Genomic DNA, 55,207 nt, shown 5'->3' on the forward strand with positions numbered 1-55,207 from the left:
TCTGCCGAACGCAAGCTCGCGACCGCCGACGGGGTCAGCCGCGCTGCCCCGCTTCGTATTCGGCGCCGCGCTGAACCGGCCGGGGAACGTCTGCCGAACGCAAGCTCGCGACCGCCGACGGGGTCAGCCGCGCTGCCCCGCTTCGTATTCGGCGCCGCGCTGAACCGGCCGGGGAACGTCTGCCCAACGCAAGCGCGCCACCGCCGACGGACAGGGTCAGCCGCGTTGCTCCCGCAACATGGCCGCCAGTTGGCGCGTGGTGGCTGTCGGCAGGTAGGCGCGCGAGATCGCCACCCCGACCGGCGTCAGCGGTGAATCTCCATCCGATCCGCGCGATCACCGCCACCCCAGCCCGGCAGCCTCACCCACGAGGGGGACATCAGACAGGCGATATCGGCGTGTCGCCAGTCTCATGTCCCCTTCGCGAACGGCCTCCCTCGTGAACCGCCTCGCCGGCCGGCGAGGCGGCCGCGAAAGTGCGCGCAGGCCTCGCAACCCCTCGGCCTCGCCCGCGAGTGGTACATCAGGCAGGGGTTTGCGGCGTGTCGGCTGCTTCATGTGCCGCTCGGGGGTCAGCTCACCAGGTTGGGGTGGTGGGGCGGCGGGTGGTGGTGATGGTGTGGTGGAGGGCTCGGAGGATTTCTTCTGGTGGGGCGGGGGCGAGGGTGAATTCTTCGTGGGGGTGGTGTTGGAGGAGGTAGCGGCCGTCGGCGGGGTGGTAGTCCATCCAGTGGAAGCCGCGGACGTCGGGGGTGGGGCGGGAGTCGATGGCGGGGCCCGCGTAGACGCCTATCTCGCCGAGGCTGGAGCGGGGGCGGCGCACGATGCGGTCGATCTTTTCGGTGAGGGACAGGCGGGTGGGGTGCTGGGCGTACTCCACTCGGCCCACGTCCGAACTGCGCGCGCGGAGGCCTTCGTATTTACCGCCCGCGCATTTGGGTAGGTGCGCCACGATCTGACCTGCCAGTGCTTGCGGTGGCAGCACCGACAGGATCACGTCGCGGCCGTATGCCTGTGTGGGGCCGGGTAATTGGACCGCCATGGCCGCCGCCCGATCCGTCATGCCCGCGTGGATGCGCACCACCTGGCGGAAATCCTGGCCGACGAAGCCGTGCACCTCGACCCGGACCTCCGGCTCGAGCAGCGTGGAGATCGCGTGGTGCAGGCGCTGATCGGCGATACCGGCCAGGCGCTGGCTTGCCTCCCTGCGCATCTGCTCGTACTCGTCGTAGGGGATCGGTTCGGCGGGGTCGCGGCGTTCCGGTTCCCATTTGATCGGGTAGGGCAACCGGTCGCGGCCGAACGCGTTCACCGCCAGGGTGAACATCAAACCGTCCATCCGCCAACGTGATTCGCTCATCCGCCGATCACTCCGCCCGGCGGGAGCGCGGGCGGCTGACTGCCGAGCAGCTCGTCGCCGTGGTCGTAGACCAGGTAGTCGGGGGTCTTGTGCTCATCGTCGTCCTCGCCTTTTCCGCCGCCGCGTCCGCCCGGCATGCCGCCCATGCCCGGCATACCCATGCGTCCGCCGCGCCCGGCGCCGGTACCCGCGCCCGTCGACCCGGCCGCCGCCTTGCCCTGCGCGCCCGCGCCGCCGCCGGGCAGGCTGCGGCCCATACCCGGAGTCGACGGCAAACCGCCGCCACCTGAGCCTGAGCCCATGCCACCGGTGCCCACACCGCCGGGGAGGCCGGACGTGCCGCCGCGCGGGAGATCCGAGGTCGGCGTGGTGCTCGCAGGAGTCGTGGAAGCTGGCGTGGTGGAGGACGGTGTGGTCGACTCCGGGGTGGTGTCGTCCGAGGTGTCGTCGGTGGGGTTCGACTCTTCCTCGGTATCGTCGCCGCCCTCTTCGTTGTCGTTGCCCCCACCGTCTCCGCCGCCGGTGCCCCCGCCGCCGCCCGTTCCGGGCCCGCCACCACCCGGGGGATTGACAGGAGGCTTCCAGCCCTCCTCCTTGTCGTCGACGGGGTTCTTCGGTTTCGGGAGGTTCGGGGTATGGCCGTCGACATCCTCGGCGCCCGGTCGGTAATACGTGGTCATGACGAGACGGGCGCTTTCCTGCGCCTCGGTCGCGCGGTATTCGGGGCCTTTGACGACGCTTTGAAACGGCAGGGCGTTGATGACTTTGTCACCGAAGGTTTCGTTGTCGGGCTTGCCGACGGAGTTCTTGGCTTGCGCCAGATGGCCTTCCATCAAGTCGAGGCCGTGCGCCACCATTTGGAAACTGGCTGCGAGCTGTGTGAACGATGTTGCGAAAGCGCGGGTGCCTTCGATTGCGGCGGTGCCGGATTGGCCGTTCCAATGGGCGGTGATGTCGTCTTCTACGCCTTTGGAGAAGACGCCGGCGGCGTCGCGTGCGGCTGTCGTGAGGTTGCGCCAACCGTCAGCTTTGGTATTGATCAGACCAGGATCGACGTCCTTTACGCCGTCGTAGATCTCCTGATGCGACATCGTTTCGAATGGGTCTTTCTCGGTGATGACGCGACCAGCGAATTGATCACTGCCGTATTCGCCGAGTAGACCCGCCCACTCGGTATTGACGATTGCGCGGTCGGCGTCCCACTTTGCCTTCTGGTCGTCGGACCGCTGCTTGTCGTCTTCCTTGTTGTCGCCTGCCTCGCCGAACCCAATGAACTGGATAGTCGTTCCGACAGGGTTGCTCACGAAACTACTGACGTTGGTGACCCAGTCGGTGAAACCAAGACCCATACTTACTGCGCCCCCGTCTGTCCCAGTACACCGGCGGTGGACTGGTCTGTTTCTTCGATCCGGCGGATGGAGAGCTCGTACGTCTCGCTCATGAGAGTGACGATGTCGATGCTCTCCTGGAGCCGCTTTTGCGCAGAATCGTCATCGGTGGTCGCTTTTGCCGCGAACTTTCCCCGCAGCGCTTCCGCCGACTTCAGAGTGCCGAAACCTGAAACATGCTCGAGTTGTTTGGTGTCGCCAATCATCTTGTTAAGTGCCGTGAGCATCGCATCGGCTCGGCCCTTCAGGGCGTTCCCGATCTCCGAGTCCATGCGTAGCTCGCCGTTCTCGGCCTGAGTCTTTAGCGTTTTCCAGTGGTCGATCATCCCAGTCAATTTTGGGTCGCCGGGTGTGGTCATTGTTCCCTCCCGAAACACTCACACAACAGTTCGTTCTCGCCGTGGCAAATCGTTCTTGTGTTCGGGGTCATGCGGGCAGATACGGCTCGAGCTCGGTCGCATGCTGGACGGCGAGGTCACATGGTGGAGACTGGGGCATCGAGTCACGCTCGCTGTAGAACCAGCCGACGGACACTTCGAGCGTCCCCTTCTCCCATGGAAGGTTCACCCAGCAAGTCAGACGGTCCTCATCCGACTTCTCGCCGTAGGTCAGACCGGCGCGGGGGCCGATCTGAACCTCTTGTAGGCCGGAGAGCTTGGTGTTTGCACGAGCGTCTGCTTGCGTATACGTCGAGGATCCGACGTTTACGACGTAGGGGCCCTCGGTCGAATCCCAGCGGCAGATCCGGTAGGTCACGTCCCCACTCGGTGCGTCCGTGACAGTCCCCTTCGATGCAGGGTCCACCTGGGTCGCCCGCAACGCCTCGTCCGACAGCTCAGTGCAGGGATTCCACTGCACCGTCTGCTCCCGCGTCGTCTCACTCTGCCCCTGCGCCGCAGGCTCCCCATCCACCGACGTCGAGCACCCGGCAACCAGCCCCACCGCCGCCGCCCCGACCAACATCGCGCGAACCGCGACCCCTCTACGTGCACTACTCGCGGTACGCATGCCCCTCCTGCTTTCGGTGCGAAAGACCCTCACTGAATATGACGCACCTTACCGCGATCCGGTTCCACCCGATCTGCCGTCCAGGATCGGGGCCGACGGCATCCACCTGGTCGGCGTTCTGCGCGACGATCCGGTCATGATGTCGGCGACCTAGGTGACAGAACGTGCCGGCGGTCAGTCGACTCGGGCGGTACCGAGTTGGCGGACCATCGTGGGATCGCGGTGGTCGAAGAACAACGATGCGCCGGTATCGAGGGTGGCGATGCGGGCCATCTCGGCCTCGGTGAGCGTGAAGTCGAAGACCTCCAGGTTCTCCGCCATCCGGTCTGGGCGGACCGACTTCGGAATCACGACAACACCGCGCTGCACGAGCCAACGCAGCACAACCTGCGCGACGGACTTGCCGTGCTGCTGGGCGACGGCCGTCAGAACGGGGTCGGTGAACAAGTTGTTCCTGCCCTCGGCGAACGGTCCCCACGACTCGATCTGCACGCCGAGCTCGCCCATGAGCTGCTGGTAGTCGTGGCGCTGGAAGAACGGATGGGTTTCGATCTGATTGATCGCGGGGGCGACATCGTTGTGTTCGATGAGATCGACGAGCCGATCAGGATAGAAGTTCGATACCCCGATCGCGCGAATCACACCCTGGCGGTGCAAATCCTGCATCGCCCGCCATTCGCTGTAGTAGTCGCCGAATGGCTGATGGATCAGGTACAGGTCCACATAGTCCAGGCCGAGTCGCCGCAGGGATTTCTCGAAGGCGCGCTTGGTGTTGTCCTCGCCAGGGTCCTGGACCCACAGCTTGGTGGTGACGAACAGTTCCGCACGGGGGATGCCACAGGCCGCGATCGCGTGCCCCACCGCCTCTTCGTTGCGGTATCCGGAGGCGGTATCGATGAGCCGGTAACCAGCCGCGAGAGCGTCGGTCACGGCCTTCTCGGTCTCGCTGTCGGGGATCTGGTAGACGCCGAAGCCGAGAGCCGGCATCTCGACACCGTTGTTGAGGGTCACAGTCTCCACGGTGAAGCTCCTTTCGACGGATCGGTCCTCTGCCCATTGCACGCCACATCGGCCGCGACGGGAAGGGGCAGGCGTTTCCCGTGCGGCGCTGGTCCCGAGGTGGGTATCAACGGGAGGTGTCGGAGGCCGAAACCGAGGCGCTGGTGAGCGGCTGTTTTCAGCCGTTGCCGAGGTGGGATGCCAGGCGCTCGGCGGTGAGTTCGGCGTGGATGATGCGGCGAAGCGCAGCGAGGATGGGTTCGTAGAGGACGGTGCCGAGGACGGCGTACTCGATGGCGGCGGCCGGGGACTCGAGCGGCATGCGGTCGATTTCGTAGGCGGCGATCGCGGTGATGTGGGGGGAATAGGCGCGCAGGCGGTCTTCGTCCATGGGCAGGCCTGCGGCTTCGGCGTCGGTGAGGGCCTGCTCGAACTGCGCGACGGCGGGGAGGTCGGCGGGCAGGGGGCGGCCGAGCGTGGCGAACGCGGCTCGGGCGCGGGGGTAATCGGTGTCGGCGGCGGATTCGGATGCCGGGGGAAGGGCGGAGGTCGCCGCACCGAGCGCCTCGAGCAGGGACGCTTCCGGTGAATCGATCAGGCCGACAATCGCTTTGATCTTCGCAAGCGACAGCCCGTGTCCGGAGAGTGCCTTCACCAAGGCGATCCGCTCGACGTGCGGTTCGCCGTATTCCGCGCGCGTTGCGCTGGTGGCGCGACCGGGCGTGAGCACGCCCTCGCGCAGGTAGTACTTGATCGTCGGCACCGGCACACCGGTGCGCGTGGCCAGCTCCGACATCAGCATCGCGTCTGCTCCTTCTCCGACTCGCCCTTGACATTGGATAGTACAGCTATCCATTATTGGGTAGTTGAACTATCCAATGGAACGCAGGAGCGACCATGAACACCACGCTGATCACCCCGTTCATGAGCATTGCGCTCGGAGCGACCATCCTTTCCGTCGTCACGATCGCCTTCGGCGGCACCTTCCTGCTGCGCGTCTTCACCGGCGCCCACGAGACCAATGACCTCCAGAAATCCTTCTTCCGGGCAGGTCATGCGCATGCCGGGGTGCTGGTGATGCTCGGCGTGCTGCTCGCGGTACTCGGCAATGCGGCGGGCGCGAGCCCGGGCTGGTCCAACGGTGGCGCGATCGCCGTGCTGGTCGCCGCCATCCTGATGCCGCTCGGGTTCTTCCTTTCGGTGCTCGGACGCGACCCGCAGCGGCCGAATCGGATGATCGCGAGCGTGTGGCTGGGGGCGACGCTGCTGGTCACCGGGCTGTCGGTGTCGGGGATCGCGACGCTCGTTGCCGGGATCGACCGGTTCTGAACGGTTCGATCGGTGCTCGGAAGTCGCGCGCAGGTCGCGGTCCACTGGCGCTCTGATCGCCGGGCACGTATGCACCCCAACAAACGGGGCGGTCAGTCTTAATACGTTGTCAGGAGGGATTTTTCGCTCGACTCGCGTACTGTCGTCCGGGCCCCGTGCACTCGAGGTCGGCCGCTCGGACCAGTTCGTCATGATTCGGAAATCGAGGCAAGCGAATGAACCACAAGCTCTGGCTACTCGGACGATCTATGGCGGTCGGCGGACACATCCTGGGGGAGAAGCTCTTCCGGCCGAAGGCGCGAACCATCGACGACGTGCCGGTGTCCGGGGAAACGATCACGCCGGCCTGGCTGACGTCGGTCCTGTGCCGCGATGTGCCCGGCGCCGAGGTGGTGTCGTTCGAGACCTCCAACGGCAGCCGCGGCACCTCCACCCGAGTCGCGATCAGAGTCGAGTACAACGACGAGGGCGTGCAGGCCGGACTGCCCACCGAACTGTTCGCCAAGACGACAACAGCGTTCAGCCAGCGCATTCTGCTCGGCGGCGGCAAGATGATCACCGGCGAAACCCGCTTCTTCCGTGACTTCCGGCCCGAGGTCGACATGGAAGCGCCGGTCGGATATTGGGGCGCCGCCGACGATTCGTCCTGGCGCTCCATCGCTCTGATGGAGGACATCGCCGCCACCCGCGAGGCGACGTTCATCGAGCCGAACACCCCGGTACAACGGCATCAGATCGAAGATCTGGTGCGCAATCTCGCGCGCCTGCACGGCACCTTCTGGGAGCATCCGGCGGTCGAGGCCCTCAACACCCCGAGCTACATGCTCCAGGCCTACCTCGCCGCGATCGACATGAAGAAACGTTGCGCGATCGGGTTGGCGCGCGCCGAAGAAGTCGTTCCCGAATCGCTGCGCGGACAGAGCGAACGGTTGTGGGCCGGTGTCGAGCGGGCCATCGACATGGCCACCAACGATCTACCCCCGACCCTGCTGCACGGTGATCCACATATCGGGCAGACCTATGTGACCGGTTCCGGCCGAATGGGTTTCGTCGACTGGCAAGTCGTCATGCGGGGCGGCTGGGCGCACGATTTCGCCTATACCGTCAACTCCGGGTGCGAACCAGACGACCGGCGCGCGTGGGATCGGGAACTGCTGGCGGCCTATCTGGACGAACTGGCCCAGGTCAAGGGCTCGGCGCCGTCATTCGACGAGGCGTGGCTGGCCTACCGGCAGCAGTCCATGTTCGCTTACGCGGCATGGGCTTTCACCATCGGCCGCGCGGCGTACCAGCCGCAGATGCAGTCGGTCGAGACCTGCTTGACGCTGCTCGAACGCATCACCACCGCACTGGACGATCACGAGTCGTTGGATGCCCTCGGTGTCTGACCAACATTGCGAAAGGCCTGGACTTCCTACGTGAGTACCGCCAACCCCTGGGCGCAGGCCACCGCGTGTCCGGTCGTCCACGGGGCGCCGACCGTCGCCGACGATCCGCGAGTGCCGCTGTACACGCCCGAATTCGCCAACGATCCGCACCACCACTACCGGGAAATGCGCAGTCGCTACGGTTCCCTGGCCCCGGTGGAGCTGGCGCCGGACGTGCCCGCGACCTTGGTGCTCGGCTACAGCACCGCGGTGCGCATTCTCAACGATCCTGGCCACTTTCCCGCCGACCCGCGCGCCTGGCAGCAGAACATCCCGGCAGACTGCCCGATCCTGCCGCTGCTGGAGTGGCGGCCGATGGCGAGCCGGAGCACGGGCGCCGATTTCGTGCGATACCGGCAGGCCATCACCGCGAGCATCGACAATGTCGACCTGTACGCGCTCAACGGGGTAGTGGAGGGCATCGCCGTCCCGCTGATCAACTCGTTCTGTGCCGACGGTCATGCGGATCTGATCAGCCAGTACGTCTTTCCGCTTGTCTTCGACGTGGTCAATTTCCTGCTCGGCTGCCCACCGCAGATCGGCCAGCAGGTCGCGGCGGGTACGGCAGCCCTACTCGAAGGCGTCGACGCCGAGAAGGGCAGCCAGCTGCTCGGTGAGGCGCTGATGCAGCTGGTGACGCTCAAACGTGCCGAGCCGGACAACGACATCACCTCGGTGTTGTTGCAGCACGAGGCCGCGATGGACGATGTGGAGGTATCGCATCACGTCTCACAGGTCTACGGCACCGGAATCGAGTTCCAGCTGAACCTGATCGCGAACACCTTGCTGCTGATCCTGCGCGATGAACGCTTCGGCGGCAGCGTCCTCGGCGGGAACCTGTCATCCCGCGACGCTGTGGACGAGGTGCTGTTCAACGACCCGCCGTTGGCGAACCTGCTGATCACCTACCCACGTCAGCCGATCCTGATCGACGAGGTCTGGCTGCCGGCGCATCAACCGGTCGTCATCAGCATGGCCGCCTGCAACAACGACCCCGAGGTACGCAGCGGCGAACTGCTCGGCAACCGCTCCCATCTGGCCTGGGGCGTGGGCCAGCACGCCTGCCCGGCCCAATCCCTGGCCTACCTGGTCGCGCAGGACGCGATCGATCAACTCCTCGACGCGTTGCCCGACCTGCGCCTCAACCTCCCGGACGACGAACCGGCTTGGCGACCAGGGCCTTTCCACCGCGCGCTGGCGGAACTACCCGTCACCTTCCCGCCCGCCGCTCCGCTGAATATCTAGACGATCCCAGCGGCCTCGCGGCCGACCTCACCCCTTGCCGTCGCCAAGAAATTCCAGACGGTTGCCGACGCGTGCGCGGGCGGAGGTAGGTGACGGCGTCAGAAAGTTCGAATGAGCAGGGCGGCGCCCATTCCGAGCATGGTGGTGGCGACGAGGGAGTCGATTGCTCGCCAGGCGGCGGGGCGGGACAGGAGGGGGCCGAGGAGGCGGGCGCCGTAGCCGAGGGTGAAAAACCAGGTCAGGCTGGCCAGCATGGCGCCTAGGCCGAAAATCCAGCGTAGCGAACCGCGTTGGGCGGCGACGCTGCCGAGCAGCAGCACCGTGTCCAGGTAGGCGTGCGGGTTGAGCCAGGTCATGGCAAGGCAGGTGAGGACCGCGGCGCGGACCGTGACTGCTGTGGGGCTGGTGTTGTGGAGGGCGTTGTCGAGTGCTGGTCGCCAGGCGCGCCGCGCGGCCATGGCGCCGTAGCCGATCAGGAATGCGCCGCCGGCGAGGCCGATCACGGTGAGCGCGGAAGGCCATGCGCCGATCACGGCGCCGAGCCCGGCTACCCCTAGCGCGATGAGGATGGCATCGGAGACGGCGGCGATGACGACTACCGACAAGACGGCATGCCCACGCGCGCAGTGACGCAGCACGAAGGCGTTCTGTGCGCCGATCGCCACGATGAGGGACAGGCCAGTACCGAATCCGGCAAGCGCCGCTGGGAGGAAACCGCTGTTCACGAGTCCGACGGTAGGAAGATTTACGGAATCAGTACAGCTAAAGTTTCTTAACTATCATTAGCTGTTGTGATGTCAGAGCTTCCTGCCGACCAGGTGCGCACGTTGCTGGCCGTCGTCGGCGAGGGCACCTTCGACGCCGCCGCGGCCGCGCTACACGTGACTCCCTCGGCGGTCAGCCAGCGCATCAAAGCGCTCGAACAACGCACCGGCCGGGTGCTGCTGATGCGCACGAAGCCGGCGCGGCCCACCGAATCCGGTCAGGTGATCGTCAGGTTCGCGCGCCAATTGGCGGCCTTGCAGCGAGATACCCAGCGGGAGTTGGGCATCGCGGACGAGTCGGGGCCGACGCAATTGTCGATCGCGGTGAACGGAGACTCGCTGGCCACCTGGTTCCTGCCTGCGCTGACCCGCGTACCGCAGGACCCGCCGATCTGCTTCGACCTCTATCGCGAGGACGAATCGCACACCGCGACGCTGCTGCGCGAGGGCCAGGTGATGGCGGCGGTGACCTCGTCGGCCGAGCCGATCGCCGGCTGCACCGTGCGGCAGCTGGGCTCGGCGCGGTATCTGCCGGTCGCGAACCCGGAGTTCGTGGCACGGCACCTGTCGTCGGGGCAGCTGCGGCAGTGCTTACCGGAGGCGCCGGTCATCGTGTACGACCGCCGTGACGAATTGCAGGACCGCTTCGTCCGGACACTGACCGGCGGCCGCGCGGGCGCCGGTCACCTTCGCCATTACATCCCGACCTCGCAAGGCTTCTACGATGCCGTCACCGCAGGTCTCGGCTGGGGCCTGATCCCGGACCAGCAAGCCGCGCCATTGGTGCGCTCGGGCGCGTTGATCGAGCTGGGCCGTCGCAAGTGGGTGGATGTGCCGCTGTACTGGCAGCAGTGGAAGCTGGACGTGCCCGCACTAGCGCTCGTGGCCGAGACCGTCGCCCGAGCGGCTGCCGAGTTCCTGCACCCAGCGCGCTGAGTGGTCATGATGCGCTGAACCGCGCAGCTCTCAGCGGCAGCGCCCGGTGAACGCGTCCAGGTCGATCGCTTCGGCCATCGCCGCGTATCCGGCGGGGCTGGGATGCAGGTTGTCCGGGCCCGCATAGCGCGGGTCGAGCACGTCGGGATTGACGGGATCGCGCAGTGCGGCGTCGAAATCGATAACGCTGTCGGCGAGGGTTTGACTGCGGATCCAGGTGTTGACGCGCTGCCGGACCGGGTTCGCCTGGGGGATGGTGATCATGCCGTCGGCGAGCGCGTTGCTCGCGGGCAGGATGGTGCCGAGGTGCACCTTCAGGCCCGCCGCGTGCAGGCGATTGATCAGGTCGGTATAACCGGCGACGAGCTGTTCGTAGCTCGCGCCGATCGGAATGCCGAGGTCGTTGATGCCTTCGAGGATGATCACATCGGTCGCACCGGCCTTGTCGATCACATCCTGCTGAACGCGGGCCACGGCGGCGGGTCCGAACTGCGGGATGAAACCGTCACGGGTGACACGGTTTCCGGAGATACCGGCGTTGACCACGCTGAACGGCAAACCCGCTGCGTCGATGCGACGTTGCAGGAAATCCGGGTACCGCACATTGCGGTCGACCACGCTCATGTCCTGCGGCGTGCCGAGCAAGTTGGCCGAGACGTATCCGTCGGTGATCGAGTCGCCGAAGGCCACCACCGTCGACACCGCGGCGGGCGCTTGGACATCGAGTCCGGAGACGAACGGCATGGCCGTGGTCCGCAGCGGCAATCGCGATCCCGTGAGGTCTGCGGTCGCGTCGCCGGCGAAGGGGAGGCTGTAGTAGCTGGTGGCGTTGGCATTGAAGTGCTCGGTCGGTAGCACGGCTAGACCTGGCACATGCACGCTCACCGCCAGCGACTGGAACGCCCAGAAGTCCAGCGCCACCGGATCGCTCACCACATCACTCCACGGACCCGCCGTCACACCCGGCTGCCCGCCGAAGCTCACCTCCCGCACGGTGCCGGGAACCAGCGCTCCACCACCAGCGTGTACGCCGATGGTGACGTGCGCGAATTCGACCGCCACCGGGCGGGTTCGGTTCGTCAGATGAACCCGCAGCGACGAACCGCCACGGTGCGGGGTGATCACCAGGCGGTAGGTCTGGTTCGAGACCGACAGCTGCGGGATCAGCGATGGATCGGCCGCGCTCAGCGAATCCGAGGGCGCGGCCATCCAACTGCCCACCCAATGCGAGCCACCGCAGGACGGTTGCGCCGCCGCAGTAACCGGAACCGCGACCGTCGCCGCCGCGACGACGGCCACCAGCCACCTGCCCGCGAACGACACCCGCCAGAACCCGCGCCCGGACCGCACCATCTCCACCGCCTCGTAGAAGTACCCTCAACCCTGGGTCACACTAAAGAAGCGGGCGCTATTGCGGGCTGGAATTCGACTATCCGAGCTCGCCGCCCGAGCGGCGCCTTATGGTGTGCACGGCCACCGCACTCGCAGGCCACCCACCAGCCGACCGCGTCACCAGCCTCTCGGGTCGGACAACTAGCCGAGCATCCCGGCCAGCATGTTCGACCGCCCCGGCGTGCGAAGCTTCGAGAGCCCCTTCGCCTCGATCTGGCGGGCGCGTTCGCGGGAAACTCCCAGGGCAGCACCGATTTCGGCAAGGGAGCGGGGCTCGCCGTGGTCGAGACCGTAGCGGAGGGTGAGGACCTCTGCCTCGCGGTCGGACAGGGCGCCGAGCATCGCGCGTAGTTGGATGCCGATGGTCGCGGCGGTGGCGAGCTCGTCAGGGCCGGGGCTGTCGTCGGGGATGAGGGTGCCGTATTCGGTGGCGTCATCGCCGATGGGGGTGTGCAGGGAGATCGGGTCCCTCGCGTGCCGAAGTACCTCCACGACCTGGGATTCCGTCATATCGAGGTCAGCGGCGATCTCGGCGGCGGTGGCGTCGTGGCCGAGTTGCTGGGACAGGGTGCGCTGGGTGCGGGTGACCCGGTTGAGGACGTCGACCACGTGGACCGGGATGCGGATCGTGCGGCCCTGGTCGGCGAGGGCGCGGCCGATGGCTTGGCGGATCCACCAGGTGGCATAGGTGGACAGCTTCAATCCGCGCCGGTGATCGAACTTCTCGATCGCGCGGATCAGGCCGAGAGTGCCCTCCTGCACCAGGTCCAGGAGTGACATGCCAGTCGGTGTCGGGTAGCGCTTGGCGATCGAGACGACCAGGCGGAGGTTGGCCTCGATCATCTGCGCTTTCGCTCGCGCGCCGCCGATTGCCGCGCGGCGCAGGGCGCGACGGTCTTCGGCGGACAGCCGATCTGCTTCGTCGAGCCGCTGCTCGGCGACGGTGCCTGCCTCGATTCGCTCGGCCAGTTCGACTTCCTGCGCTGCGGTGAGCAGAGGTGTACGGCCGATACTGCGCAGGTAGTCGCGGATCGGGTCGTCGCTGACGGTGCCGAGGGTGGGGGAGGAGATGCGGCGGGAGGGGAGGCAACGGGTGGTCACAACGGTTCCTCTCGAGAGTCGGGAGTGCGCGGCTCGGCGAATCACGGCGAGCGATCGGCGGCGGGTCGGCGAGTGCTCAGGCGGCTTCGGTGAGCTGGGAGATGTTTCGGCGCAACCGAGGGTGTCGGGCGCCGGCGGTGGTGCATCATCTATCCCGCCGGAGCCCGCCGCCAATCTGCTCAGCGCCCCGGAATGCGCAGTGGGCGCTGTGGCACCGCCCGGAACTGCTGGCTCTGGCGAACGCTGCGCTGCTCACGCGCTTGCCGGCGGCGCCCGGTGATCGGGATGGTCAAGTCGGTGCGGCGGGCGTTGGGTGCGGACGCGGGAACAGGTGGTTGCGTGCCTTCGGTGAGCATCCGGCGGATCGCCGTATCGAACGCGGATTGCGGGCTGGACTTGTCGGCCAAGGTGACTGCTCCGTTTCGGTGGGTGGCGGCGGGGCGGGTAGTGCTGTCGGGGCCGTGAGCCATGCGCGTTCTCCTTCGACTGTCGGCGCCGCCGTGGCGACGCGAGAACAAAGTTATATCGAACCTAAAAATATGTCAAGCATAAATTTATGACGAGATCAGGTAGTGTGGGTGGCATGACGACGGAGACGGTCGAGCCACAGGGGCTTCGTGCCAAGAAAAAGCAGCAGACCAGGGAGAACATCTCCCATCAGGCCACCCTGCTCTTTCTGGAGCGCGGGTTCGACAAGGTGACGATCGCCGAGGTGGCCGCCGCCGCGCAGGTCGCCAAGATGACGGTGACCAACTACTTCCCGCGCAAGGAGGATCTGGCGCTGGACCTGGGGGAGGTGTTCGTCGACCAGCTCGCCCGCACCGTCCGTGAACGCGAGCCGGGTGAATCCGCGATGGGGGCTCTGCGGCGCGCGTATTCGGCGGCGGCTGCTGCGCAAGACCCGGTGGTCGGCTTCTCCGGCCCGGTCTTCGCCGAGATGATCACCGCCAGCCCCGCCCTGGTAGCGCGGCTGCGCGAATTCCATGAGGAACGCGAGGCCGCGCTGGCCCGCACTCTCGCCGAGGAAACCGGCGCGGCCCAGGACGACATCGCCCCACGCATCGCCGCGGCGCAGCTCGGCGGCGTGCACCGGGTGCTGTTCGATGAGACCATGCGCCGTACCCTCGCCGGGCAATCCAACGACGAGATCGCCGCCGCGCTCGCCGGTTATATCGCGACCGCCTTCGATGCGCTCGAACCCTCGCTCGGCTCCTATGCGGTGCACTGATCGGTGAAACCCGGCCGCTGGGCGGCGCATCGGTGGTCTGCCGCGTTGCACCGGCGAGTCCCGTGGAACCCGGCAGATATCAGCTGGTCGCGCGTAGGCCCGTCGTCGGCCCCGCGTCTGCGCGGTGAATCGCCGGAGTACTCCGGTCGCGAGGATCAGCGTCGGCCACCTCCGCTCTGATCCCCTGTGCGGCAACCTCTTTGCTGCTACTGTCCAACCCGGCGGCCGGTGTCGGCCGTCGATCGAACCCAGGGGGAGTGTTGGTGCGTCGGATCGCCGTCGTCGTCATGTCCGCTGTCGCAGTGCTGGCGACCGATATCGCCGTCACCGCCGCGGAACCGGTCGGAGTGACCGTGCTCCCGCGACCGGGCGGTGAATCCCCCGTCGGCACAACGGTTCTGCATCTGGTCGACGAGAAGCGCCCCGACCCGTTCAAGCCGGACCGCTCGCGAGAGCTGATGGTGTCGGTGTTCTATCCGGCGGCGAAGGTCGACGGCCATCCACGGGCGCATTACGCCTCGACCGAGCTGATTCCGGCGCTGGAGAAGCAGTTCGGCGTCGAGCTGCCGGGATTGCACACCAACTCCTACACCGACGCTCCCGTCGCCGAGGGCGAGCATCCGGTGATCCTGTACAGCCCGGGTGCGGGAGTCACCCGGTTGCTCGGCAACGGATTGGCCGAGGATCTGGCCAGCCGCGGGTACGTGGTGGTGACCATGGACCACACCTACGAGGCGCCTGTCGTCGAGTTTCCCGGCGGTCGCCTCGCGATCTGGGAGCGCGCCGAATCGTTCGACACCGAGCTTCGGCAGAAGTACGTCGACGCCCGGCTGCCCGATGTCCGCTTCGTGCTCGATTCGCTGGAGCGCTTGGCGCGCGGCACGAACCCCGACGCAGAACAGCGCAAGCTGCCCGCTGGACTCGATAAAGCCCTCGACCCGGACCGCATCGGCATGGTCGGGCATTCATCCGGCGGATACGTCGCGGTCGAGTCGATGCACCTTGACCGCCGCATCGACGCCGCGGTGAATCTCGATGGGCAGATCGGTGTCGACGCGGCGTTCGGAAAGTCGGTCACCGAAGGCGTCGACCGTCCCGTGCTGGTGATGACGAGCGAACAAGCCGAAGAGGTCGGCGACGCCCACCCCTCGCTGGACGAGTTCTGGCGCAACTCCACCGGCTGGAAACGTCAGCTGACCATGCGGGATTCTGCGCACTACGACTACACCGACTTCCCACTCATCGTGCCCACCCTCGCCCGCGACGCCGCGAAAACCTACATCGGCCCCATCGCCGCCGACCGCGCCTCCACCCTGGTCCGCAACTACGTCGCCGCCATGTTCGACAAGTTCCTGCTCGAGCGCAAAGACACCCTTCTCGACAAGAAGCCGGCAGAACCCGAAATCACCACTGTGCGCTGACGGGCCCGGCCGACACTTCCGGTGATCGGGCGTCTGCCCGCATTCGCTGCCGTGTCGCTGCCTTCCTGGAGGCGACGACACGGCCCATACTGAGCCGATGAGCGGTGCGGTCGCAGTCGCGCAGCGGGCCCCCGAGCCGATGAGCCGGGCCAAGACCAATGTCGTCTTCGCGACGATCGTGCTCGGCATGTTGATGGCCGCGCTGGATCAGACCATCGTGTCCACCGCGTTGCCGACGATCGTCGCCGATCTCGGCGGCGCCGGGCATATGGCGTGGGTGGTCACCTCGTATCTGCTGGCCGAAGCGGTGGCCACGGCACTGGCGGGCAAACTCGGTGATCTGTTCGGGCGCAAGCTGATCTTCCAGCTCAGCGCGCTGATCTTCATCGTCGGCTCGATGGTCGCGGGGCTGGCCAACGGGATGCTGCTGTTGATCATCGCGCGCGCCGTCCAGGGCATCGGCGCGGGCGGGCTCATGGTCACCTCGATGGCGCTGATCGCCGACATCATCCCGCTGCGTGAACGCGGCAAGTATCAAGGTGCGCTCGGTGCGGTCTTCGGCGTCACCACCGTCATCGGCCCGACCCTTGGCGGGCTGTTCACCGACCATGCGAGCTGGCGCTGGTGCTTCTACGTCAACGTGCCGCTCGCGATCATCATGATCGTGCTGGCGGCGCGCACCATCCCGCACGTCAAGGCCATCGCCAAGCCGATCATCGACTACGCGGGCATCGGACTGGTTGCGCTCGGTGTGTCGAGTCTGATCCTCGGCCTGGAATGGGGTGGCACCGAATACCCGTGGGGTTCGGTGCAGATCATCGGGCTGTTCGTGGCGGCGGCGGTGCTGTTGGCGGCGTTCGTCGCGGTGGAACTGCGGGCCGAAGAACCGATGCTGCCGATGGGGTTGTTCCGCAGTCAGGTCTATACGGTGTGCTCGATTCTCAGCTTCATCGTCGGGTTCGCGATGCTCGGTTCGATGACGTATCTGCCCGCGTATCTGCAATACGTCGACGGTGTATCGGCCACTGCGTCGGGGGTGCGCACGCTCCCGCTGGTGGTCGGCCTGTTCGCCACCTCGATCCTGTCCGGGCAGGTCGTCGGCAAAACCGGGCACTACCGATGGTTCCCGATCTCGGGGACAGCGGTGATGGCGCTCGGGCTGTACCTGATGTCGACGATGGGACACGACACCAGCATCTGGCAGGAATCGCTGTACATGCTGATCCTCGGTCTCGGTATCGGCCTGGCCATGCAGGTACTGACGATCGTCGTGCAGAACACCGTGCCGTACGCACAACTCGGCACGGCCACCTCCGGCGTCACCTTCTTCCGCACCCTCGGCAGTGCGTTCGGCACCGCCATCTTCGGCACGCTCTACACCAACAAGCTCGATCCCGAGCTGGCAGGCGCGCTGGCCCAGGTGCCGGGGGTGCCGCCCGAAGTGGCCGCCAACCCGGAAGCGCTGCGGACGCTGCCACCGGAGCTGGCCGCGCCGATCATCGACGCGTACGCGGCGGCCATCGACCACGTGTTCCTGTGGGTTGTTCCGGTCGCACTGGTCGGATTCGTCGTCGCCTTGTTCCTGAAGGAAGTGCCGTTGCGTGACAGTGTCCGCGCCGACGCGGGCGATGTCGGCGAAGGATTCTCGGTGCCGGACTCCTCCGATCGGGTTGTCCTGCTGGAACGGGCCATCGCCACGACCATGCGCTCGGCACGTGCCGAAGGCCCGATCGGTCCGGTCATCCTGGCCGACGCGGGCACCGACCTCACTCGCGGTCAGGCATGGGCGCTCGGCCAGGTGTATCTGCACAACAGGATTCGCGGACAGGCCACGATCGAGGCGATCGCGCGTGTGCACCGGCTGCCCGACGAGGTCATCGCACCGGTCTTCGCCGAGGTGCGCGACGCCGGATACATCGCTGAAGACGGACGCCTGTTCACCGTCACCACCGCCGGGCAGGCCCAGATCGACCGCGTGAAGGCGGCCTGGCGGCGCTGGCTGGATGTGCGGCTGGACGACTGGGACCGCACCGATCCCGCCGATCGGATGCTGCTCGACCAGGCGCTGGAGAGCATTGCCACCAAACTGCTCGACCAGGGCGTGCACGAGTCGGAGTTCCTTCCGGTCCGCTGAGCGTCGCTCGGTATCGGACATTCACGATCTCTGTTCGGCAGCAGGCTGCGCGATCCCTGCTGGGCAGCGGCCGTGTGGGATCCCTGGGCAAAGGGCTGTCGGGTCCCTGGTCGCAATCGACCCTTGCCAGCCGATTACTCGTCCACGTATATTCGTAGACGAGTAAGGAGGTGTGCATGGCAGCCAAACGTAAGGTCGGCAATCTGCTGGCCGTTGCGGTGCTCTCGGTGATCATCGAGCGGCCCATGCACCGATACGAGATCGCCTCCACCCTGCGCGACCGCGGCAAAGACCGCGATATGGCTATCAAATGGGGCTCGCTCTACACCGTCGTGCAGAACATGGCCAAGGCCGGATTCCTCGAGATCGTCGGCAGTGAACGCGAAGGCGCTCGGCCCGAGCGGGTGATCTATCAGATCACCGATGCCGGCCGCGCCGAACTGATCGACTGGACCAGGGAACTGATCGCCGAACCACAGCCCGAGCAGGGGCAATATGTCGCCGGGTTGTCCATCCTCGCGGCCCTGTCACCGGACGAGGTCATCGAACTCCTCGGCCACAGGCTCGCCGCGCTCGACGAGCAGATCGCCACCGTGCGCGCCGAATTCGACGCGACCTCCGGATCGCTGCCGCGGCTGTTCATGGTCGAGACCGAATACGGGCTGGCGATGCTGGACGCCGAACGGGCCTGGACGCGCTCGTTCCGTGACGAGCTGGCGGCCGGAGAGTTCCCCGGACAGGATGCCTGGCGCAACTGGCATATCGACGGCATGAATCAGGACAACGTCGACGATCTGATGGAGGGGGGCAACCAACACCCGTAGCAATACCGAGACCGAGTCCGGCGGAGGTGCGGCAACACCGCCGCCGAACTCGGGGAACCGTCTCGGACCGTGCCCGCATTCGCACACCCGGCCAGAGTTTGGCAACCACAGGATAACCGGGTGGGTGATTCGCAGGGTGGTCCGCCGTATACACGCGACCCATCAGGAGTTACTCATGTCCACCATTCGTTCCGCGCTGGTCATCGGCGGTGGTATCGCAGGCCCCGTGGCCGCTACCGCACTGCTCGAGGCGGGTATCGATGCCCGCGTCTGCGAGGCCTATTCCGGCCCCTCGTTCAATATCGGCAGCGGGCTCGCGCTGGCGCCCAACGGTCTCGCGGCCCTCGACGTCGTCGGCGCGGGTGATCGCGTTCGCGCGATCGCGGTGCCCGTCCCGAAGATGAATCTGTCGGTCGGCGGCAAGCGGCTGCCGGTACCGACACTGTCCGACGTCGAGCCGCTACAGGTCGTCGACCGCAGTGAACTGCACCGGGAGCTGCACGATCACGCGATCGAGGCCGGTGTGCCGTTCGAATACGATAAGCGGCTGGTCGGCGTGGACGAACACGCCGACGGCGTCACCGCCCACTTCGCCGACGGCAGCACCGCTACCGCCGACGTGCTGATCGGCGCCGACGGCATCCGCTCCACCGTGCGCCAGCTGATTGATCCCGGCGCACCGGGACCGGCCTACACCGGCATGCTCGGATTCGGCGCGCTCACCGAAGCCGCCATCGACACCCCGCCCGAAACCATGGTCTTCGCGTTCGGCAAGCGCGCGTACTACCTGTACTGGCCCGAGGGACAGGGCCGTATCGCGTGGGGTGCGAACCTGCCGCACAAGCAGTACCTGTCGCTGACCGATGCCCGCGCCATCCCAGCCGAGCGCTGGTTGAAAATCCTGCGCGAGACCTACGCGGAGGACACCCCCGGCGGTCAGCTGGCCCGTGCCACCACCGCGGATCAGCTCCAGATCACCGGGGCCCTGCACATCATGCCGCCGGTCCCGCACTGGTATCGCGGGCGCATGGTGCTGGTCGGCGATTCCGTGCACGCGCCGTCCAACAGCTCCGGTCAGGGTGCGTCGCTGGCGGTGGAAAGCGCGGTCCAGCTGGCGCGGTGCCTGCGGGACCTGCCCACTGCCACCGAAGCTTTCGCCACCTACGAACAGCTCCGGCGCAGCAGGGTGGAAGGTGTCGCAGCCCGGGCCGCCAAGATCAACCACTCCAAAACACCCGGCCCGGTCGCCCGCAAGATCATGCAGATGCTCATGCCGATCATGGTGAAAACCGTGATGAACCCCGAGAAGACCTCGGGTACCGAGCAGCGCTACCGCATCGATTGGGATGCGCCTGTTCAGGCGGAAATGCAGGCGATGGTCGGCGCAGTGCGCTGATCGCTTCTCGTGCGTCAGGTGGACCGGCGCACTGCCGGTTCACCTTTCGGCGGTGCGATGGCGGCTATGCCGGCAGCGGCTTCACGCTTCGAAGGGGATGGTGTTTCCCGCAGCGTCGCGGGCGCCGACGTTCGCCTCGATAGCGGTGACCAGCTCGGTGACCGAAGTCCACGTCCGTGCGGGTTCGGCATCGAGGTTGCCGATGGTGTACCAGGTTTCGGTGTCGCGGTAGCGGACCAGGCCTTTACCGGATGCGTCGACGGTGACATCGAGGTCGCCGGATACCGTCCCTTCCTCTTCGGTCATGACGGCAGCCGCGGCGGTGAGCTCGATGATGTCGCTTATAGGAATTCTCCTCGCTTGACGCAGTCGTCGACGGCGGTACGGAGGGCCTTCTGCTCGTCGGGGTCGACGGTGAGGCCGTACTTTACCTTGATCTTGATGTAGTGATCGATATAGCCACACCGGAAATTGCCCGGTGGGAGGTAGTGCGCGGCGTCCTGGTCACCTTTGGAGCGGTTGGCCGAGGGGTCGGAGGCGATGAGATTGCCCGAGTCGTTGGCGATGCGGCGGCGGGTGGGCTCGTCGAGCTTGTCCGCGCCCGAGCGCCAGGCCTCGGCGAGCGGGACGATGTGCTCGGCGTCGACCGAGGCGGGGTCGGTCATCCACTTGTACGGCTTCAACTGCCCGGTCTTGCGGTCGGTGAAGCCGTACTGGTCGCGCCAGCCGCCGTCCGCGCCGACGGTCAGATCGCAGGTCTTCGCGTCGAGGGTGACCTTGCCGGTGGCGTCGCGCAGCATCATCACCTCGCGGGTGGTGCATTTGCTGTACTGGGCGAACTCGGGGCCGAAGCCGTGTTCGGGCTTGTTGGAATCCCAGTGCGGGAAGTTCTCCCGACTGTAGCCGTTCATCGAGCCTTCGGCAGCCACGCTGAGCCGACCGAGCAGTTCGCTGACATCGCGGCCGGAAGTGGTTGCCGCGCCCGCGGAACCGGCGCCACGCTTGGCGAACATATCGTCGACGTATCCGTAGCCGACGATGCCGAGCGCGATGAGGCAGACGGCGGCGGCGATGATGGTGCGGGTCCGGCCCGACGCCCGGGAGAGCAGATTGTTCACCGCGCGACCTCGAAGCGGACAGGGGAAACGATCTGGAGTGCGGTGAAACTCAACTGACTTCCTTGTCCTGCGCCCGAAAATTACCGGGCGTCAAGCTACCCGGTGTCGCGTGCTGTCGAAGGCACTGACAAGTATGAGATTACGCACACCACACCTAGTGGTCACGTGGACCATCCCCGGACCGGCGTGCCGGCGCTGATCCGGGGATGGCTTGCCACGGGCGAATTCGATGTCCGCCCGCGCGACTGAGGGGCGGCCAGTTGTCCAGACCGGCCGCGCCACGACACCTCGAGGCTGATGAGGGGGTAGTCCCGGGGTGTCGTGTCGCACGAGCGCAAACTCGTCGTGACGCTCGCGATCCGGGCGTCCACCCGGACCAAGCTTTCATCTACGTAACTGAATAGTAGATGTCTGATTTCGTGTCTGCAAACACCCTACCTACTTCCCACGATTGGGAGTTTTGTCCAGGTCGGCTGGGGTGGATCTACTGCTCGGGTACGGAAATGGTGGTCAGGCTGGGGGTTCGTCCGCTCACCGCTCGAGAGTACGTGCGGTGAGCTGCGATTATCCGGTGGTCACGATCACACCGGCGCGGCGGGTCGCAGCAGGGAACGGTCGCGTACTCCGAGTGCTGTCCGCGGCGCCACCGTCAACCAGGCGGCGATCAGCAGCGCGTACAGCGCAACGGCCGCGACGGCGAATACGTCGGCGCCGGTGTGGTGGAACAGGGCGGTGCTGCCGGTGACGCAGGTGCCGAGGGGGAAGGTGAATCCCCACCAGGTGAGGGAGAAGCCGAGGGCGCCCGCCCGGACCGTGCGCACGGTGACGGCGAGGGCAAGGGTCAACCACAGCATGGCGAAGCCCCACGTCGCGATGCCGAAAACGGTCGAGGCCACGACCAATCCGGACGCTTCGTGCGCCGGGACGACCATGGGTGCGGCGTCGGCCATCGCGCCCGCCGCGGTCACCGACTGGCCGAGTGGTCCGAGCACGATCCACAGCGTGGGCACCAGGCCTGCGGCGGGCGCGCCGAAATGCATCAGCCGCGACCAGATCATGGTGGTAGTGATCAGGGCGGCGATCAGGCTCAGGCCGAACATCGCGCCGCAGCAGGCCAGTAGCGTCAGGCGCGCCTGTCCCGGCGGAGTGTGGGGGAGAAGCAGTACGCCGGTGGCTGCGGAGACCATCGGCGGAACGACAGGCATCAGCCATCCGCCGAATGCCGCGTCCGGGGCGCCCGCCGGGGTGCGGGTGATCATCCGGTACGGCACCGCGAACGCGGTGGCCAAGCCGAGTGCTGTGCCCAGCGGCCACAAGATCCAGTCCAGCGTCACGGCCGCGGTCTCGCCGATGACGTCCTTGCCGAGCAGCATGGCGCCCGCGCCGACCGTGAGCAGCGCCATCGGCGGCGCGCCGGAGAAGTGGGCGAGGACCGGATGATCGCGCTCGGCGCGGACGTGTCCTCGATGACGAACTCCGCGCACCGCCCATGCCACGCCGAGCGCGGCCAGCAGCAGGGCGGCCAGCATCCACATCATGGTGGCGGCTGCTCGCAGCCCCGGTAGCTGGATCGGCAACGTGGCCGCGGCATTGGCGACGATCCCGGTGCCCATGACGATCGCGAACCAGTTCAGCCCGACGTTGGCCAGCGCGCCGGTGCGCGCGGGTGCGCTGCGCCGGACGACGGGGACGTGGGTCGCGGTAAGTGTCATGAACCCAAGGCTCGCGCGACACCGCCGCGCCGGGTAGTCGCCGCAGTCCTATGGGTACATAGAATGGTTCTATGCCTTTGTCGCCGCGGGTGCCCGATCTCGCCGCGCTCGACCTGCTGCTGTCGGTGGTCGAGCTCGGCAGCCTCGGCCGTGCCGCGCAAGCGCACGGCATCAGCCAGCCATCGGCGTCCTCACGGATTCGCACCCTGGAGAAGCTGGTCGGCGTACCGGTCCTGGAACGCACCACCCTCGGCTCCCGGCCCACCCGTGCCGGCGCGCTCATCGTGGAGTGGGCTCGTGCCGTCATCGACGCGGCCGGACAGTTGGACGCCGGTATCGACACCTTGCGCGCCGAACGCGACTCCCGGCTGCGCGTCGCGGCCAGCCAGACCATCGCAGAATATTTGTTCCCGGGCTGGCTGACGGCACTGCGCGCTTCGGCGGCCGATCTCACCATCGCGCTCGAATCCGGCAATTCGGCGGAGGTCGCGCAAGCGGTACTGGATGGCCGGGCGGCGATCGGGTTCATCGAGAGCAGACAGAGTTTCGCCGGTTTGGACAGCCGGGTGGTGGGCAAGGACCGCTTGGTAGTGGTGGTCTCGCCGGATCATCGGTGGGCCCGGCGGGGCTCGGTGGGCATCGATGAGCTGGTCGAAACGCCGCTGCTGCAACGGGAAGCCGGGTCCGGCACGCTGAACTGGTTCGAGCACGCATTGGCTCGGGCACGGCCGGGCGCGCGTGCGGCGGTGGCCTTGGAGGCGTCGTCGGTGACCGCGATCAAATCGGCCGTTGCCGCGGGCGTCGGTCCTGCCGTGCTCAGTTCACTCGCGGTCGCCGCCGAGGTAGCGGCGGGGACTCTGGTTGCGCCCACCGTGACCGGGCTCGAACTCGACCGAGTGCTGCGTGCGGTGTGGCCTGCGGGTACACGGCCGACCGGGCCTGCGCGCGATCTCTACACGATCGCCCGCCGGTCTACCGCGGAGGCGGGGCGGTAGTCGCTCAGTCCGCCTCTTCCTCGACGGGTTGCGCAGTCGGCGGGACGCCCGTGTCGAGGAAGCGGATCAGGCGTTCGATGCGGGCGGTGTGGTCGACGCAGCGTTCCAGGTGGTGGCCGAGCAGGGCGAGTTCGATGGCGGTGTCGGTGCTTCCGGTCCAGGCCGGGGCGCTGAGGGCCGAATGCAGCTGGTGGTTCAGCGCTTCCATGGTCTCGACGGGCGGATCTGGTGCCTCTTCGGGCGGCTGTTGCCCGGCGGCGACCGAGCGAAGAGCGTGTGCGGTCGCGCGGGCGGCGCGTCTGCCCATCTCCGCGAGCAATGCCACGATCGGTTCGGGGGCGACCGGATCCGGATTGCTCTTGTAGACCTGATCGGCCACCCGGCTGGTGAGCCAGCCGATCCGGGACAGCTCACCCGCGATCTGGATGGCGGTCACTACGTGCCGCAGATCGCGGGCGACCGGCGCCTGCAGCGCGAGCAGCACCACCGTGCGCTCCTCGCATGCCGCGTACATGGCCTGTAGCCGCTCGTCGAGGGCGAAGACCTCGTAGGCCGCGGTGAGGTCGGCATCGACGAGCGCGTCGGTGACGCGCTCGGCGGCGTCTTGGGTGAGCCGGCACATCTGCGTCAACTCATCGGTCAACGCGACGAGCTCATTGGTGAACTGGGTCCGCACGCGCCAAATTGTCGCCTATGTGTACCCCGCCGGTCGATTGATCGCGTGATCTTCGTTGCCGGGACTGCCCGGAATGCCTTGCCGCGCCGCATGAAATCCGCGCGAACGGCCCTGTTTCGGCACCTGTCGCCGCCGCTCGCCGACCGCTCCGCACCGGTATTCCCACCAGTGCAGGCACCATAAACTGCGGTAATGGCTGGCCCAACCCCCTGGCAGGCCAAAGCTGCCCGAGACACCGGTGTCGAACCGGCGAGTCCGCATGCGCCCGCCACGGAGGGTTCCACCGAATCCGTAGCGGCGGGTCCGCACGACTCCGCAGCCGCGAGTTCGAGCGGATCGGCGTCAGCCGACGCCGGCGAGCCCGCGGTCACGAGCTCGGTCGAAGGCGCCGCTGGCGGTTCGCATGGGCTCGCGGTCGCGAGTTCGGCTGAATCCGCGGCCGCAGGCCCACCCTCGAGCAGCGCGGGATCGGGTGGATCTCGGGTCGCGCGGCAGGTGGGCGAGGTTCGTGAGCGGATGGCGACGGCGCGGGGCGTGGCATCTCCGCTGCGGGGACATTGGGGCTATCTGCTGGCGGCGGCCGGGGCGTTCATCACCTTGATATTGATGACACGGCCGTGGTTGGTGGCCTCCGGAGCCAACGGATCCGTGGAATCCACCGCGTTCGGCCGCATCGATGTGACCACCAAATACCTGACCGTCTGGTCTAAGTCGCCGCCGAAGACCCCGCAGGTCAGCGGTCTCTGGGCCTTCGTCACCGCGGCTGTGATCGTGCTGACGATCTGTTTCGCAGTGCTCTACTTCCGCATGCGCACGGAGTTCTACGCCCGAATGGTGGCGGGATCATCGGTGGCCGTGGCGGTTCTGGTGCTGTTCACCATGCTCTACCTCGACAGCAAAGGCGCGGAACTCAAGGCCCTGACGTCGCGGAAATACGACCTGGGAGGTCAGGTCGGCCAGTTCCTGAGCTGGGTGAATGGGCAGGGCAAGTTCATCCTGCCTGGGGCAGGCCAAGGGCAGTACGTCGCCACCTCGCGGTTCACACCCTCGGCTGTCGCCTGCGCTGTGATCGCGGTCGCCTCCGCGCTGGCGGCCATCGGCCAATGGCTGGTCGGCCGCGGGGCCGAACCGCGCAGCCTGGTGGCACGCGTGTCGGCCATGCGTGAAAGGTGGGACGCCGCTGGTCGCGCGGTCGCCGCGGCAAAGAGCGCCGGCCGTGAGACATCCGCCGGTTCAGCTGGTGCGGCCGGTTCCGCGGCCACGGACTCTGGCTCCGCTGAGGCTGTCTCCGGTTCCGCCGGCGCTGCCTCCGGTTCCGCGAGCGCGGCACGTGCCGGGAATGAGGCGGCGGTCATCGCGAGCACCCCGGCGGCCGGTTCTGCTGGGTCGGCCGCGGATTCTGCCGAGGCAGCCTCGGGTTCGACGGAATCAGACGCCGGCCCGACCGGCAGCACTCGCTCCACCGATACCGACCGCTAGATCACGCGCACGGGCGCCTCCGCGGCCGTCGGCATGCGAACCTGCGACCGGTCGCGCCGCCGGTTCTGTTGGCGCGGTACCGATCCCCAGCAGATGGCTGCCCGGTCGCGATCGCTCGGTCGGAGCAGTCGCCGATCCAGAGTTCGCTGGACGATCGCCAGCCATGTGGGGCTCGCTCCCGCCGTCGGCGCAGCGACGATCGGTTCACTGGTGCCGGCCGCAGAGCCACGTGCACCCGGGATGCCCTCGCTTCCGGCGGTAATCCGTCAGGCGTGCTTGTTGTGGGCGCCGACCGTGCCGTGAAATCTGTGGTCACAGCCGTCTGAACTGCACAGACAGGTTTCCGATCGGCTGTAGTCGAGGGTCGTGCCCGCACTGGACCCCGGCTGCCTCACAGGCGATCGTGACCTATAACACGAACCCTCTCGGGTGATGTCGAATCCAGTTTCTTTGTGCTCATGGTCACCCCCCTGCGAATTTGTATGTCACCTCTCGTAACGATTAGCTTCCTGAGGGTTGGCATCGACGCCGAAAGCAGAGAGTGCGCCATGAAACCCGAAACACGCTGCCGCCCGCGCTGGTGCGCAAGCGCCGCGATCGCGGCGCGAGGACTTCGCTGATGACGCTGGATACCCGGAAGCCGCCGAGCGATTCGGCTGTCGCGATCGTGCGCAAGAATTTCTCCGGCACGGTCGTGTCGTCGCTGCGGACCTTCGGTCGTGCGGTCGGTGTCGCGCAGGAGTCGGTGACCGGCGCGGCGAGCGATATCGCGCGCGGCAAATTCCAGTGGCAGGAAACGCTGATCCAGGCGTGGCGGCTGGTGACCGTCACCGCGATTCCGGCGATCCTGATGGCCATCCCGTTCGGTGTGATCGTGTCGGTGCAGGTCGGCAACCTGATCCATACGCTCGGCGCGGATTCGCTGCTGGGCGCGACCGGCGGCCTCGGGGTGATCAAGCAGGGCGCGCCGATGGCCACCGGATTCCTGCTCGGCGGTGCCGGTGCGGCGGCGATCGCGGCCGACCTGGGTGCGCGCACGATCCGGGAAGAGATAGACGCGCTCAACACCATGGGCATCAGCCCGATCCATCGACTGGTCATTCCGCGCATGGTCGCGATGCTGATCGTCGCGCCGCTGCTGAACGTGCTGATCATCTTCGTCGGCGTGCTGGCCGGATACCTGGTGGCCGTCGGCGGCCAGGGCGTCACGCCCGGTTCGTATTGGGCGACCTTCGGTTCGTTCACCACCGTCGCCGATGTGTGGGTGTCGCTGGTGAAGGCGCTGATCTTCGGGTTCCTCGTGGTCGTGATCGCCTGCCAGCGTGGGCTCGAAGCCAAGGGTGGTCCGCGCGGTGTGGCCGATGCGGTGAACGCGGCGGTGGTGCTGTCGGTGGTCTCGATCGTGATCGTGAACCTCGCCATGTCCCAGATCAGCGCCATGTTCATGCCGACGAGGCTGGTCTGATGGCGACCTCGTCCTACACCCCGAAGGGGCTCGGCTGGGCCGCGCGCTATGTCCGCCGCGGCAGCAGGCTGCTGCGCGGTGTCGAATCGTTCGGATTCGTGGCGGTCTTCGTGTGGCAGGTGCTGTCGTCTGTGCCGCTGACCGTGCGCCGCTACCGGCAGGAGACGATGCGCGCGATCACCGATATGACCTGGGGCCGCGGCTCGGTCATCGTCGGTGGCGGCACCGTGCCGATGATGATCGTGCTCGGTCTGGTGATGGGCGCCTCGGTCGGTGTCGAATCGTTCGCGATTCTGGACATGCTCGGCATGGGCCCGGTCACCGGCATCGTTTCGGCATTCGCCACCACTCGTGAGCTGGCGCCGATCGCGGCGGCGATCGGGTTCGCCGCACAGGCCGGATGCCGGATGACCGCCGAGATCGGGTCGATGCGTATCTCCGAGGAGATCGACGCCATCGAGGCGCTCGGTCTGCGGTCGGTGCCGTTCGTGGTCACCACCCGCGTCATCGCCGGGGCCATCGCCATCGTGCCGACCTTCCTGATCGCGCTGATCCTGAGCTACCTGGCCTGCCGCGGTCTGCTCACCCTGGTGCACAGCCAGTCGGCGGGCGTCTACGACCACTACTTCTTCCAGTTCGTGTCCGGTTTCGACGTGATCGCCGCGGTGATCAAGGTGGCGATCTTCGGCACGGTGGTGATCTTGGTGCACAGCTATTACGGGTTCTTCGCCACCGGCGGCCCGGAGGGCGTGGGAATCGCGTCCGGCCGTGCGGTGCGGGCCAGCTTCGTGGCGATCATCGCGATCGACATGGTGCTGTCCATCGCGCTGTGGGGCTTCAACTCGGCGATCAGTTTCACGGGGTAGGACAGATGCCGAAATACGGAATGCCAGGAGTCGCGGCCGACCGGGCCCGCGCGATGACGGTCGGCGCGGTGATCGTCGGTGTGATCGTCGCGGTGCTGCTGGCCACAGTCTGCTACCGCGCGCTGCGTTCGGAGGACGGATTGCGGATCGCGTTGCACACCGAGCAGATCGGTGACGGCGTGGTCGCGGGGACCCAGGTGCGCGTCGACGGTGTGCTGGTCGGCGAGGTCGCCGAGATCGCGCCCGATGTGCTCGGCACTCAACGCATCACGCTGCAACTCGACGACACTCGGCTGTCCGGGCTCGACGACAGCCTGAAGGTCGATTACGCACCGGCCAACCTGTTCGGCGTCAGCGAACTCGAATTGCTGCCCGGTGACGGCGGTTCGCCGCTGCGCGGCGATATGGTGATCGACCTGACCGGCGACCGCGCCGCCGACGTCTACGACGCCACCATGGGCAGCCTGCTGCGCGGTATGTCGCAGGTCGGCGCGACGGTGTTCACGCCGCAGATGGCGACCGTCATCGCGCAGGCCGCCGCGGACGTCAAGGCGTTCACGCCGCTCGCGGAAGCGTTGATCGCGGCCGCGCGCACCGTCGCCGACAACCAGTCCATGCCGTCGTCGGAGCTGTTCGGCCGCCTCGGCGGCGCCTTCGACGGCGGCGGAAAGTTCGCGGGCGCCACCATCGAGGTCATCGACCAGCTCGTGGAAATCGGTGTGCTGAACACCGATCGCGAACGTCTCGATGCCGGTGTGAGCGCACTGACCGGGCAGATCCTGCCCGCGCTTGCCACCACGCTGACCGAGGCCGGTCAGCTCTCGGGCTACACCGACATGCTGGTGCCGCTACTCACGGCGCTGGCGCGCACGGTGCCACGTCCGCAGCAGTCCGCCGCGGAACTACGTGACTTGTTGACCCGGCTCGGTGCGGCCATGAAGGACACCCCGGACGGTCCCGTCCTCGATCTCGAACTCGAGCTGCGTGGTGTGCCCGGTATCGCGGTGCCGCTGCTCGGACTGCCCGCACAGGGAGGTGCGCGATGACGGTACGTGGCGCGGCCTGGCGGCTGGTGCTGTTCGCCGCGGTGATGGTGGCGATCCTGCTGGTGGTCATCACGGCCATCAAGCGGCCGGTCGGCGGTGACACCGAGGCGCACAGCGCGCTGTTCACCGACGCCACCGGTCTCAAGGTCGGCGACGACGTGCGCATGTACGGCGTGCAGGTCGGCAAGGTCGAGGGCATCGAACTCAGCGGATATCAGGCCGAGGTGCACCTCACGGTCAAGACCTCGACCCCGATCTATGACAACAGCGTGCTGGCCATCCGCTACCAGAACCTCACCGGCCAGCGCTACATCGATCTACAGCAGCAGCCGAACCCCGGCGCCCGGCTGTCCGCGGACGCGGCCATCGGCACCGAGATGACGCTGCCGTCCTTCGATGTGACCAGTCTGTTCAACGGCCTGAAGCCGGTGCTGGCCACCATGTCTCCGGAGGCGATCAACCAGTTCACCGAGAGCATGCTCGCGGTGATCGAGGGTGACGGCGCCGGACTCGGGCCGGCCCTGGATGCCATCGGCAAGCTCAGCGAACACGTCGGCAACCGGCAGGAAGTGATCGCCACACTGGTCGGCAACATGTCCGATCTCGCCGACCGGGTCGGTGGCCGGGTGCACCATCTGGTGCCGCTGCTGGCGCGACTGTCCGACATCTTCGAGGCGCTGCGCGCCAATGTCGGTGGCCTGGCCGAATTCGCGATGACCGCGCCCTCGGTACTCGCGCCGATCGACCGTCTGCTCGACGCGCTCGGCCTGAGCACCGACGCAGGCACCGACGTGGACGCGATGATCCGCGGACTGTTCCCCGATCCGCAGCAAGCGGTCGAGGTGTTCGGCAGGCTGCCCGGCCTGCTCGCCACGATCGACAATGCCCTGCCGCGCACCATCGCGGGCTGGAAGCCCGAGTGCAGCAAAGGACAAGCCGAACTGCCCGAGCCGGTGCAGGTGCTCATCGGCGGACAGAAGGTCGCGATATGCAACGCGTGAAACTGCCCGGTGCTGCCCGGATCCGCCGTGTGTTCAGCGGTAATACGCCGATCATGGACGCGCCGACCCGGCTGCGTAAGGAGCTGCGGTTCGGCATCATCGGCGCCGTGGTGCTTGTGATCGCCGCCGTCGCCGCCGCCGTCGTGTACGTGGTGCCGTTCGGCAAAACCACCTATACCGCCGAACTCACCGAAGCGCAGTCGGTGAAAGTGGGCGACGATGTGCGGCTGGCCGGTATTTCGGTCGGCACGGTGGAATCGCTCGATTTGAAACCGGACCGGGTCGTCATGGAGTTCACCGTCGACTCGGAGGTATTCGTCGGTGATCAGAGCTCACTCGATATCCGCATGCTCACCATCGTCGGCGGCCACTACGTCGCGCTGTTTCCGGCCGGTGACGAGCCGCTGGGGGACAAGACGATCCCGTCGGATCGGGTTCGCCTGCCCTACAGCCTGATCGAAACCTTCCAGGACGCCACCACGCCCTTGCAGGCCACCGACGGCGACACCTTGCGCCGCAATCTGGCCTCGATCCAGACATCCATCGACGGCGCGCCCGACACCTTGCGCACCACGCTGGACACGCTCGGCCAGTATCTCGACGCGATCGAACGTCAGCGCACCCAGGTGTCGAACGCGATCGCCGTCGCCGACGAGTACGTCACCATGTACGACGGCGCCAAGTCCGATCTGGGCAGGTTGATGGACAACGTCAACCTGATGGAAACCCTGCTGCTGGACAAGCGCGCCGAGCTGAAAGAGGCGGTCGGGTTGCTGTCGTCGGTGGTGCAGCGGCTGGCCACCCTCGTTCCGGCCTGGGACGACACGCTGAAGCCGAAGGCGCAGCAGCTCGCCGACGCGCTGCCGCGACTGGAGGAATTCGGCACCCAGCTCGAGCCGCTCATCACCGCGGTGCAAGGCCTTGGCGAACGGCTGGGTGGACTGGTGATCCCGGATGGTCCCGTGACGATCGACCGCTCCGGTGAAACGGTCACCGCGCCACCGGGTCTGGATCCGGGGGCCGCGCTCGGCCCGGTGTGTGTTCCGGTGCCGGGGAAGGTGTGCTGATGCTGAAGCGGATTCTCGGCTCGCAGGCATTCATGTCGATCGCGGGTGCGCTGGTCATCGCGCTGCTCGCGGTCGCGGGGTATGTGATCGCGTTCGACCCGATCGAGGACACGCGGTCCTACTGCGCGATCATGCCCGACAGCGTGGGCCTGTACGAGGGCAACCAGGTCTCCATGCGCGGCATCAATGTCGGCACGGTAACCGGTATCCGGCCCGAAGGTGCCGCCGTGCGCGTCGATTTCGACGTCGACGCGCAATACCCGGTCTACGCCGACGCCTCGGCAACCACGCTGTCCGACAGCGTTGTCGCCGATCGCGAACTGGCAGTGCTGGCCAGCGGCAAGACCGCCGACCAGTGGGACGCCGGGCAGTGCATCACCAAAACCCTGACGCCCAAGAGCCTCACCGAAACCATTACCGCGCTGGCGGCGCTGTCCGACCAGATCGGCGGCACACCGCAGACCCAGCCGGATGCGCTGGCCGGTGGCCTCGCCGCGCTGGACTCGGCGACCGCAGGGACCGGTGCGCAGATCAACGATCTGGTCATGAAGCTCGGCTCGACGCTGAAATCCCCCGACGCCGATATCGGCCATCTCGCGGGCATCTTCGACGCGTTCTCCTCGGTATCGCAGAAGGTCAGCGCGCACTGGGGCGACCTGAAGACCATGCTCACCCGGTTGGCGCCGGTGCTGAACCAGGCCAGCAACGATCTGCTGGTGCCTGGTGCGGCGTTGTTCGACGGGCTGCGCGAGGTGCTGCCAATGCTCAACGAGCTGACCACCATCCTCGCCGACCCGCTGATGGGCACTCTGGACGGCTTGGTTCCGCTGGTGAAGATGTTGCGCGCCAACGTCGGCTCGCTACGTGAGGTCGTCCTCATGGCACCCGCGCTGACCTCCGCGTTCCGCTCGGTCACCGATCCGGCGACCGGTGCGCCCGGCCTGGTCTACGCCCCGCCGCGGGTGGCGATCGCGCACCGCGACGCCGAACAGGTCTGCGCCGCCATCAACGCCGTCGCGCCAGGTCGCTGTGCGGGCGCAGACAACGGCATGGTCGATGTCCAACTCGTTCAGCTGGTGCTGGGATTGGCAGGTGCGCGATGACCGCGCTGCTCGGGATGCGCTGTGCCGCGGTCGCACTGGTGTCGGTGGCCGCGCTGACCGTCGGGGGCTGCGGGTTCGATCCGGCCCAGGTTCCGGTGCCCGGCACCTCGGTGTCGGGGTCGACCTACAAGGTCGGCATCGAGTTCGCGAACGTGTTGAATCTGCCCGCGCGTGCCAAGGTCATCGCCAATGGCGCGCAGGTCGGGACGGTGGAATCGGTGCGGGTCGTGCCTGCTGCCGAGGCGCCGCAGGGTCGCGGCGGGTACGTCGTGGTCGACATCGAGGTCTCCGATGATGTGCGCCTGCCCGACACCACGATCGCCGAACTGCGCCAGAACACCGTGCTCGGCGATATCCACATCGCGTTGACCACCCCGCCCGACGGGTTCGACTCGTTGCTGCCGCGCGGTGGCACCATCACCCTCGAACACACCAAGCCGCCGGTGCAGCTCGAGGACACGATGGCCGCCATGGCGGTGTTCGTGCAGGGCGGCGCGGTGGGCCAGTTGCAGGACATCATCAACCGGTTCAATTCGGTACTGCCGCAGGATCCGATGGAAACCCAGCGCATCACCCAGGTGATGGCGGGCGACGCCGTCGATCTGGCCGCGAACCTCGATCAGGTGGACCGGCTGCTGTACGGCCTCGAGATGAATTCGAGTGTGCTGCACGAGATCCAGCCCGAGCTGGACAATATTCTTCGTCCGGAATCGGTGGAGCAGATGAATGCGGCCACCACCTCCATCTCCGGTGTCACCGATATCTTCGGCGCGCTGGGGCCGGTCGGTCATTCGATGGCATGGCTGGCGCCACTGGTCCAGTCCGGTGACGCGGCCGCGATGGCGTTCGCGCCGTTGATCACGGGTGCGCCGCTGAACACCGCCTCGCCGTCGAATCTCGCGCTGCTCACCGCGCTGTTGCGGGACAAGATCATTCCGTTCGTGGAGCGCGGTGCGAAGGTGAACGTTTCCGGGGTCAGCGTGTCGCCGGAGGGTGGCGCACCGATCTCTGCCGACGACCAGGTCGACCGGATCCTGCAGACCCTGCGCATGATCGGAGCCATCCGATGAAGATCGGCCCGCTGGCCTCTCTCGGCGGTATCGCCGCCATCACCGTGCTCGGCGCGAGCTATCTGACCTTCGGTGTGGTGCAGGTCGATCCGTTCGCCGACTACACCGAGGCATCGATGGTGCTGACGAATTCCGGTGGGCTCGGGGTGGGTTCGCCGATCCTGCTGACCGGTATCGAGGTCGGGCGGGTGACCTCGGTGGACCGCACCGTCTCCGGTGTGGAGGTCGGGTTGCGGGTGGACAGCGACCACAAGGTGCCCACCGACAGCATCGTCACCATCGAGCATCTGTCCGCGCTGGGCGAACCGTACGTGCAGTTCCGGCCGAAAACCGGTGCGGGACCGTACCTGGAGGACGGTCAGCAGCTGCACTCGCAGGAGGTGCGTACGCCGCTGTCGATCCCGCAGGCGGCCCGGATGGTCACCAATACGATGAACCAGCTCGATCCCGCGGTGGTCGGATCACTGGCCGAGACTATGAGCGTCGCGCTGCACGGCACCGATGCCGTGATGCCGGAACTCACCCGCGCCGCCGATCTGCTCGCCTCCACCATCGTGTCGCGGGAACCGCAGATCGCCCAGCTGCTCAACGATTTCGAGACCGTCTCCCAGGACATCGACTGGGCCGGACCGGCCACCGCGGCCGCTGCGCCCGCCTTCACCGAGTTCGCCCAGCGCCTCGACGAGCTGGTCGAATCGGTGGGCCGGTTGATCCAGACCGGCAACGCCCCCGAGATGTACCTCGAGGGCAACGGCCTGGTGCCGTTCCTGCAACGACTCACCGAATGGGTCCATCAGGTCGGTCCCGAACTGGCCTCCCTGCTCCCCGGCCTGCAACCGCTGGCCGATGCCGTCACCACCACGGCCCCCCGCCTCGACATCTCCGCCCTCATCTCCCAAGCACTCGCATCCACCGACGCCGACGCCGTCCAAGTCCGCGTCACCGTCAAGTAGTTCTACGAGTGGTACCTGGCTTCGGGGTCTACTCGCGAAACGCCGCAGCCAAGTACCACTCGCCGCGTCAGTGCGGGTGCTGGGCGGCGTAGCGGGCGCGCTCACGGGCGCGGCGGTCGGCGCGTTCGGGGTTCTCGAGGTCCTGGGGGAATCCGTGCTTGGCCAGGCGGTGGCCGCGGTTCATCGGCATGAAGGCGACGGTGTAGAAGAGGGCAAGTAGCAGGGCGAGCAGCACCATCGAGCCGCGCAGCCACAGTTCGCCCGGGAACAGCATGAACACCGCGAACAGCGGGACGAACGGGACCAGGCCGCGCACGACGTGGCGGGGGAAGGCGTACTTGCCGGTGAGGTCGTTGCGGACCCAATCGCGCATGGAATCCGGTAGCCGGCGCCCACAGGCGTAGCCGAGCCACTGGATCGGGTTCGGGCGTCGTCGTTCGCCGCTCATGAGCTCACTCCTTCGATATGGGCCTGGTCCGCTTCGGTGTGGGGCGAGTCCGCGAGCACGGATCGGCGGGCGGCCTGGTTCACGCGAGTCAGCACGGTGTGCAGTTCTTCGAGATCGGCCAGGCTGACCCCGAGCCGCTGCACCACGGCCGGCGGGATGGCCTCGGCCTGTGTGCGCAGGGCGCGACCCTGTTCGGTCAGATCGATCACCAGGTTGCGTTCGTCGCGCGGATCGCGCTCGCGGGTGATCAGTCCGGCGCTGTGCAGCCGCTTGAGCAGCGGCGACAGAGTAGGAGAGTCGAGCTGGATGGCCTCGGCGATCTCTTTGACCGACATCGGCGCCGAACCCCACAGCGCCAGCATCACCAGATACTGCGGATGGGTGAGCCCCATCGGCTCCAGCAGCGGCCGGTAGACCGCGAGCACCGCGCGGTTGGCCACCGCGAGCGCGAAACACACCTGGCGGTCCAGGCGCAGCGGATCGTCGATCTCGGTGTCCATCACCTCTCCCTTCATGCCCACCACGTTAGCGCATTAATAGTTAGTGTGTGAAGTAATTGTGACCGGCGTCCTGTTCGCTCTGCGGTCTGCCGGGTGGTCTGATAGATGAATGGGTACGGCAGGTACGAAGGGTGTTCCGCGCGCGGAGCGCGAGCGGCAGATCCTGGATGCCGCGACCGAGGAGTTCGGCCGGTTCGGTTACGCGGGAACGTCCCTGGCTGCCGTGGCCGCCCGGTCCGGGATCTCCAAGCCGATGGTGCTGGCGTACTTCTCGTCCAAGGACGGGCTCTACACCGCGTGTGTGCGGCGCGCCGGCGACAATCTGTCCGCCCATATCGAGGGTGCGATGACCGACGGCCTCTCCGGCCTGCGCCTGCCCGCGATGGTGCTCACCGCCATCTTCACCGCGCTGGAGCCGCGGCCCAACGACTGGAACGTCCTGTGGGATCGCAGCCTGCCCGACGACGGGAACGGGTCGGCCGAGGCTGCCCGGGTGCGCGCTCGGCTGATCGAGCAGGCGTCGCGGGGTGTGGCGGTGGTGGGTGCCGCGGACGGGCGTGCGGTCGACGCCGATGACCTGGCGGTGCTGACCGAGGTGTGGACCGGGATGGTGAGCTCGGTGGTGCGGTGGTGGCTGCGTCATCCGGAGCATTCGGCAGCCGATATGGCGGCGCGGTCGATGCGCATTCTCGATCTGGTTGCAGACGCCGGTGCGCGGGATCGGAGCACGCGGTCTTGACCCCTTTATGACCGATCGGTAAATTAACCGTTCGTCGCGCAACGTGGCGCGCACCGGGTGCCCGTCATCGGGTGTACCGGAGTTGGTCGAGAGGGTGTTCCTATGTCGGCAACCAAGATCACCGACCGAAACGGGCAGCGCAGTCTGCCGGTGCGCGTTGCGGCCCGGGCCCTGCTGTCCGGCCTCGCGCCCCGGGTGGATCGGCGCGTCATCGAATCCAGCAGGCCCTTCGATCGCCCGGATATGCTGCGCCCGCATCAGGATTCGTCGCTGTGGGCGTGGACGCACTACGGCATCTTCATCCCGCGGCTGCCCGGCAGACACCGCTACCTGAACACGATGACGCTGATCGGCGCCACCGGCTCGGTGTGCTTCGACAACGACTACCTGACCGTCGCCGACGCCAGGCACACCAGCACGGTGTTCTCCTCGACCGCCCACGCCACGCAGCGCCACTACCGCGCCTACGACACCCGCTCGGAGTGCGAATTCGCCGCCGACGGGTCGGTGTTGCGCTGGGGCGAGGATCTCGACATCTCCGGGACCTATCCGAATTTCACCCTGACCGGCCGCTACCAGGGCTTCCGCGTGGATGCCGAGATCACCGCCACCGCCCAGGCTTCCTGGTTCATCCGCACCCCGGTCTACGATCACGTCAGCTTGCTGGCGACCTGTCGCGGCACCCTCACCGACGCCGAGGGCAGCGTCGAGTTCGAGACGCTGTGCACGGTCGAGTACGCCCGCTGCGTGTCACCCCAGGCCTTGACCGCCCGGCCGGTGCCCGAGTGCCTGAAACTGCCCGTCGACTTCTTCACCTACCAGATCATCAACCTCGATCACCGAACCCAGTTGCTGCTCACCGACGTCCGGGCCGCAGGCACCACCGCCTGCCGCATGGCCCACCTGCGCTCCCTGGACGGCGACGCCCGCGCCTACACCGACGTCCAGATGGAGGTGCTCGCCGACCGCCCCGCCATCGACGAACTCGGCCGCACGATGCGGGTACCTCGCGAGCTGCGCTGGTCGGTGCGCGACGGCAGCCGCGAGGTCTTCGCCCTGCACGCGACCGTCGACTCACCGCTGCGCTACGGGCACGGCCGGGGGTACGCGGGCGCGGTCACCTATGCGGGGACCTGGCGTGGGCGGGCCATCGACGGGAGCGGGTACTTGGAATGGGTGGACTGTGAGGGGCGATGAGCCATCCGGTCGGGGTGCGCCTGCTGCCCGCGCTCGGCGCGAGGTCAGAAGTCGAGATCAGGGATATCGATGTCGAGTACTGATTGGGTGAGGGCGTCCAGTTGGGTCATGGCCGCGCCGATGTCGAGCGCCTCGAGCTCGGCGGCCTCGGCGCGCAGCTCATGGAGTTCGGCTCGCAGGGCCGCGGCCTCGTCGATGGCGGGTGCGTGATCGGCCGCGGTCGGCGGTTCGCACGGCTGCCAGGCGATGGCCTGGTGCCACCAGGAATCTTTGCGTGCCCACGACCACACCGCTTTGCGGGCCAATAGGGCGTCGTCGGTGAGGAGGCGGAAGTGCTTGTTGCCGGTGCGGCTGGTCAGCTCGTGGATGCCGTCAGGCAACTGTCTGGTACGGATGTCGGTGAGGTGGTCGTGCGTGAGCGTGAGTATCGGTCCGTTGAGTTCTTGGCCGTCCGGGATCAGAATGTCCACCAGCGATTCGGTCAGATGGGGGAAATTGTGCGTGCCCGCTGTCACGGACAGCCGGACCGCGGTGCGCGGATCGTGCAAGCGCCCGTCGGCGACATCGAACACCGCCAGATCGCGGTTGGCGGTCAGTCGCAGCGCGGCGCACAGGCAGGCGAGGTAATCATCGGATTCGCTGCGCAGCAGGACCCCACGTCCGTCGGGGGGCTGCGCGACCGACAGCGGTGCCGGCTGCCGGCCGAGCTGCGCGGTCACGACACCGACCACCGGCAGCGGTGCCGTCGGTTCCGGCCCCGCCAGGATCGCCTCGTACTGCTCGAAAGCCCGTTCCGGCGAACCCGTTGCGGCGGCGGGCAGTACGGCGAACACTGAACTCACCCGCCAAGTAGAGCACTAACCGGCCACCCGGCACCCGCCACTGCGGACAAATCAGACCTCAGATGCCGGAGACATCCGCGATCTGACCGATGCCATAGGTGATCGCCATGGCCAGTGCGCCACCGATCACCACTCGCACCACCGCGCGGCCCCGCCGGCTGCCGCCGAGGCTCGCGCTCACCGAACCGGTCAGCGCGAGCGCGATGAGCACCGCAGCGAACGTCACCGGAATCCGGAGATCGGTGGGAGGCAGCAGAATCGCCAGCAGCGGCAGCAGCGCACCGACGGTGAAGGCGACCGCGGAGGACAGGGCCGCATGCCACGGGTTGGTGAGCTCGTCCGGGTTCAGGCCCAATTCGGCCTCCGCGTGCGCGGTGAACGCATCGTGGGCGGTGAGCTCCTCGGCCACCTTGCGCGCCGTCTCCGGCGACAGGCCCTTGGCCCGGTAGATGCCGGTCAGCTCCGCGAGTTCGGAATCCGGTTCGTCGAGCAGTTCCCGGCGTTCCTTGGCCAGCAGCGCCCGCTCGGAGTCGCGCTGGGTGCTCACCGAGACGTATTCGCCCACCGCCATCGAGATCGCGCCCGCACTCAATCCGGCGATGCCCGCGGTGAAGATGGTGCTGGTGGAGGTGTTCGCGGCGGCCACACCGACCACAAGGCCCGCGGTCGATACGATGCCGTCGTTCGCGCCGAGAACGCCGGCGCGCAGCCAGTTCAACCGCGTCGCCAGCTGCTCGGTATGTGGCTCGTGCGGATGCGGCGTGGTGTCCTCGATCTCGCTCGACCCGCCGGATGAGTCCATAGCCGCAGCCTATGTCACCGCGGCCGCGGATACAGACGCCTGATCGCGGGCGAGGGCGGGGTTTTTGCGGACGGCGGTGGGCGGCTGCCGCCACCAGCGGCGGCAGCAGCGGGTCAAGGTGGCCTGCTCGGTGAGCCCGACGAGGGAGGCGATCTGGCTCATCGAGATATCGGTGGTGGTGAGGTAGCGGCGGGTTTCGGTGCGGCGCACATCGTCGAGGACGGCGGCGAAGGTGGTGCCCTCGGCGCTGAGCCTGCGTTGCAGAGTGCGCGGATGCAGTGTCAAAAGCCGGGCCACCACGCCGATTTCGGGTGGGGTGGTGCCGAGCAGCTGCTGGAGCGCGGCGCGCACGGTCGGCACCATGGAACTGCCGTAATCGGCGGTCTGCTGGGCGAGGAACTCCATGGCCAGCCGGTGCAGGTTCTCGTCGCCGCCACTGAGCTGCCGAGCCGCGAGGGCGCCGGGTACCCGCAGCAAGGCATCGCGCCCGCCGGCTCGTACCGGGGCGCCGAAAAACTCCTCGTAGACCGATAACGGCGCGGGTGGCCGATACGGCAGCTCCACCGAACGCAGGCCGTAGCGGTCGCCGGTCAACCGCTGAATCGCGCGGTGCACGAAGGCCAAGCCGAGGTCGGTGCCCTGGATCGGGATCGCCGTCGCGGCCCGCACGCCGTAGCGCAACGCCACCACACCGCGGTCGCCGTACGGGTCGGGTTCGAGCACCAGGCTCAGCGATCGGGCGTGCACGAACAGGTATCGGGAACTGCATTCGAGCACGTCGGCCAGGGTGGGTGAGCTGCGGATGGCCAGCGCCAGCGGACCGAGCATGGCCAGATCCTGGCGCGCGGACATGCGTAGACCGAGGTCGGGGCAGTCGAGCCGGTGCGCGGCCAGTTCGAGGACCGCGGCCACCGCCTGATCGGAGACCAGCATGTCGTCGGTGTCGAGGGCTGCGACGGGCAGCCCGCAGGCGGTGGCGAAATCCTCGGCGTTGCCGCCCAGCTCGGCGACCGTGGCCCGGAATCCGCGCAGTCCAGCGGAACGAATCACCGACATGTCGCTCAGAATCAAATACTTGTCGTGTGAAGTCAAGTAGCTGGGGCTGCCAACTCGCACACTGGAGGCATGACCGAGACCGTTGTTGTTCCGGAACACCTCGATGTGGTGATCGTCGGTGCCGGCCTGTCCGGCATCGGCGCCGCCTACCGGTTGCAGGCCGAATGCCCCGGCAAGTCCTACGCCGTGCTCGAGGCGCGCGAGGCCATGGGCGGCACCTGGGACCTGTTCCGCTATCCGGGCATCCGTTCCGATTCGGACATGTTCACTCTCGGTTACCCGTTCAAGCCGTGGCGCGACGCGAAATCCATCGCCGACGGTCCGTCCATCCTGCGCTACATCAACGAGACCGCTGCCGAGAACGGGATCGACCGCAGGATCCGGTACCGGACCAAGGTCGTCGGCGCCGAATGGTCCACCGCGACCGCGCGCTGGACGCTCACCCTCGAACAGCGCGACGAGCACGGCAACGCCGAACAGCGCGCCCTGACCTGCGATTTTCTCTACACCTGCGCCGGCTACTACAACTACGACCACGGGCACGCGCCCGAGTTCCCCGGGATCGACACCTTCGCGGGCACCGTCGTGCATCCGCAGTTCTGGCCGGAGGACCTGGACTACGCGGGCAAGCGGGTGGTCATCATCGGCAGCGGCGCCACGGCCGTCACGCTGGTGCCGAATATGGCCGACGACGCCGAGATGATCACCATGTTGCAGCGCTCGCCGACCTGGATCAGCCCGGTGCCCGGCCGGGACAAGATCGCTGACCGGATCAGGGCGACGTTGCCGCCGAACCTCGCACATCGGCTGATCCGTACCAAGAACATCCTGTTCAACGTCGGCTTCTATCAGTACTGCCGCCGTCGTCCGGAGGCGGCGCGCAAGCTGCTGACCGGATTGGCCGCCCGCATCCTGAAGGACGAGCAGGCGGTGGCCGAACACTTCACGCCCAGCTACGACCCGTGGGATCAGCGACTGTGCGCGGCGCCGGACGCCGACTTCTTCAAGTCCATCCGCAAGGGCAAGGCCGAGGTCGTCACCGATCACATCGAGACCTTCGTGCCCGAAGGCATCCGGCTGGCCTCGGGCCGGGTCCTGCCCGCGGATGTGGTGATCACCGCGACCGGTCTGCAATTGCTGGCCTTCGGCGGTATCAACCCGGTCGTGGACGGGCAGCAGGTAGAGCTGTCGGACCAGTTCGTCTGGCAGGGCGCAATGCTCACCGGAGTGCCGAACTTCGCCGTCTGCATCGGCTACACCAATGCCTCCTGGACCCTGCGCGCGGACCTGACCTCGCGGCTGGTCTGCAAGGTGATCAACCATATGGACCGCAACGGCTATGCGGCCGTGGTGCCGCGGCCGGACGGCAAGCTCGACGAGCGCCCGCTGCTCGATCTGGCCTCGGGCTACATCCAGCGCTCCATCGGCGACTTCCCGCGTCAGGGTGATCGGCATCCGTGGAAGGTGCGGCAGAACTATCTGCTCGACTCCGCGACGACTATGCGTACCGATCTGGGTAAAACCCTCGCTCCGACACCGAGATCGGCGGTGCGCGCGGTCGAGTCGGTGCGCTGAGCGGGTGCCCGTTTTGCCGCCGCCCTCGTCAGCCGGTCCACTCACCGGTGGCGACGGTCGCCGCGTGCCTACGGCGGGGCGCCGAAGCGTAGGTGCGGGCTGCACCGTTACCTGCTCGGCGGCAGGCGCTTTGGTTGATGCAGGGTGAAATGTCTACCAGCGCAAAATAATTGAATCCGCAACGGTTTGTTTTCGTGTCGGGTCGGTGGTGCGTTGTTGTCGGGGGTCCGGGCTATCATGCGCTGAGTCCGTTCGGGTGAACGAGCGCACAGGCCGCGACCTGTGCAATCGCCGGTAGGCGGGCCGATCGCGATCGTCGAGCGCAGAGGGGTATCGATGGACAGGCCGGCATGGGCGCCCGAGGGCGTGGATATGCAGCAAGCGAGCCCGGCGCGGATGTACGACGCGCTACTAGGCGGATCGCACAACTTCGAAGTCGACCGGCGGGCTGCCGAAATGGGCGCGAAGCTGGTGCCCGATCTACCGCGGCTCGCACTGAGCAACCGCGCCTTCCTGCGCCGCGCGGTGCGGTATCTCGCCGAAGCCGGGATCACCCAGTTCCTCGACATCGGCTCCGGCATCCCGACAGCAGGCAATGTGCACGAGATCGCGCAGGAGCTCGACCCGAGCAGCCGGGTGCTCTACGTCGATATCGACCCGGTCGCGGTGGCGCACTCACGGGCCATCCTCGGCGAACAACAGCGTGCCGCGGCCATCGAAGGAGATCTGCGCAAGCCCGCGGACCTACTGGCCGAGGTCCGCGAGACCGGCCTCATCGACTTCGACCGGCCGGTCGGGATCCTGCTGGTTGCGGTCCTGCACCTGGTCGCCGACTCCGACGATCCGGCAGGCAAGGTCGCCGCGTTCCGTGCGGCCGTCCCCGCGGGTAGCTACGTCGCCGTCTCCCATCTGACCTCGGAGCTACGCCCCGAAGACGCGGGAAAGCTCGGCGCGTCGGCGGCCAACGACAGCCGGGTCGGCATCCACTTCCGCTCCCGCGAAGCCATCGAGGCTATGTTCGATGGATGGGACCTGGTCGAGCCGGGTGTGGTGGAGCTGCCTGCCTGGCGGCCCGAATCCGAGCGCGATCACCACGAGGCGCCGGGCCGCTCGCTCGGCCTGGCCGGGCTCGCGCGCAAGGTCTGACTCGGGGCAGCAGGGGATTGGGCAGGGGGCGTGATCGTGTGTGCGGGTGAGCTCGCGGTGGTGTGGGCCGATGCGCTCGACGGGGCGGTGGCGCCGCCGCTCAATCGCGACCGGATCGAGCAGCTGCTGGCCGGCCTGGCCGAACAACTCGTCGCGGCGCTACGGGGAAACACCGAACCACACGCGGCCCGGGCCACGGCGGCGGCTCTTGTCGCCGCGAACTATCGCGATCCGCAGACGGTCGGCCGCACCATACCGGTGATCTTCGACGCCATGGCCGACCAGGCCGAACATGCCGAGGGGGCCGATCCCACGGCGATCCGGGAGCGGGCGATCCTGGTCGCGGCCGAATTCGCCACCGGATTCACCGCCGCTCTGCGGTCGGCGGCTTTGACCGAACAGGAAGCCACCTTGTCCGCGGCACTCGGCGCGGCGCGCACGGCCGAATCCCGGCGCGAGCTGTCGGAAGCCCGCTTCGCCGCGGTCTTCGCGGGCGCGTCGGTCGGCATCGGCACCGTCGACGTCAACGGGCGGGTGCTCGATGTGAACGCCGCGCTCGCCGAGATGCTGGGCCTGTCGGCGGAGACCATGCCGGGGCGTTCGGTCGCCGAACTGGTGGGTGAGGCCAATATCGGGCGAGCCTTCGCCCAGATGAAGGAACTCCTCGCGGGCACGGTCGACCGCTTCCGGCTGGAAACCGATCATCTGCGGGCCGACGGCAACGTGGCCTGTATCGACCTGTCCATGTCCGCGGTTCGCGACCACACCGGACGAGTGCGTTTCCTGATCGGTGTCGCGGTCGACGTCACCGACCGCAAGATGCTGGCCGATCAGCTGTGGTACGACGCCAATCACGACGGTCTCACCGGCCTGCCCAACCGCGGCCTGTTCTTCGACCGGCTCGCCTGTGCCATCCCACCCGTCGGCGTCTGCTATCTGGATCTCGACGGGTTCAAAGAGGTCAACGACGAATGGGGGCACACCGTCGGCGACCAGGTGTTGCGCGTGGTGGGTGAGCGTTTGCAGGAAGGTGTCGCCGCGGTCGGCGGACTGGCCGCGCGCATCGGTGGCGACGAATTCATCGTGATGGTGGAGGAATGCACCGGCGAGGATCAGCTGACCGCGTTGCGTGTGGATCTGCTGACCTCGCTGACCCGTCCGATGGTGATCGGCGAACGGCCCATCACCATCGGCGCCAGCATCGGCACCGTGTACCTGGAGGAGCCGCCCGCGGCCGTCGACGAGACGATGCACGCGGCCGATACCGCCATGTACCGGAACAAGCCGTCGCGGTCCCGCGCGCAGTGACGGCCGCGGGCTATGGGACGGTGTGGACGTAGAGCAGGCCGATAGTGGCCAGCGTCATCGCCGGTGTGAGCAGCCAGGTCTCGATCTTGTTGCCGGTGCGCGAGATCAGCGGAATGCCGATGCGTTTGTTCAGCGGCCACAACAGCGGGCAGCCCTTGTCGGTGAGACAGTCGCCGATCAGATGGATCAGCGCGCCCAAGCCGATCGCGAACGGTAACCACGGCGGCACGTCCGGCAGCCAGCGTGCCATCAGCAATGTGCCGCCACCGGCCAGCAGGACGCAGGGGCCATAGGCTTTGAGCGAATCGCCCGACGGGCACAGGTGCAGCGCCCGCGCACCGAGCGCCAGCATGAAGAAGATCAGCCCGAAGGTGAAGTACTTGCCCCACACGTGCTGTCCTGCCCAGGTGGCCCAGCCCGCCAGCAGCACGAACGCGAAACTGTGGGTGGCGTGCCGGTGCCCGCCTGATATCGCGGAAACACCCTTGGACAGTAGATGACTCACCGGACCGAGCGAATGGGAGATGGTGCCCTTCGGATGATCGATATCGGGCACCAGTGCCGCGCCCGCGGTGATGATGGTGCCGAGCACCAGCTCCATCGCACTCACCCGCACCGGGCCCTGAACCAACTCCAAGACCGCGACCGGAGCCATGGTCGCCGTGGCCGCGAAGGCCAGCGCCCCGCTGGTGGCATGCGAGTGCCCGAGCATTCTTCTCTGTTCCCCCCTACCGGTGGACCGTCATGTGCCCGAACAACTTAACAACACGCACAGACAAGTGCGGTCCGCCGCGTTGACCTGCCGATTCGATGCCGCTGCTATGGCGGCGAACCGGTCGCGATACCGAAACGCCCGGCACAATCGGACTCGCCGACACGACGGTGGAGGTGAAACCGAAACCGCTCGAGGCCATTACCGGGCGGTGCGCCAGTGCCAAGCTGAAGTCCTTAGATCGCGCCACGCGAGTCGAATCAAGGGGGCTGGGGGATGAAGGAAGCACGTCCGTGGCTCACGCCGATTCCGCGGTATGAACCGCCGGTCTCGGCGTATGTGCCCGACAAGGAGCATCGCTGGGTGAGGGCCGGAACTCGAACCGAAACGGCGGCGCCGATCGACCGGCCGAAGTCCGCCGAGGCGACCGTTGCACGTGCGGCGCACGGTCCGAGCAGGCTGTGCCATTCGCGTCCGGTGTTGCGAAAATCCGATGCCGCTCGGGCAGCGCCCGCTGGAGTGCGCCGAGCGATGCGTGGCGCATGTTCCTCCGGCCCGGAACCGGCGAACTCCGGTGAAGCGCGGGAATTCGCCGGGCAGGCGGTCCGCGTAGTGCTCGAAGTCGTCGACGGCAGAAGACCATTCGCGCACCTGGCCACACTCGCAGATCCGGTCGTTGCCGCCGCCGTGCGCACCGTGATCGCCGGGGAATCCGCACCGGGGCGTGGGCTCGGTGTCGCGGTACCTGCCCGGGTGCGGGTCATGATGGTCGACGAACGAACCGCCGAGATATGCGGCACCTACACCCGCGGTGAGCAGACCTTCGTGATGGCGGGCCGGATCGCGCGCAGGCGAGGCGGTTGGCAGGTGACGGCGTTGCGGTTGCTCTGATCTGCGGGCCTGCATCGACGCGCTTCCCCGCTTCGAGCACATCCGATACATTTCCGTATCGAACAGCGCACAGTGACGCGACGGCGCCGGAGTCCGTCCGGCGATCGAGGATGGGGCGAGCAATGACCAAAACCGCACTGGTGACCGGCGCATCGTCGGGAATCGGCCGGGCGACCGCACAACTGCTGGCCGAGCGCGGCTATCGGGTGATCGGTACCAGCCGCAACCCCGGCGCCATTGCGGAGCAGCAGCGGTTGCCCGGTGTGGAATATCGTGCGCTCGACCTCACCGATACCGAGTCGATCGAGGCGTTCGGCGCGGATCTCGGGCCGGTCGACGTACTGGTGAACAATGCGGGGGAGAGTCAGTCCGGCCCGATCGAGGAACTACCGCAGGAGGCGATCCAGCGGCTGTTCCAGGTCAACGTGTTCGGCCAGGTCCGGTTGGCGCAGTTGGTGCTGCCCGGTATGCGGGCCCGCGGTAACGGTCGCATCGTGATGGTCGGGTCGATGCTGGCGAGTTTCCCGCTGGCCTACCGCTCCTCGTATGTGGCGGCGAAGGCCGCCCTCAAGGGCTTCGCCGACGCCGCCCGCCTGGAGACCTCACCGTTCGGGGTGTGGATCACCACCGTTGAACCGGGCTCGATCAGCACCGGTATCGGCGAACGGCGCACCAAATACATCGCCGACGATTCGCCCTACCTGACCGACTTCCACACCATGATCGAACGACTCGACCGCAACGAGCAGGCAGGCATCCCGCCGGAGCAGGTGGCGGCGCTCATCCTACGCGCCGTCGAAGCCGATAAACCGAAGCCGCTGTACGCGACGGGAAGTCGCGCACCACTGGTGTTCACTCTGCGGCGGCTGCTGCCCGCGACGGTGATCGAGAAGGTCGTCGCCCGCTCACACGGCCTGCGTCGCTGACGCGGCGGCTCGCCTGCGAGATGTCGCGTACAGGCCGGTAACCAAGACGAACACCAACGCCGAAACGGCGATCGAGGCGCCGACGCCGAAGATGGTGCCCGCACGCGCGGCGACCGCACCACCCCCGAGTACGGTGCCGAGCCCGATTCCGGCGTAGATGGCCGAGGCGTTCAACGACACCACCAGCGCGGCCTCGCCGGGTGCCGCGTCGATGAGCCGATGCTGCTGCGCCGGTGTCTGGCACCAGGTGCCCGCACCCCACAGCAGCACCAGCGGTCCGACGAGCATCGGCGATCGCAACTCGGCGGCGGCGATCCACGTCAGCGACGTCAACGCGACGGCCATCGTGGTGTAACCGATCGCCAGCACTCGAGTCGGTCCCCATCGATCGGTGGCATAACCGGACAGCAGATTGCCTGCGACCGCACCGGCGCCGTACAGGAACAGCATCACCGTCACCGAATGCTCCGCCACGCCGACGCTCGCCAGCGCGGGCACGGTGTACGCGTAAGCGACGTAGCCCGCTGCCATACCGATCACCGTCAGCGGCAATATCGCCGTGACCGCCGGTTTCGCCAGCACCGCCAGCCGTGCCCGCAAGGGCACCTGCGGATTCCCCGGCAGCGGCGGGATCAGCCGCAACAGCCAGGCCGCCACCAGCAGGCACAGCGCCGCGACGATCCCGAGCGCCGCACGCCAATTCAGCCAGTGCACCGCCACATTGCCGAGCGGCACACCGAGCGCCGTAGCCAGGGTCAATCCGCCGACGACGATCGCCAGTGCCCGCGCCCGCATCTGCGGCCGCACCAACGCCGCGCTCACCGCACCCGCGTTCGGTGTGTAGACGGCCGCGCCGAGGGCGGCAAGCACGCGGGTGGCCAGCAGGAATCCGAAGCCCGGCGCGAGCGCCGATCCGAGATTCGCCACACCGAGCACGATCAGCGCCGCCACCAATAGGGCGCGTCGTGGAATCCGTGCTGTGAGCGTGGCCAGTACGGGTGCGGCCAGCGCGTAGGCGACCGCGAAGACCGTGATGGACTGCCCGGCCGTCGCGGTCGACACCGACAGCGACTCGGCCAAGTCGGGCAGGAATCCCGCGACGACGAACGCGTCGGTCCCGACGGCGAACGTGCCGAGCGCGAGCATCCAGACTGCGCCGAGCCCACCCGCGCCTGTTCGGGCCGCATCGGCGCCGGAATCGACGGCGGAAGCGGAATCTGAAGCGGTAATCGGGATACTAGACATCCCTATTCTCCTCATGGGTACACCACCCGGCGGTGGTGGATAGTTCAGACGGTCAGTTGCGCGTAGGTGCGCCGGGTCCACTCGACGGTGGTGCCTGGCGTCTGCGCCATCAGGTCGGCGATGGTCTGCGCGGCGAGTTCGCGCCGCCAGGCCAGGTCGGCCTTGCGCATCGCGGTGGCGACGCCGCACGGCTTGGCGAAACGGGTGGACGGTGCCGTGGTGCCGACGCCGTCGCGGCGGATCTCGGTGCAGCGAAAGGCCTCGTCGGGCCCTTCGATCGCGGTCACCACATCCATCAGGGTGATCCGCTCGGGTCGCCGGGCCAGTTCGAATCCGCCGCGCGCGCCGGGTATCGAGGTCAGGATCTCGGCGCGTACCAGGGCTTGTAGCCGTTTTTTCAGATACTGCGGAGGCAGATCGAACCATTGCGCGAGCCTGGCCGTTGGAATCGGTCCATGATCCTCGAGCCAAGCAATGGTCAGGCAGCAGTGAATGCCCCATTCGACGCCTTCGCCCATGCGCATGAAAGGGATATTACATGTACCGATTAAACCCTGTCGGCCGGGTGCGCTAGCGTCGGAGCATGCGGCTTCATGTGGGATGTGCGATGTGGACGCATCCGCAGTGGCAGCAGCGTCATCTGCCCGCGGGGCACCGGCTGCGGTCGTATGCCACCTGGTGCAACGCGGTCGAGGGCAACACCACCTTCTATGCGACCCCGTCGCGGGCCACGGTGACGACATGGGCCGCGCAGACCGACCCCGATTTCCGGTTCGTCGTCAAACTGCCCCGCACCATCACCCACGACCGCAGACTCAACGGCACCGACATCGAGTTGCGTGACTTCCTCGATGCGATCGAACCGCTGGGCCCGCGCACCCATGTGCTGTGGATCCAGCTGCCCGGCTCGTTCGGGCCCACCGATCTGGGCGTGCTCGCCGCCTTCCTGCGCGGTCTGCCGCAGGGGTATCGCGTCGCGGTCGAGGTCCGCCACAGTGCGTTCTTCACCGAAGAAGGTCCGGCGCGGCAGCTGGAACGCGTGCTCTCACGCGTCGGCGCCGAATGGATGCCGTTCGACACCACAACGCTTTTCGCGGCCGCCCCGGTCAGTGATGGCGAGCGCGAGGCATGGGCGAAGAAGCCGCGGCTCCCGCGCCGCATGCGTGCGCTCACCGAATTCCCGATCGTGCGCTACCACGGCCGCGACGCGACCGAACCGACCGTGGCCGGCTGGCGGCCGTGGGTCGCCACGGTCGTGGATTGGCTGCGGGAGGGGCGCTCACCCACGGTGTTCTTGCACACCCCCGACAATGCCGCCGCCCCGGAACTGGCCCGCCGATTCCACGACGAAGTCCGCACCCTCGTCCCAGAACTGGACCCGTTGCCGGAACCTGTATCAGCCGAACCGATGACCCTGTTCTGAACCGACGCCCCTGCTCGGAGGTCGTTCTACGACGTGCGTCCCGCGCCGCCGCGGAATGACAGCGCGTGATCACCGTAATCGGTGAGCGGACGCGACTCGACGGCCTGGCGAATGCCGCTGGCAGGCAGCTGGGTCAGCTTCGCGAACATGGGGGTATTGCCGAAGGCCGCGCGCACCTGTGTCTCCGAGGCGTAGTCGGCGCCGTAGTCGGCCAGCACACCGAAGTTCAAGGGCGCCAGCGGTGTGTCCAGCGGTGTCGGTTCGGCGGGGCGGCCGAGCGCGGCATACTGCGTCGGCACACCTTGTTCGTACCAGCACAGTTCGTAGGCCAGCTGCTCGACTGTCGTCACGCTGACCACCGGCCAGCGTTGCGATAGCCGCAGCGCCAGTGGATGCCTGCCGACCGGCGCGATCTCCCAGTTCAAGCTCTGCACCGCGATCCAGCTGCCCGAGAGCCGTTCGATCAGTACCAGATCGTCGCCGAGCTGGGCGGCGGTGTTCAACTCGGGATCCGGTGTGCTCCAGTGGGTCCGGTCCACGCCGTGGAAAGCGGAGATGTCGACCGGATGCGCGTCATCGGTCGCGTAGGCCGCGACGACCGCGGCGCGGATCTGGGCGAGTGCATCCGCAGACGAACAGCGCACCGCCAGCGCGCCGAACGAGGTGGCGATATCCACCGGCTTGGACGGCGGATCGGGCAGCGCGCCTGCCGCCAGCGGTTTCAAGCCGACCAGCGCCAGATTCCAGTTGATCTCCTCGATCGTGGAGAGATCGCCCGCGCTTTGGTACAGGATCTGCTGCTGAGTCAGCCTGCCCGCGCGCTCGAGGGTCGGGCAATCCAGCTTGGTCAGCGCGCCGAGTGTTTTGCTGGTGAAGCCGATCTCGCCGATCTTGGTCTCGCGCATGGTCGCGGTCATCGCGGGGGAGGTGAGGGCGGCATACCGTTCCCGATACATGGCGACGGCCTGTTTGCGCTGCCTACCGACCATCAGCGTGCGCAGCAGCGTGTTCAAGCTGGCCAGGTACTTGCTGGACTGATCCGGATCGGCCGCGAACAGCCCGGCCCGGATCCGCACCGCCTCTTCGGTGGCCGCGACCGCCGCGCCAGGGTCGAGACGACACAGCCACACACCGCATTTGGACAGTCCGTCGGCGCAGACTCCCGCGGCGTTGGGGTGGGTGGAGGCCACCTGGCGGTAGGCATTGCAGGCATCGCGAATGGTCGCGGTGGCCAGTTCCCGGTGCCCGATGGCGCGCGCCGCCTGTTCCAGGATCCGCAGCGCGTCCTGGACCTTGGCGGCGAACTGTGCGGAGACATGGCCGTTGGTGAGCCAGCGCAGGCGGATCAGCACCGCCTCTTGCGCGGGTTCCAGCGCGGCGGCGGAGCGGTCACGTGCGGAGGGATCCCCTTTGGTCGCGGCGAGGCCCGTGGCCAATTCGCACAGCGATGTCGCCAACTGCAATTCGGATTCGGCCGAACGGTCCATGGCCGCACGACGATCCGTGGCCACCCGGCGCTCGACGGCGCTCAGATCCATCGCGATCCCAACTCCCGCATCACCTTCCGTCTCCGGTCGCCGATCGGCCGGTCCGGGTGATCGGGCCGAGTCTGCCACAGATACGAGGGGCGCAGCACCCGGATGCGCGGGCTGCTGAGCCCGGGCTGATACCTATTGAACGAGCCGTTGTTTAACGGTACATTAAGTGTCGATCAGCAACGCGAGTCCGAGACTCTAGACGGACCGCGACCAGGGCATCGTCGAACCGAATGTGGCGGTGCGATCCGAACAAGGAGTTCCGATGAACCGAACCACCGTCCTCGCGCGCACCCGCCGCGGCATCGCCCGTGCCGCTGCCGTCGCGGCGATCGCCCTCGCCCCTGCGGCGCTGGTCGTCGCCCCCGCGGTTGCCGAGCCGCTCGTGCTCGAACCCATGAGCGTCGTCGAGCAGGCGCCGGACGCGTCGGCCGACCCTGTGTACGGCTACGGCTATGGGTACGGCGGCTACGGTTACGGCGGCTATGGCGGTTACGGTTACGGCTACCCGAGCTACGGCTACGGCGGCTACGGCTACCCGAGCTACGGCGGGTATTACGGGTGGCCCGTGATCATGCTCCCGTCGACCGGAAGCGCTTCCTGAGCGCTCCGGCCGCGATCCGCTCGGATCCGCACGCCGTTGGCGCCGGACATCCTTCCCTCTGATGGGAATAGCTGGACCGGGCGTGGTGCGCCGAAACCTATGATCGCCGCGGACGCCTGCGGATCGCCGGGGGGTGAACCGCAGGTGTCCGCCTCCGCGGGTACAGGCGAGATCGGCGTGGGTGGCTGGCGGAATCGGTGTGACCGAGGATGATGAGGAACGTGGCCGACCCTACCGAGAAACCCGATATCAAACCCCGCAGTCGCGATGTCACCGATGGCCTGGAAAAGACCGCCGCGCGCGGGATGCTGCGCGCTGTCGGCATGGGCGACGACGATTTCGAGAAGGCGCAGATCGGGGTGGCCTCGTCGTGGAACGAGATCACCCCGTGCAATCTCTCGCTGGATCGGCTGGCTCAAGGATGTAAGGACGGCGTCTTCGCCGCGGGCGGATTCCCGATGCAGTTCGGCACTATCTCGGTGTCGGACGGCATCTCCATGGGACACGAAGGGATGCATTTCTCCCTGGTCTCGCGGGAAGTGATCGCCGACAGCGTCGAGACAGTCATGCAGGCCGAGCGGCTCGACGGCTCGGTCCTGCTCGCGGGCTGCGATAAATCGCTGCCCGGCATGATGATGGCGGCCGCCCGGCTGAACCTGGCGAGCGTGTTCCTCTACGCGGGCTCGATCCTGCCCGGTATCGCGAAGTTGTCCGACGGCAGCGAACGCGAGGTGACGATCATCGATGCCTTCGAGGCGGTCGGCGCCTGTTCGCGCGGTTTGATGAGCCGCGAAGACGTCGACGCCATCGAGCGGGCGATCTGCCCCGGCGAGGGTGCCTGCGGCGGCATGTACACCGCGAACACGATGGCCAGCGCCGCCGAGGCGCTCGGCATGTCACTGCCGGGCAGCGCGGCGCCGCCCGCGACCGACCGCCGCCGCGACGGCTATGCCCGCCGCAGTGGCCAGGCCGTGATCGAGTTGATCCGCCGCGGAATCACCACCTCCGACATCCTCACCAAAGAGGCCTTCGAGAACGCGATCGCCGTCGTGATGGCGTTCGGCGGCTCCACCAACGCGGTACTGCATCTGCTCGCGATCGCGCATGAGGCGCATGTCGATCTCACCCTCGACGACTTCGCCCGCGTCGGCCGCCGGGTTCCGCACCTTGCCGACGTCAAACCTTTCGGCAAGCACGTCATGACCGATGTGGACCGCATCGGCGGGGTGCCGGTGATGATGAAGGCGCTGCTCGACGCGGGTCTGCTGCACGGCGAATGCCTGACCGTGACCGGCCGCACGGTCGCCGAGAATCTGGCCGAGATCGCACCGCCGGACCCGGACGGCAAGGTCGTGCGCGCCATGTCGGAGCCGATTCATCCGACCGGCGGGATCACCATCCTCGCCGGTTCGCTGGCCCCCGGCGGCGCGGTGGTCAAGTCGGCGGGCTTCGATTCGGATGTTTTCCTCGGCACCGCACGAGTATTCGATCGGGAGCGGGCGGCGATGGACGCGCTCGAAGACGGCACGATCACCGCGGGCGACGTCGTCGTCATCCGCTACGAAGGTCCGAAAGGCGGGCCGGGCATGCGGGAGATGCTCGCCATCACCGCTGCCATCAAAGGCGCGGGTCTGGGCAAAGACGTGCTGCTACTGACCGACGGCCGATTCTCCGGTGGCACCACCGGGCTCTGCGTCGGTCACGTCGCGCCCGAGGCGGTCGACGGCGGCCCGATCGCGTTCGTCCGCGACGGGGACCGGATTCGGCTCGATGTCGGCGCGGGCACGCTCGACCTGCTGATCGATCCCGAGGAGCTGGACCGCCGGGCTGTGGGGTGGGCTCCGCTGCCGTCGCGCTACACCCGTGGTGTGCTGGCGAAGTATTCGAAGTTGGTCGGTTCGGCCTCGTTCGGCGCGGTCTGCGACTGACTCGATCACCACCGGGCGGGCGCTCGGGATCGGTTCGCCTCGAGCGCCCGCAGTTGCGGTCAGGACGACTGGCCGGTCGGTGGTTCGCCGACGGTGGTGGCCGGATCGATGAGGGCGAACATCTCGCCCTGCGGGCCGCGCACCACACCCTGACGGCCGAACGGACTGTCGCCCGGACCGCTGACCACGGTCGCGCCGAGTTCGGCCGCGCGGGTGAGCGCGGTGTCGGCGTTGTCGACCTGGAACCACGCCAGCCAGTACGAGCCGTTATCGCCCGGCATCTTCGTCACATCGTTGATGCCGCCGAGCGGGTGGTCGTTTCCGGAGGCGCCGAACGTGGAGTAGACGAAGTTCTCGCCGTCCCCGATCTCGTCGTACTTCCAGCCGAAGACCGAGGCATAGAACTCCTGCGCACGACGGTAATCGCCGGTGTGCAGTTCGTTCCAGCAGTAGGCGCCGTGCTCGTTGTACACACCCGCGCCGCGGTGGGCCTTGGCCTGCCACACTCCGAAGACGCCGCCGGTCGGGTCCGCGGCGATGAACATGCGGCCCACGTCGAGCACGTCGAACGGCGGCATCACCACGGTGCCGCCTGCCGCTCCGACACGCGCGGCCACCGCGTCGGCGTCGTCGGCGGCGATATAGGTGGTCCATACCGACGGCATCGGCATTCCGGCGGGCTTGGGTCCGATACCCGCCGCGGGCCTGCCGTTGCGCAGTGCGATCAGATAGCCGCCCGCCTCCTGCGGCATGTCGGTGATCTCCCAGCCGAACATGTCGGCATAGAACCGGCGAGCACGAGCCGTATCGTCGACCTGGCTGTCCACCCAGCAGGGTGTCCCCTCCGGCCAGGCATCCTCACGAGTAGGCATCAGCAGATCCTCCCTGGCAGTCGAGTCGGAAATCCGACCGTCCGAACCCGGTCGGCGTCTACCAAGTGAACCACTCGGGTGCACGCCTCGACAGGGGTTGCTAGAGATCGAGCACCAAGCGGCCACCATCGCAGCGAGAGACGCAGGGAAGCATGGCGCCCGCGGCGCGTTCGGCGTCGGTGAGTGCGGTGTCGCGGTGGTCGGGGTCGCCGTCGAGTACCCGCACCACACATGTGCGGCAGAAGCCCTGACGGCAGGAGTACGGGGTCGCGGGCCGCGTCTCGAGGATGGTCTCGAGGGCGGTGCGATCGGCGGGTACGTCGATGATCGCGCCGGTGCGGGCCAGCTCGATCTGGAACGGCTTGCCGTCGACGACCGGGGGAGCGGAGAACCGTTCGGAATGCAGCGCGACGTCGGGCAGCTGTCGTACCGCGGCCGCGACGTTATCGGTCATCGCGACCGGGCCGCAGCAGAAGACCGCGGTGCCGGGACCGACGCCGGGGAGTAGATCCGCACCGGTGGGCAGACCGAACTCGTCGTCGGTGCGCACGGTGACGCGGTCGCCGAATTCCTCGAGTTCGGCGAGAAACGGGATGGTGTCGCGGCTGCGCCCGGCGTACACCATCGTCCATTCCACGCCCAGCCGCTGCGCCATCCGCATCATCGGCAGGATCGGCGTGATGCCGATGCCGCCTGCCACGAAATGCGCTCGCGTCGACGGCGACCCGTCGTAGCCCGGCACGACGAAAGGGAATGCGTTGCGCGGTCCACGCACCCAGACGGTGTCACCGACGCGCAGATCCTCGTGCACCTCGATCGAACCGCCGCCACCGCCGGGAATTCGGCGCACCGCGATGCGGTAGCAGGCGATATCACCGGGATCGCCGCACAGCGAATACTGCCGTACCCGGCCCGAGGGCAGTTCCAAGTCGAGGTGCGCGCCGGGGAACCAGCG

General features: G+C 67.4%; 55 protein-coding genes (1 of these 55 cut by a window edge). 30 read left to right on the top strand and 25 right to left on the bottom strand.

Annotated elements, in window-relative coordinates; translation table 11 throughout:
• Positions 1-577 precede the first annotated feature (577 nt).
• The 4 genes from ACFXNW_RS19505 to ACFXNW_RS19520 form a co-directional block, all read right to left on the bottom strand.
• Positions 578-1,360, bottom strand: a complete 783-nt coding sequence (locus ACFXNW_RS19505; protein ID WP_379419127.1) for an ESX secretion-associated protein EspG — start codon at positions 1,358-1,360, stop codon at positions 578-580.
• A complete protein-coding gene (locus ACFXNW_RS19510) occupies positions 1,357-2,664 on the bottom strand; it encodes a hypothetical protein (protein ID WP_379419128.1) in 1,308 nt (435 codons plus the stop codon). Before ACFXNW_RS19510 ends, ACFXNW_RS19505 begins: the two co-directional genes overlap by 4 nt.
• Positions 2,665-2,711: 47 nt before the next feature.
• Positions 2,712-3,107 (bottom strand): hypothetical protein, encoded by a 396-nt coding sequence (locus tag ACFXNW_RS19515; protein WP_379419129.1) that lies wholly within the window; start codon positions 3,105-3,107, stop codon positions 2,712-2,714.
• 67 nt (positions 3,108-3,174) lie between these two features.
• Positions 3,175-3,711 carry a DUF3558 domain-containing protein gene (locus ACFXNW_RS19520; RefSeq protein ID WP_379419130.1) on the bottom strand — a complete coding sequence of 179 codons (537 nt, stop codon included), beginning with the start codon at positions 3,709-3,711 and terminating at the stop codon, positions 3,175-3,177.
• Positions 3,712-3,754: 43 nt separating this feature from the next.
• Between ACFXNW_RS19520 and ACFXNW_RS19525 the strand changes: the two genes are divergently transcribed.
• Complete coding sequence (locus tag ACFXNW_RS19525) at positions 3,755-3,910, top strand: hypothetical protein (protein WP_379419131.1); 156 nt, start codon at positions 3,755-3,757, stop codon at positions 3,908-3,910.
• Between the two features lie 20 nt (positions 3,911-3,930).
• On the opposite strand, the gene ACFXNW_RS19530 is transcribed toward ACFXNW_RS19525, so the two are convergent.
• Both ACFXNW_RS19530 and ACFXNW_RS19535 read right to left on the bottom strand, forming a co-directional pair.
• Positions 3,931-4,776, bottom strand: a complete 846-nt coding sequence (locus ACFXNW_RS19530; protein ID WP_379419132.1) for an aldo/keto reductase — start codon at positions 4,774-4,776, stop codon at positions 3,931-3,933.
• Positions 4,777-4,933: 157 nt separating this feature from the next.
• Complete coding sequence (locus ACFXNW_RS19535) at positions 4,934-5,557, bottom strand: MerR family transcriptional regulator (protein ID WP_379419133.1); 624 nt, start codon at positions 5,555-5,557, stop codon at positions 4,934-4,936.
• A 95-nt stretch (positions 5,558-5,652) separates the two neighbouring features.
• Between ACFXNW_RS19535 and ACFXNW_RS19540 the strand changes: the two genes are divergently transcribed.
• From ACFXNW_RS19540 to ACFXNW_RS19550, 3 genes are all read left to right on the top strand, one after another.
• The gene (locus tag ACFXNW_RS19540; RefSeq protein ID WP_379419134.1) at positions 5,653-6,084 is read left to right on the top strand and encodes a hypothetical protein; all 432 of its coding nucleotides are present in this window, start codon (positions 5,653-5,655) and stop codon (positions 6,082-6,084) included.
• 215 nt (positions 6,085-6,299) lie between these two features.
• The gene (locus tag ACFXNW_RS19545) at positions 6,300-7,472 is read left to right on the top strand and encodes an aminoglycoside phosphotransferase family protein (RefSeq protein ID WP_379419135.1); all 1,173 of its coding nucleotides are present in this window, start codon (positions 6,300-6,302) and stop codon (positions 7,470-7,472) included.
• Positions 7,473-7,502: 30 nt separating this feature from the next.
• Positions 7,503-8,756 (top strand): cytochrome P450, encoded by a 1,254-nt coding sequence (locus tag ACFXNW_RS19550; RefSeq protein ID WP_379419136.1) that lies wholly within the window; start codon positions 7,503-7,505, stop codon positions 8,754-8,756.
• A 98-nt stretch (positions 8,757-8,854) separates the two neighbouring features.
• Here ACFXNW_RS19550 and ACFXNW_RS19555 read toward each other — a convergent pair whose 3' ends face one another.
• Positions 8,855-9,481 (bottom strand): LysE/ArgO family amino acid transporter, encoded by a 627-nt coding sequence (locus ACFXNW_RS19555; RefSeq protein WP_379419137.1) that lies wholly within the window; start codon positions 9,479-9,481, stop codon positions 8,855-8,857.
• 69 nt (positions 9,482-9,550) lie between these two features.
• On the opposite strand from ACFXNW_RS19555, the gene ACFXNW_RS19560 reads away from it, so the two are divergent.
• Complete coding sequence (locus ACFXNW_RS19560) at positions 9,551-10,456, top strand: LysR family transcriptional regulator ArgP (RefSeq protein WP_379419138.1); 906 nt, start codon at positions 9,551-9,553, stop codon at positions 10,454-10,456.
• A gap of 30 nt (positions 10,457-10,486) precedes the next feature.
• Here the strand turns inward: ACFXNW_RS19560 and ACFXNW_RS19565 are convergent, their stop codons facing one another.
• From ACFXNW_RS19565 to ACFXNW_RS19575, 3 genes are all read right to left on the bottom strand, one after another.
• The gene (locus ACFXNW_RS19565) at positions 10,487-11,809 is read right to left on the bottom strand and encodes a GDSL-type esterase/lipase family protein (protein ID WP_379419139.1); all 1,323 of its coding nucleotides are present in this window, start codon (positions 11,807-11,809) and stop codon (positions 10,487-10,489) included.
• Positions 11,810-11,989: 180 nt separating this feature from the next.
• Positions 11,990-12,949: a sigma-70 family RNA polymerase sigma factor gene (locus ACFXNW_RS19570; protein ID WP_379419140.1), complete on the bottom strand. Its 960-nt coding sequence runs from the start codon at positions 12,947-12,949 to the stop codon at positions 11,990-11,992.
• A 179-nt stretch (positions 12,950-13,128) separates the two neighbouring features.
• The gene (locus tag ACFXNW_RS19575; protein ID WP_379419141.1) at positions 13,129-13,419 is read right to left on the bottom strand and encodes a hypothetical protein; all 291 of its coding nucleotides are present in this window, start codon (positions 13,417-13,419) and stop codon (positions 13,129-13,131) included.
• Positions 13,420-13,532: 113 nt separating this feature from the next.
• Between ACFXNW_RS19575 and ACFXNW_RS19580 the strand changes: the two genes are divergently transcribed.
• From ACFXNW_RS19580 to ACFXNW_RS19600, 5 genes are all read left to right on the top strand, one after another.
• Positions 13,533-14,177, top strand: a complete 645-nt coding sequence (locus ACFXNW_RS19580; RefSeq protein ID WP_379419142.1) for a TetR/AcrR family transcriptional regulator — start codon at positions 13,533-13,535, stop codon at positions 14,175-14,177.
• A gap of 263 nt (positions 14,178-14,440) precedes the next feature.
• The gene (locus ACFXNW_RS19585) at positions 14,441-15,598 is read left to right on the top strand and encodes an alpha/beta hydrolase family protein (RefSeq protein WP_379419143.1); all 1,158 of its coding nucleotides are present in this window, start codon (positions 14,441-14,443) and stop codon (positions 15,596-15,598) included.
• 97 nt (positions 15,599-15,695) lie between these two features.
• Positions 15,696-17,732, top strand: coding sequence for an MDR family MFS transporter (locus tag ACFXNW_RS19590; RefSeq protein ID WP_379419144.1), 2,037 nt, complete (start codon positions 15,696-15,698; stop codon positions 17,730-17,732).
• 176 nt (positions 17,733-17,908) lie between these two features.
• On the top strand, positions 17,909-18,556 hold the full coding sequence (locus tag ACFXNW_RS19595) for a PadR family transcriptional regulator (RefSeq protein WP_379419145.1): 648 nt from the start codon (positions 17,909-17,911) through the stop codon (positions 18,554-18,556).
• A gap of 175 nt (positions 18,557-18,731) precedes the next feature.
• Entirely contained in the window at positions 18,732-19,952 is a 1,221-nt protein-coding gene (locus ACFXNW_RS19600) for an FAD-dependent oxidoreductase (protein WP_379419146.1), read from the top strand.
• Positions 19,953-20,033: 81 nt separating this feature from the next.
• Here the strand turns inward: ACFXNW_RS19600 and ACFXNW_RS19605 are convergent, their stop codons facing one another.
• The 3 genes from ACFXNW_RS19605 to ACFXNW_RS19615 form a co-directional block, all read right to left on the bottom strand.
• Entirely contained in the window at positions 20,034-20,258 is a 225-nt protein-coding gene (locus ACFXNW_RS19605; RefSeq protein ID WP_379419147.1) for a hypothetical protein, read from the bottom strand.
• Positions 20,259-20,293: 35 nt separating this feature from the next.
• Positions 20,294-21,070 carry an HNH endonuclease family protein gene (locus ACFXNW_RS19610; RefSeq protein WP_379419148.1) on the bottom strand — a complete coding sequence of 259 codons (777 nt, stop codon included), beginning with the start codon at positions 21,068-21,070 and terminating at the stop codon, positions 20,294-20,296.
• A gap of 581 nt (positions 21,071-21,651) precedes the next feature.
• Entirely contained in the window at positions 21,652-22,782 is a 1,131-nt protein-coding gene (locus ACFXNW_RS19615) for a TDT family transporter (RefSeq protein ID WP_379419149.1), read from the bottom strand.
• A 71-nt stretch (positions 22,783-22,853) separates the two neighbouring features.
• Here ACFXNW_RS19615 and ACFXNW_RS19620 point away from each other — a divergent pair, with 71 nt between their 5' ends.
• Positions 22,854-23,777: a LysR family transcriptional regulator gene (locus ACFXNW_RS19620; RefSeq protein WP_379419150.1), complete on the top strand. Its 924-nt coding sequence runs from the start codon at positions 22,854-22,856 to the stop codon at positions 23,775-23,777.
• Between the two features lie 4 nt (positions 23,778-23,781).
• Here ACFXNW_RS19620 and ACFXNW_RS19625 read toward each other — a convergent pair whose 3' ends face one another.
• Positions 23,782-24,453, bottom strand: a complete 672-nt coding sequence (locus ACFXNW_RS19625; protein WP_379419151.1) for a phosphate uptake regulator PhoU — start codon at positions 24,451-24,453, stop codon at positions 23,782-23,784.
• Positions 24,454-24,645: 192 nt separating this feature from the next.
• On the opposite strand from ACFXNW_RS19625, the gene ACFXNW_RS19630 reads away from it, so the two are divergent.
• The 9 genes from ACFXNW_RS19630 to ACFXNW_RS19670 all read left to right on the top strand — a co-directional run bounded on the left by ACFXNW_RS19630 (position 24,646) and on the right by ACFXNW_RS19670 (position 34,503).
• Positions 24,646-25,932, top strand: a complete 1,287-nt coding sequence (locus ACFXNW_RS19630; protein ID WP_379419152.1) for a hypothetical protein — start codon at positions 24,646-24,648, stop codon at positions 25,930-25,932.
• A gap of 619 nt (positions 25,933-26,551) precedes the next feature.
• Positions 26,552-27,397 (top strand): MlaE family ABC transporter permease, encoded by an 846-nt coding sequence (locus ACFXNW_RS19635; protein WP_379419153.1) that lies wholly within the window; start codon positions 26,552-26,554, stop codon positions 27,395-27,397.
• Positions 27,397-28,263, top strand: a complete 867-nt coding sequence (locus ACFXNW_RS19640; RefSeq protein ID WP_379419154.1) for an MlaE family ABC transporter permease — start codon at positions 27,397-27,399, stop codon at positions 28,261-28,263. Before ACFXNW_RS19635 ends, ACFXNW_RS19640 begins: the two co-directional genes overlap by 1 nt.
• Before the next feature lie 5 nt (positions 28,264-28,268).
• A complete protein-coding gene (locus ACFXNW_RS19645) occupies positions 28,269-29,309 on the top strand; it encodes a mammalian cell entry protein (protein ID WP_379419155.1) in 1,041 nt (346 codons plus the stop codon).
• Positions 29,306-30,310 carry an MlaD family protein gene (locus ACFXNW_RS19650; RefSeq protein ID WP_379419156.1) on the top strand — a complete coding sequence of 335 codons (1,005 nt, stop codon included), beginning with the start codon at positions 29,306-29,308 and terminating at the stop codon, positions 30,308-30,310. The genes ACFXNW_RS19645 and ACFXNW_RS19650 overlap by 4 nt, the downstream gene beginning before the upstream one ends.
• Positions 30,298-31,377, top strand: coding sequence for an MlaD family protein (locus ACFXNW_RS19655; protein WP_379419157.1), 1,080 nt, complete (start codon positions 30,298-30,300; stop codon positions 31,375-31,377). Before ACFXNW_RS19650 ends, ACFXNW_RS19655 begins: the two co-directional genes overlap by 13 nt.
• A complete protein-coding gene (locus ACFXNW_RS19660) occupies positions 31,377-32,480 on the top strand; it encodes an MlaD family protein (RefSeq protein ID WP_379419158.1) in 1,104 nt (367 codons plus the stop codon). The genes ACFXNW_RS19655 and ACFXNW_RS19660 overlap by 1 nt, the downstream gene beginning before the upstream one ends.
• The gene (locus ACFXNW_RS19665; protein ID WP_379419159.1) at positions 32,477-33,550 is read left to right on the top strand and encodes an MlaD family protein; all 1,074 of its coding nucleotides are present in this window, start codon (positions 32,477-32,479) and stop codon (positions 33,548-33,550) included. Before ACFXNW_RS19660 ends, ACFXNW_RS19665 begins: the two co-directional genes overlap by 4 nt.
• The gene (locus ACFXNW_RS19670) at positions 33,547-34,503 is read left to right on the top strand and encodes an MlaD family protein (RefSeq protein WP_379419160.1); all 957 of its coding nucleotides are present in this window, start codon (positions 33,547-33,549) and stop codon (positions 34,501-34,503) included. The genes ACFXNW_RS19665 and ACFXNW_RS19670 overlap by 4 nt, the downstream gene beginning before the upstream one ends.
• 67 nt (positions 34,504-34,570) lie before the next feature.
• Here the strand turns inward: ACFXNW_RS19670 and ACFXNW_RS19675 are convergent, their stop codons facing one another.
• Positions 34,571-34,951, bottom strand: a complete 381-nt coding sequence (locus ACFXNW_RS19675) for a DUF5313 family protein (RefSeq protein WP_379419161.1) — start codon at positions 34,949-34,951, stop codon at positions 34,571-34,573.
• Positions 34,948-35,466: a MarR family winged helix-turn-helix transcriptional regulator gene (locus ACFXNW_RS19680; RefSeq protein ID WP_379419162.1), complete on the bottom strand. Its 519-nt coding sequence runs from the start codon at positions 35,464-35,466 to the stop codon at positions 34,948-34,950. Before ACFXNW_RS19680 ends, ACFXNW_RS19675 begins: the two co-directional genes overlap by 4 nt.
• 94 nt (positions 35,467-35,560) lie before the next feature.
• Between ACFXNW_RS19680 and ACFXNW_RS19685 the strand changes: the two genes are divergently transcribed.
• Together ACFXNW_RS19685 and ACFXNW_RS19690 are read left to right on the top strand one after the other, a co-directional pair.
• Positions 35,561-36,190, top strand: coding sequence for a TetR/AcrR family transcriptional regulator (locus tag ACFXNW_RS19685; RefSeq protein WP_379419163.1), 630 nt, complete (start codon positions 35,561-35,563; stop codon positions 36,188-36,190).
• 102 nt (positions 36,191-36,292) lie between these two features.
• Positions 36,293-37,387, top strand: a complete 1,095-nt coding sequence (locus tag ACFXNW_RS19690) for a DUF6670 family protein (RefSeq protein ID WP_379419164.1) — start codon at positions 36,293-36,295, stop codon at positions 37,385-37,387.
• Between the two features lie 44 nt (positions 37,388-37,431).
• Here ACFXNW_RS19690 and ACFXNW_RS19695 read toward each other — a convergent pair whose 3' ends face one another.
• The 3 genes from ACFXNW_RS19695 to ACFXNW_RS19705 are packed head-to-tail and all read right to left on the bottom strand — an operon-like array spanning position 37,432 to position 40,087.
• Entirely contained in the window at positions 37,432-38,229 is a 798-nt protein-coding gene (locus ACFXNW_RS19695; RefSeq protein WP_379419165.1) for a hypothetical protein, read from the bottom strand.
• Positions 38,230-38,287: 58 nt separating this feature from the next.
• Entirely contained in the window at positions 38,288-39,031 is a 744-nt protein-coding gene (locus ACFXNW_RS19700; RefSeq protein ID WP_379419166.1) for a VIT family protein, read from the bottom strand.
• A 9-nt stretch (positions 39,032-39,040) separates the two neighbouring features.
• Positions 39,041-40,087, bottom strand: a complete 1,047-nt coding sequence (locus ACFXNW_RS19705) for an AraC family transcriptional regulator (RefSeq protein ID WP_379419167.1) — start codon at positions 40,085-40,087, stop codon at positions 39,041-39,043.
• 69 nt (positions 40,088-40,156) lie between these two features.
• On the opposite strand from ACFXNW_RS19705, the gene ACFXNW_RS19710 reads away from it, so the two are divergent.
• From ACFXNW_RS19710 to ACFXNW_RS19720, 3 genes are all read left to right on the top strand, one after another.
• A complete protein-coding gene (locus ACFXNW_RS19710) occupies positions 40,157-41,662 on the top strand; it encodes a flavin-containing monooxygenase (protein ID WP_379419168.1) in 1,506 nt (501 codons plus the stop codon).
• Between the two features lie 336 nt (positions 41,663-41,998).
• A complete protein-coding gene (locus ACFXNW_RS19715; RefSeq protein WP_379419169.1) occupies positions 41,999-42,808 on the top strand; it encodes an SAM-dependent methyltransferase in 810 nt (269 codons plus the stop codon).
• Positions 42,809-42,838: 30 nt separating this feature from the next.
• The gene (locus ACFXNW_RS19720; protein WP_379419170.1) at positions 42,839-44,116 is read left to right on the top strand and encodes a diguanylate cyclase domain-containing protein; all 1,278 of its coding nucleotides are present in this window, start codon (positions 42,839-42,841) and stop codon (positions 44,114-44,116) included.
• Between the two features lie 10 nt (positions 44,117-44,126).
• On the opposite strand, the gene ACFXNW_RS19725 is transcribed toward ACFXNW_RS19720, so the two are convergent.
• Positions 44,127-44,828 carry a metal-dependent hydrolase gene (locus ACFXNW_RS19725; RefSeq protein WP_379419171.1) on the bottom strand — a complete coding sequence of 234 codons (702 nt, stop codon included), beginning with the start codon at positions 44,826-44,828 and terminating at the stop codon, positions 44,127-44,129.
• Between the two features lie 276 nt (positions 44,829-45,104).
• On the opposite strand from ACFXNW_RS19725, the gene ACFXNW_RS19730 reads away from it, so the two are divergent.
• Together ACFXNW_RS19730 and ACFXNW_RS19735 are read left to right on the top strand one after the other, a co-directional pair.
• A complete protein-coding gene (locus ACFXNW_RS19730; protein ID WP_379419172.1) occupies positions 45,105-45,719 on the top strand; it encodes an Rv3235 family protein in 615 nt (204 codons plus the stop codon).
• Between the two features lie 122 nt (positions 45,720-45,841).
• On the top strand, positions 45,842-46,645 hold the full coding sequence (locus ACFXNW_RS19735; RefSeq protein WP_379419173.1) for an SDR family oxidoreductase: 804 nt from the start codon (positions 45,842-45,844) through the stop codon (positions 46,643-46,645).
• Here the strand turns inward: ACFXNW_RS19735 and ACFXNW_RS19740 are convergent.
• Together ACFXNW_RS19740 and ACFXNW_RS19745 are read right to left on the bottom strand one after the other, a co-directional pair.
• Positions 46,625-47,890, bottom strand: coding sequence for an MFS transporter (locus ACFXNW_RS19740; RefSeq protein ID WP_379419174.1), 1,266 nt, complete (start codon positions 47,888-47,890; stop codon positions 46,625-46,627). The two genes, ACFXNW_RS19735 and ACFXNW_RS19740, sit on opposite strands and share 21 nt — an antisense overlap.
• A 44-nt stretch (positions 47,891-47,934) precedes the next feature.
• On the bottom strand, positions 47,935-48,414 hold the full coding sequence (locus ACFXNW_RS19745; RefSeq protein WP_379419175.1) for an RrF2 family transcriptional regulator: 480 nt from the start codon (positions 48,412-48,414) through the stop codon (positions 47,935-47,937).
• Positions 48,415-48,473: 59 nt separating this feature from the next.
• On the opposite strand from ACFXNW_RS19745, the gene ACFXNW_RS19750 reads away from it, so the two are divergent.
• Complete coding sequence (locus ACFXNW_RS19750; RefSeq protein WP_379419176.1) at positions 48,474-49,313, top strand: DUF72 domain-containing protein; 840 nt, start codon at positions 48,474-48,476, stop codon at positions 49,311-49,313.
• 26 nt (positions 49,314-49,339) lie between these two features.
• Here the strand turns inward: ACFXNW_RS19750 and ACFXNW_RS19755 are convergent, their stop codons facing one another.
• Positions 49,340-50,851 (bottom strand): hypothetical protein, encoded by a 1,512-nt coding sequence (locus ACFXNW_RS19755; protein ID WP_379419177.1) that lies wholly within the window; start codon positions 50,849-50,851, stop codon positions 49,340-49,342.
• 262 nt (positions 50,852-51,113) lie between these two features.
• Between ACFXNW_RS19755 and ACFXNW_RS19760 the strand changes: the two genes are divergently transcribed.
• Together ACFXNW_RS19760 and ilvD are read left to right on the top strand one after the other, a co-directional pair.
• Positions 51,114-51,452: a hypothetical protein gene (locus ACFXNW_RS19760; RefSeq protein WP_379419178.1), complete on the top strand. Its 339-nt coding sequence runs from the start codon at positions 51,114-51,116 to the stop codon at positions 51,450-51,452.
• Between the two features lie 212 nt (positions 51,453-51,664).
• Positions 51,665-53,380, top strand: coding sequence for a dihydroxy-acid dehydratase (gene ilvD, locus ACFXNW_RS19765; protein WP_379419454.1), 1,716 nt, complete (start codon positions 51,665-51,667; stop codon positions 53,378-53,380).
• 59 nt (positions 53,381-53,439) lie between these two features.
• Here the strand turns inward: ilvD and ACFXNW_RS19770 are convergent, their stop codons facing one another.
• Positions 53,440-54,252: a VOC family protein gene (locus ACFXNW_RS19770; RefSeq protein ID WP_379419179.1), complete on the bottom strand. Its 813-nt coding sequence runs from the start codon at positions 54,250-54,252 to the stop codon at positions 53,440-53,442.
• A gap of 100 nt (positions 54,253-54,352) precedes the next feature.
• A protein-coding gene (locus ACFXNW_RS19775; protein WP_379419180.1) for a PDR/VanB family oxidoreductase crosses the window boundary here: on the bottom strand, positions 54,353-55,207 show its 3' portion. Its footprint extends 258 nt past the window's final position; the window shows 855 of its 1,113 coding nt (coding positions 259-1,113); the start codon falls outside the window, past its right edge — the gene reads right to left on this strand; its stop codon occupies positions 54,353-54,355.

The sequence above is a fragment of the Nocardia sp. NPDC059180 genome (genome assembly GCF_042754945.1).
In the GTDB taxonomy this organism is placed as follows: domain Bacteria; phylum Actinomycetota; class Actinomycetes; order Mycobacteriales; family Mycobacteriaceae; genus Nocardia.

What these genes read in the sequence shown, in the direction of transcription:
- ACFXNW_RS19505 (WP_379419127.1), bottom strand. Translation starts at nt 1,360, where the DNA reads ATGAGCGAATCACGTTGGCGGATGGACGGTTTGATGTTCACCCTGGCG.
- ACFXNW_RS19515 (WP_379419129.1), bottom strand. Translation starts at nt 3,107, where the DNA reads ATGACCACACCCGGCGACCCAAAATTGACTGGGATGATCGACCACTGG.
- ACFXNW_RS19520 (WP_379419130.1), bottom strand. Translation starts at nt 3,711, where the DNA reads ATGTTGGTCGGGGCGGCGGCGGTGGGGCTGGTTGCCGGGTGCTCGACG.
- ACFXNW_RS19525 (WP_379419131.1), top strand. Translation starts at nt 3,755, where the DNA reads ATGCCCCTCCTGCTTTCGGTGCGAAAGACCCTCACTGAATATGACGCA.
- ACFXNW_RS19535 (WP_379419133.1), bottom strand. Translation starts at nt 5,557, where the DNA reads ATGCTGATGTCGGAGCTGGCCACGCGCACCGGTGTGCCGGTGCCGACG.
- ACFXNW_RS19540 (WP_379419134.1), top strand. Translation starts at nt 5,653, where the DNA reads ATGAACACCACGCTGATCACCCCGTTCATGAGCATTGCGCTCGGAGCG.
- ACFXNW_RS19545 (WP_379419135.1), top strand. Translation starts at nt 6,300, where the DNA reads ATGAACCACAAGCTCTGGCTACTCGGACGATCTATGGCGGTCGGCGGA.
- ACFXNW_RS19560 (WP_379419138.1), top strand. Translation starts at nt 9,551, where the DNA reads ATGTCAGAGCTTCCTGCCGACCAGGTGCGCACGTTGCTGGCCGTCGTC.
- ACFXNW_RS19565 (WP_379419139.1), bottom strand. Translation starts at nt 11,809, where the DNA reads ATGGTGCGGTCCGGGCGCGGGTTCTGGCGGGTGTCGTTCGCGGGCAGG.
- ACFXNW_RS19575 (WP_379419141.1), bottom strand. Translation starts at nt 13,419, where the DNA reads ATGGCTCACGGCCCCGACAGCACTACCCGCCCCGCCGCCACCCACCGA.
- ACFXNW_RS19580 (WP_379419142.1), top strand. Translation starts at nt 13,533, where the DNA reads ATGACGACGGAGACGGTCGAGCCACAGGGGCTTCGTGCCAAGAAAAAG.
- ACFXNW_RS19590 (WP_379419144.1), top strand. Translation starts at nt 15,696, where the DNA reads ATGAGCGGTGCGGTCGCAGTCGCGCAGCGGGCCCCCGAGCCGATGAGC.
- ACFXNW_RS19595 (WP_379419145.1), top strand. Translation starts at nt 17,909, where the DNA reads ATGGCAGCCAAACGTAAGGTCGGCAATCTGCTGGCCGTTGCGGTGCTC.
- ACFXNW_RS19600 (WP_379419146.1), top strand. Translation starts at nt 18,732, where the DNA reads ATGTCCACCATTCGTTCCGCGCTGGTCATCGGCGGTGGTATCGCAGGC.
- ACFXNW_RS19605 (WP_379419147.1), bottom strand. Translation starts at nt 20,258, where the DNA reads ATGACCGAAGAGGAAGGGACGGTATCCGGCGACCTCGATGTCACCGTC.
- ACFXNW_RS19615 (WP_379419149.1), bottom strand. Translation starts at nt 22,782, where the DNA reads ATGACACTTACCGCGACCCACGTCCCCGTCGTCCGGCGCAGCGCACCC.
- ACFXNW_RS19620 (WP_379419150.1), top strand. Translation starts at nt 22,854, where the DNA reads ATGCCTTTGTCGCCGCGGGTGCCCGATCTCGCCGCGCTCGACCTGCTG.
- ACFXNW_RS19630 (WP_379419152.1), top strand. Translation starts at nt 24,646, where the DNA reads ATGGCTGGCCCAACCCCCTGGCAGGCCAAAGCTGCCCGAGACACCGGT.
- ACFXNW_RS19635 (WP_379419153.1), top strand. Translation starts at nt 26,552, where the DNA reads ATGACGCTGGATACCCGGAAGCCGCCGAGCGATTCGGCTGTCGCGATC.
- ACFXNW_RS19640 (WP_379419154.1), top strand. Translation starts at nt 27,397, where the DNA reads ATGGCGACCTCGTCCTACACCCCGAAGGGGCTCGGCTGGGCCGCGCGC.
- ACFXNW_RS19645 (WP_379419155.1), top strand. Translation starts at nt 28,269, where the DNA reads ATGCCGAAATACGGAATGCCAGGAGTCGCGGCCGACCGGGCCCGCGCG.
- ACFXNW_RS19650 (WP_379419156.1), top strand. Translation starts at nt 29,306, where the DNA reads ATGACGGTACGTGGCGCGGCCTGGCGGCTGGTGCTGTTCGCCGCGGTG.
- ACFXNW_RS19655 (WP_379419157.1), top strand. Translation starts at nt 30,298, where the DNA reads ATGCAACGCGTGAAACTGCCCGGTGCTGCCCGGATCCGCCGTGTGTTC.
- ACFXNW_RS19660 (WP_379419158.1), top strand. Translation starts at nt 31,377, where the DNA reads ATGCTGAAGCGGATTCTCGGCTCGCAGGCATTCATGTCGATCGCGGGT.
- ACFXNW_RS19665 (WP_379419159.1), top strand. Translation starts at nt 32,477, where the DNA reads ATGACCGCGCTGCTCGGGATGCGCTGTGCCGCGGTCGCACTGGTGTCG.
- ACFXNW_RS19670 (WP_379419160.1), top strand. Translation starts at nt 33,547, where the DNA reads ATGAAGATCGGCCCGCTGGCCTCTCTCGGCGGTATCGCCGCCATCACC.
- ACFXNW_RS19675 (WP_379419161.1), bottom strand. Translation starts at nt 34,951, where the DNA reads ATGAGCGGCGAACGACGACGCCCGAACCCGATCCAGTGGCTCGGCTAC.
- ACFXNW_RS19680 (WP_379419162.1), bottom strand. Translation starts at nt 35,466, where the DNA reads ATGAAGGGAGAGGTGATGGACACCGAGATCGACGATCCGCTGCGCCTG.
- ACFXNW_RS19685 (WP_379419163.1), top strand. Translation starts at nt 35,561, where the DNA reads ATGGGTACGGCAGGTACGAAGGGTGTTCCGCGCGCGGAGCGCGAGCGG.
- ACFXNW_RS19690 (WP_379419164.1), top strand. Translation starts at nt 36,293, where the DNA reads ATGTCGGCAACCAAGATCACCGACCGAAACGGGCAGCGCAGTCTGCCG.
- ACFXNW_RS19700 (WP_379419166.1), bottom strand. Translation starts at nt 39,031, where the DNA reads ATGGACTCATCCGGCGGGTCGAGCGAGATCGAGGACACCACGCCGCAT.
- ACFXNW_RS19705 (WP_379419167.1), bottom strand. Translation starts at nt 40,087, where the DNA reads ATGTCGGTGATTCGTTCCGCTGGACTGCGCGGATTCCGGGCCACGGTC.
- ACFXNW_RS19710 (WP_379419168.1), top strand. Translation starts at nt 40,157, where the DNA reads ATGACCGAGACCGTTGTTGTTCCGGAACACCTCGATGTGGTGATCGTC.
- ACFXNW_RS19715 (WP_379419169.1), top strand. Translation starts at nt 41,999, where the DNA reads ATGGACAGGCCGGCATGGGCGCCCGAGGGCGTGGATATGCAGCAAGCG.
- ACFXNW_RS19725 (WP_379419171.1), bottom strand. Translation starts at nt 44,828, where the DNA reads ATGCTCGGGCACTCGCATGCCACCAGCGGGGCGCTGGCCTTCGCGGCC.
- ACFXNW_RS19730 (WP_379419172.1), top strand. Translation starts at nt 45,105, where the DNA reads ATGAAGGAAGCACGTCCGTGGCTCACGCCGATTCCGCGGTATGAACCG.
- ACFXNW_RS19735 (WP_379419173.1), top strand. Translation starts at nt 45,842, where the DNA reads ATGACCAAAACCGCACTGGTGACCGGCGCATCGTCGGGAATCGGCCGG.
- ACFXNW_RS19740 (WP_379419174.1), bottom strand. Translation starts at nt 47,890, where the DNA reads ATGTCTAGTATCCCGATTACCGCTTCAGATTCCGCTTCCGCCGTCGAT.
- ACFXNW_RS19745 (WP_379419175.1), bottom strand. Translation starts at nt 48,414, where the DNA reads ATGCGCATGGGCGAAGGCGTCGAATGGGGCATTCACTGCTGCCTGACC.
- ACFXNW_RS19750 (WP_379419176.1), top strand. Translation starts at nt 48,474, where the DNA reads ATGCGGCTTCATGTGGGATGTGCGATGTGGACGCATCCGCAGTGGCAG.
- ACFXNW_RS19755 (WP_379419177.1), bottom strand. Translation starts at nt 50,851, where the DNA reads ATGGATCTGAGCGCCGTCGAGCGCCGGGTGGCCACGGATCGTCGTGCG.
- ACFXNW_RS19760 (WP_379419178.1), top strand. Translation starts at nt 51,114, where the DNA reads ATGAACCGAACCACCGTCCTCGCGCGCACCCGCCGCGGCATCGCCCGT.
- ilvD (WP_379419454.1), top strand. Translation starts at nt 51,665, where the DNA reads ATGAGGAACGTGGCCGACCCTACCGAGAAACCCGATATCAAACCCCGC.
- ACFXNW_RS19770 (WP_379419179.1), bottom strand. Translation starts at nt 54,252, where the DNA reads ATGCCTACTCGTGAGGATGCCTGGCCGGAGGGGACACCCTGCTGGGTG.